The organism is Mesobacterium pallidum, from assembly GCF_019966535.1.
Lineage (GTDB): Bacteria > Pseudomonadota > Alphaproteobacteria > Rhodobacterales > Rhodobacteraceae > Mesobacterium > Mesobacterium pallidum.
Genome location: NZ_JAIMID010000002.1, coordinates 53,920 through 111,590 on the forward strand (window position 1 = coordinate 53,920; position 57,671 = coordinate 111,590).

The window sequence follows — 57,671 nt, forward strand, 5'->3', positions numbered from 1 at the left end:
GTGAATAGCATCCCCCATTTCTGCACCAGGTCCTTTTCGGACAGCGATTCGCCGTCGAAATCGGTCACCTCGACATCGCCGAACATGTTCAGCTGGATGACGTAGTACCGGTCCGACAGGATCTCGGCGATGGCGGGGTCGGGGAACACCTCCTCGTGCATCTTCTTGCAATAGATGCAGCCGCGCTGCTCGATCAGGACCAGCAGGCGCTTGCCCTCGGCCTGCGCATCGCCCAGGTCCTCGCGCAGGTCCTTGAAGGTCTCGTGCATCCAGGGCGCCTTGTGCAAGCCATCGTCGCCCATGGTGGCCGCCTGCGCGGCCAGCGTGGTCAGCGCCACAGCCCCTGCCGACAGGATCGTTCGGGCCGTCGTGAGAAGTCGCATGGTCATTCCCTCCTGGTTCAACCGACGTTCAGAAAGCCCGGGAACCAGCGGATCATCGCATCGGCGATGGCATTCACGCTGCCCGTGGCAATGAGGATGGCAAAGAGGATCAGCATGGCGCCCATGACCTTTTCCACATGTGCCAGGTATTTGCGGTTGCGCTTCATCCAGGCCAGGAACGGCCCGGCGAACAGCGCCGCCACGACGAAAGGCGCGGTCATCGCGACGCCGTAGACGAACAGCAGCAGACCGCCGCGCCAGATGTCGCCCATGCCGCTGGCCACCATGAGAATCGCCGCCAAGGCCGGGCCGACGCAGGGCGTCCAGCCAAAGCCGAAGGCCAGGCCCATGACATAGGCGCCCAGCACCGTCGTCGGCTCGACCCCGCTTTCCAGCCGCGCCTCGCGGTAGAGGAACCCGATTCGCACCACGCCCAGGAAATGCAGCCCGAAGACGAACAGCACCGCCGCCGCGACATAGCTCAGCGTTTCCTTCCACTGGGCAAAGACCTGCCCCAGCGCGGTTGCGCCCATGCCCAGCAGCACGAAGATCGTCGTGACGCCCAGCGCGAAGAACACCGCCGACAGGATCAGCCGCCGCCGCGCCCCCGGGGCGATTCCCGCGTCGTCCTGCAGTTCGGACATGGAAATCCCGGCCATGTAGCACAGGTAGAACGGGACCATCGGCAACACGCAGGGGGTAAAGAAACTGAGCAGCCCGGCAAGCGCCGCACCGGCGAACGATGTTTCGAGCATCGGCGCCACTCCTCCCTTGTCTAATTCACATATTCATATTACGTTGATTATCGAACCGTCAATTGGACTTGCGATGTTTCGCGGAACAGCCTTTGCGATGGGCCTCGCGCTGGCCCCCCTGCCCCTGTCGGCGCTCGAGCTGCTGATGGTCGAACAACCCGGCTGCGTCTATTGCGCGCGCTGGAAGGAAGAGATCGGCCCGATCTATCCCAAGACCGAGGTCGGGGCTATCGCCCCGATCCGCATGGTCTGGAAGGACGACGGCGCGCCCGAGGGCATGCGCTATTCCCGCCCCGTCGTGTTTACTCCGACCTTCATCCTCGTCGGCGAGGCGGGCACCGAGCTTGGCCGCCTCGAGGGCTATCCGGGCGAGGACTTCTTCTGGCCGCTGGTCGAAAACCTCGTGTTCTCGCACAGCGATGCGGCGGATGGGCCGCTCTTGGACTGAAAGTAAGGCCGCGTGTCTTGGCGCGGCCGGAGGCGATGTGGCACATGATGGATGACATGGGCGGCCCGCCTTCTTCAACAGACGCAACATTCGGACGGATCTGCATGGCACTCCCCAAGCTCAGCCCCGACATGACCGACCAGGAAATGGACAAGATCGCGTCCAACGCCGCCACGGCGTCGAATTTCCTGAAAGCGGTCAGCCACGAAGGCCGGCTGATGATCCTGTGCCACCTCGTCACCGGCGAGAAATCCGTCACCGAGCTGGAAGAGCTGATGTCCGCGCGCCAGGCCGCCGTGTCACAACAGCTGTCGCGGCTGCGCCTCGAGGGGCTGGTCGTGCCCCGGCGCGAAGGCAAGGCGATCTATTACCGGCTGGCCGACGACAAGCCGCGCCGGGTGCTGGAACTGGTCTACGACCTGTTCTGCGGCGACTAGCGGGGCATCTGTCCCGATCTGCAACGACTGGCCGGGGAGGAGGTCACCGATGCTGGAACTGCTGGGCGAACATTACACGGCGGCCGTGATCGGCCTTGTCGGCGGGGTGATGCTGGGGCTCGCCGCCCGCATCGGACGCTTTTGCACGATGGGCGCGATTGAAGATGCGCTGTATGGCGGGTCGGACACGCGGCTGCGCATGTGGATCCTCGCCATCGGCCTGTCGGTCCTGGGCGCCTTCGGGTTGATGGCCACCGGCGCCTTCGAGCCTGCGACAAGCTACTACCTGTCGATCCGGTTCATGCCCATCGCCGCGATCCTCGGCGGGGTGACCTTCGGCTACGGCATGGCGCTGGCCGGCAACTGCGGCTACGGGTCCATCGCGCGGCTGGGCGGCGGCGACATGCGCGCATTCGTCATCGTGCTGGTGATGGGCGTCGCGGCCTGGTTCACCCTCTCGGGCCCGCTGGCCTGGATCCGCGCGCTGGCCTTCGACCAGGTCGCCGCCACGGGCACCCCGCCGGGCATCGCGCATTGGCTGGGCGACCGGCTCGGCATCGGCCCGGCCCCCATCGGCCTGGTGATCGGCGCGCTGATCACCGCCGGGGCGCTCGCCTCGCGCGGCTTCGCCCGCGACGGCAAGGCGATCTTCTGGTCCGCCGTGGTGGCCCTTGGCGTGCTGACCGGCTGGGCCGGAACACAATGGCTCGCCCGCACGGGGTTCGAAGGGCTGCCGGTCGTCTCGCATTCCTTCGCGGCCCCTGTGGGCGAAAGCGTGCTCTGGCTCATGACCGGCTCGGCGCGCGCGCCCAGTTTCGCCGTCGGCTCGGTCGCGGGCGTGGCACTGGGCGCCTTCATCGGATCGCTCTGGAAAGGCCATTTCCGCTGGGAAGCCTGCGAGGACCCGCGCGAGCTGCGCCGCCAGGTCACGGGCGCGGCACTGATGGGCGTCGGCGCGGTGATCGCGCTCGGCTGCACCATCGGCCAGGGGCTCTCGGCCTTTTCCGTCCTGGCCCTCTCGGCCCCGCTGACATTCGCCGCCATCTTCGCCGGCGCGGCCCTGGGCCTGCGCCAGCTGATCGAAGGGTTCCAGCCGGCCGAATGAGGCCGGGCGCCCCACACATGCAGGAGCATCCCATGTTCACACGACGCCAGTTCATGGCGGCCTCGGCCGCCGCCACCGCCCTGCCCGGCCGCCTCTGGTCCGCGACCTCGCTCACTGCGGGCGAGACCGAGATACTGACCCTCAGCGACGGCCACCTCGTCATGCCCGAGGCGCTGATCTACGGCGACCGCGATCCCGCCGCAACGCGCACGTTGATCGCCGAGATGGGCGGCATGAACGGCGGGCTGCAACCGCCCTGCAACCTGACCCTGCTGCGCCGGGGCAGCGACGTGGTGCTGTTCGACGCCGGCGCCGGCACCGGTTTCATGCCCACGGCCGGAGAGCTGCCGGACGCGCTGGACGCCGTCGGCCTTGCGCCCTCGGACATCACCCATGTGATCTTCACCCATGGCCACCCGGACCACCTTTGGGGCGTGCTCGACGATTTCGACGACCCGCTGTTTGCCGAAGCGCAGCATTACATGGGAGGGCAGGAACTGGCCTACTGGTCCGACCCCGCCACCGCCGACAGCATCGGGGCCGAGCGGCAGGCCTTTGCCGCGGGCGCGATCCGGCGGCTGGGCATTCTCGAGGGCATGGTCGAAGCGTTCGCGGATGGCGACGCCGTCCTGCCCGGCATCACCGCCGTCGCGACCCCGGGCCATACGCCGGGCCACATGTCCTTTGCCATCGAAACCGAGGCCGGTCCGGTCATGGTCGTGGGCGACGCTGTGGTGAACGATCACCTCGCCCTCGCCGACCCGGGGGCCGAGGCGCCCAACGACCAGGACCCGGCCACCGCCGCCGCCACCCGGCTGGCCCTGCTGGACCGCATCGCGAGCGAGGACGCCACGGTCATCGGCTTTCACATGGGCCACGGCGGCATGGGCAAGCTGGCGCGCGACGGCAACGGCTACCGCTTCCGACCCTGACACGCGCCGGGCCTAGAGAAAGTCGATCGCGCCCACCAGCCCCGCCAGGTCGGTGACACCCAGCAGCAGGATGCTTTCCTCGTCGAAATCGAGGAAAGTGTTTCCGCCCGACACGCTGGCATGGTCCGCCACCACCTGCGCGGCGGTCTTGCTCCCGGCCCAGAGCTTCTGTTCCAGCATCAGCATGTCGAAGGCAGGGTCAAAGTCCGTCACCACGTCATGCCCGTGCTTTTTCGACATGCGCACCTGGTCGGCGCCAAAACCCGTGGTGATCGTGTCATTGCCCCGCCCGCCGTTCAGCTTGTCGCCGGAACTGCCGGCGTCCAGCACGTCGTCGCCCGACATGGCGTTCAGCGTATCGCCCCCCTTGCCGCCGATCAGGGTGTCGTTGCCGGTCCCGCCACGCAGGGAATCGTCGCCGTCGAGCCCGGTCAGCAGGTCGTCCCCCGCACGCCCGTCCAGCGTGTTGCCCCCGTTGGTGCCGGTCATGATGTTGTCGGTGCCGTTGCCATAGGCCTCGCGGGCGGTGCCCAGCAGCGTCACCTCCTCGATGAAACCGCCGAGCGTGATGTCGACCCAGGCCTCGACGCTGTCCTGTCCCCCGAAGGCTTCCTCGATCACCGCGTCGCCGGCCTCGGTCACGATGAAGAGGTCGTCATCGGCTCCGCCCACCATCGAATCGTCCCCGGCGCCGCCATCCAGCGTGTCGCGTCCGGTGCCGCCCTGCAGCGTGTCGTCGCCGGCCCCACCCAGCAGCAGGTCCTGCCCCGCGCCGCCACCGGCCAAGTCGTCCGCCTCTCCGCCATCAAGACTGTCATCACCATCCCCGCCGTAAAGCCTGTCCTTGCCGTCGCCGCCCGCCAGCGTGTCCATGCCGTCATTCCCATGCAGCGTGTCGTTGCCGGCGGCGCCGATCAGCAGGTTGTTCCCTGCGTTGCCGGTGATCTCGTTCGCCAACCAGTTGCCGCCGCCGTAGGAATCGCCCGTCCCCAGCAACACCAACGCGTCCAGGTAGACTGGCAGCGCATAGCCCGCCGCGGCGATGACCACGTCCCAGCCGCCGCGCTTGCTGGTCTCGACCACCACGTCGCCCCAACGGTCCGCGTGGTAGACATCGTCGCCCCAGCCACCGTCCATCGTGTCGCGGCTGTCGCCGCCGTCCAGCGTGTCGGCGCCGGTGCCGCCCGACAGCACGTCGCTGTCGGCGCCGCCCTGCAGCAGGTCCGCGCCGCCCTCGCCCGCAAGCGTGTCGGCGCCCAGCCCGCCGATCAGCGTGTCGGCGCCATCCGCGCCCGAGATGACGTCGTCCCCGGCCTGGCCGTCGATCTCGTTGTCGGCGGCATTGCCAAGGATCGTGTTGCCGCCCTGGGCGTCGATCAGGACCTCGAAGTTCTCCATGATCTCTTCGGCCGCGCCGAGCCGCGCGGTGCCCCCGGCCATGTCCAGCTCGGCCCCCGCGAAATCCAGCGCCGACCAGTCGATGGTGTCGCGCCCCGCGCCGCCATCGTTGATGTCGGTGCCGACGCCGCCGGTGTTCTCGATCACCAGGTCGTCGCCCGCGCCCGCATCGACCTGGTCCGACCCGACCATGCCGTTGATCGTGTCGTTGCCGGCGCCCGCCCGGATCGTGTCGGCGCCGTTGCGGCCGTAGATGCGGTTGTTGCCCGCGCCCGTGACCAGCAGGTTGTTCGCCTCGGTACCATGCACCGCCTCGTGCCCCGCGCCGTAACCGATGTAGGTCTCGAACCCCGCCCAGGTCATGGTGTCATTGCCGACGACCAGCTGGTCCTCGTAGAGCGACACGCGGTCCCCATCGGCGAAATCGACGTAAGCTTCGATGGTGTCGGTGCCGGCGCCGCCGCGGTAGGTGTCGTTGGCGTTGACCCGGTGGATCACCAGGTCGTCGCCCTCGCCGCCCTCGACGCTGTCGGCGCCCCAGCCGCCATCCAGCGTGTCGCGCCCCGCACCGCCCAGCAGCGTGTCCGAGCCCGACCGCCCCTCGAGCCGGTTGTTGCCGTTCCCGGTCACGATCCGGTTGTTGCCGGCGGTGCCCAGGACCGCCTCGGACGAGGTGCTGCCAAGGCCGGTGTAATGTTCGAACCCGGTCCAGTAATGGGTGAAGTTGGTCGGCGTGTAGGTGTAGAGGCCCGATTCGAGGTCCAGCTGGACACCGGTGACGAAGATCACGTTGGTCTCGAACAGGTCCTCGCCCGCGCCGCCGTCGTAGATGTCGAACCCGCCGTTCAGGTGCCGGATCGTGTCGTTGCCGTCGCCGCCCAGCACCGTGTCGCGGTAGGCGCCGCCGTCGAGCACGTCGTCGCCGTCCCCGCCCTCGAGGCTGTCATAGCCGTCTTCGCCCCTCAGGTCGTCGTTGCCCCAGCCGCCCAGCAGCGTGTCGTCGCCCTCGGCCCCGCTTTGCAGGTCGTCGCCAGCCTGACCCTCGAGCCAGTCGTTGCCCAGCGCGCCGCGCAGGATGTCGCCGCCGGTGCCGCCCAGCAGCGTGTCGTCGCCGTCCTGCCCGTCAAGGTCATCGCCGCCGCCCGTCCCGGTGATGGTGTTGTTCCCGGCGGTGCCGATCACCGCAACCATGTCACCGCCGGTGCCCCAGTTGGCCAGGGTGATCCCCGACAGGTCCAGCGCGCCGCCGGTCATGTCGATCACAAGCCGCTCGGTCGCGCCCTCGGCCGCGGTGCCGCGCAGGGTGAAGGTGCCGCCGTTCGGCAGCCGGTCCTCGCGGATGCTGACGACGCGGTCCACATCTGCGCCCGCCTCTTCGAAGGCGATCTCCTCCACATCCGTGAAGATCGCGCCGCGCAGGTCGAAGAGCGCGCCCTGCCCGCCGGTCATCAGCACCCGGTCTCGGCCCGCGCCGCCGTCCATCTCTTCGTTCCAGTTGCTGGTCGAGGTCGAGAAGAACAGGAAGGTGTCGTCCCCCGCGCCGCCCTGCATCGTGTCACGCCCGGCGCCGCCGATCAGCGTGTCGTCGCCGTCACCGCCGATCAGCAGGTCGACGCCGCCCTCGCCGTCGATCCAGTCGTGCCAGGCGCCGCCATGCAGCTGGTCGTTGCCACCGCCGCCCAGCAGCGTATCCGCCCCGCGCCCGCCCAGCGCCAGGTCGTCGCCGTTGTTGCCCGTCAGTAGGTTGCCGGTGTCGTTTCCGATCAGAAGGTCGTTGCCATTGCTGCCGGTCGCGTTCTCGATCCGCGTCTCGAGCCCACCGCCATGGGCCGAGCTGGCGATGGCATAGCCGCCCAGCACCGGCCGCCCGGCATTGTCGAAGATCCGGCTGAAAAAGCCGCCGGCGTGAAAGGCCGGGTTCTCGAGATCCGCCCGCAGCTCGGTCGCGGTCACGACGGGCAGCAGGGTGTTGTAGAGCGGCATCGACTGCATCTGCGCCAGCAGCTCGGTCCAGGCGGCCGGGTCGGCCGCGGCGTCCAGCGTGGCCGGATTGAGGTTGATCAGCACCCTCTGGCTGCCGCCATAGACGATGGCATCCGTGCCGCCCGTGTCCCAGATCGTCGCAAAGGCCCGGCCGATGCTGACCGTGTCACCGTCGAGGTCCAGCGGCGCCGTCCCCGCATCCGTCAGGGTATAGGTGCTGTCCCCGATGCGTGCGGTGCGCGCGCCGTACATCCGTTGCAGCGCGGCAAGGTCCAGCGCCATGGGCGTCGCGGCATAGCCGTAGGTGCGTCCCAGGTTGCTGACGTCCAGCCCGCCGCGTTCGAACGACATCACCGTGTAGCGGTCGTTGTCGAGCGGGTTGTCGCCGGTCAGCGCGCTGCTGGCCCAGGCGGTCGAGCCGTTCCCGGTGTCGTGCGGATGCGCCAGGCCCAGGGCCTTGAGCGTCTCCTGCAACGCGATCGAGGCGCGGGCCGAGACGGCCCCGATTTCAGGCGTGACTGTGACGGGCGGGCGCAGCGTGTCGAGGACAACGTGGGCTTCGAACCCGCCACCGGCGGCCGGATCCTGGCCGGGAAAACTGGCGATCCCGGAAAGGTCGGTGAGCGTGCCGCCGGCCGTGGCGGTGCCGTTGCTGTCCGAATAAAGCCCGTCCATCCCGACAAAGCGCAGGTCGGTCGCCGCCCCGCCGAACCAGGCGGTTTCGGTCAGGGTCAACCCCGTGCCCCGCGCCGCCCCATCCAGCCCCCGCAGGATGTCGGCCTTGAGTGCCGCATCGAGCGCGGTGGACCCGTCCAGCGGGCGGAAGACACCGCCGAGAAAGGACGCCAGCACCGAGTCGGCCATGTACGTGGCGAAATCGGCCGAATCCTCGGCAAAGGCATAGCTGAGCGTCGTCTCGCCCCAGGCCGTCGTCCCCGCAATCCCGTCGATGAGCACCGCGCCGGTCCCGGGCGTGGGCGTGACGGGGGCCGCGGGCGGCGCCAGGATCGGCAGCCCGGCAGGGGTACGGTCGGATCGAATCGTCAAGTCGGCCTCCGGCAGGGGGTGGCATGCACGGCGCACCCTGCCCGTCCGGCCTTAAGACAAACGAAAAACCCCGCCGGACGGGCGGGGTTTGTCGTTCAAATACGTGGAAAACTCAGGCCATCAGACGGGCCGCGTGCCATTCCAGGTGATCGCCCATGAAGGTCGATATGAAATAGTAGGAATGGTCGTAGCCGTCCTGCATCCGCAGGGTCAGCGACTGGCCCGCCGCCGCACAGGTCGTTTTCAGCAGGTCGGGTTTCAGCTGCTCTTCGAGGAACCCGTCCGCCGTGCCCTGGTCGACCAGCAGGTCGGGAAAACGGGCCCCATCCTCGATCAGCGCGCAGGCGTCGTAGTCGCGCCAGGTGGCCTTGTCGGGGCCGATATAGCCGGTCAGCGCCTTCTCGCCCCAGGGGCAGTTCAGCGGCGACACGATCGGCGCGAAGGCCGAAATCGCCTTGAACCGATCGGGGTTGCGCAGCCCGATAGTCAGCGCGCCATGCCCGCCCATCGAATGACCCATGATCCCCTGCCGCTCCATATCGGCCGGAAACTCCGCCGCGATCAGCGCGGGCAGTTCATCCTCGATGTAATCGCGCATCCTGTAATGCTGGGCGAAGGGCTCTTCGGTGGCGTTCACGTAGAACCCGGCGCCGAGACCGAAGTCATAGGCGCCCTCGGGGTCGTCCGCGACCCCCTCGCCCCGCGGCGAGGTGTCGGGCGCGACAAAGATCAGCCCATGCCGCGCGCACATGGCACGGTATTCGCCCTTTTCGGTGACGTTGGCATGGGTGCAGGTCAGGCCCGACAGGTACCAGACCACCGGCAGCTTCTCGCCCTCGTCATGGACAGGCACGAAGACCGAGAATGTCATCTCGGTCCCCGTCACGGAGGAGGTGTGTTTATACACCCCCTGCGTGCCGCCATAGGCGTGGTTGGTGGAGACGACCTCCATCAGTAGACGACCACCGAGCGGATGGATTCGCCGGCGTGCATCAGGTCGAACCCCTTGTTGATCTCTTCCAGCGACAGGCGGTGGGTGATCATGCCGTCGATGTCGATCTTGCCGTTCATGTACCAGTCGACGATCTTGGGCACATCCGTCCGGCCCTTGGCGCCGCCGAACGCCGTGCCCTTCCAGACGCGACCGGTGACCAGCTGGAACGGACGGGTGCTGATTTCCTTGCCCGCCTCGGCCACGCCGATCACGGTGGAGACGCCCCAGCCGCGGTGGCAGGCCTCGAGCGCCTGGCGCATCACGGTGGTGTTGCCGGTGCAGTCGAAGGTGTAATCCGCGCCGCCATCGGTCAGCTCGACCAGGTGCGCGACGATGTCGCCGTCGACCTTGGTCGGGTTCACGAAATGGGTCATGCCGTACTTGCGGCCCCATTCCTCTTTCCCGTCATTGAGGTCCACGCCGATGATCTTGTCCGCGCCGACCATGCGCGCCGCCTGCAGCACGTTCAGGCCGATGCCGCCCAGGCCGAAGACGATGACATTTGCGCCCGGCTCCACCTTGGCGGTCTTGGTCACGGCGCCCACGCCCGTGGTCACGCCGCAGCCGATGTAGCAGGAGGTGTCGAAGGGCGCGTCCTCGCGGATCTTCGCCACGGCGATTTCCGGCAGCACGGTGAAGTTCGAGAAGGTCGAGCAGCCCATGTAATGGTAGATCGTCTCGCCCTTGTAGCTGAACCGCGACGTGCCGTCGGGCATCACGCCCTTGCCCTGGGTCGCGCGGATCGCGGTGCAGAGGTTGGTCTTGCCGCTGAGGCAGGATTTGCACTGGCGGCATTCGGGCGTGTAAAGCGGAATGACGTGGTCATCCTGCTTGACGCTCGTCACGCCCGGGCCCACCGCACGCACGATCCCGGCGCCTTCGTGGCCAAGGATCGAGGGAAAGATCCCTTCGGAATCAAGGCCGTCCAACGTGTAGGCATCGGTGTGGCAGATGCCGGTGGCCATGATCTCGACCAGCACTTCGCCTTCCTTGGGGCCTTCGAGGTCCAGCTCGACGATCTCGAGCGGTTTCTTCGCCTCGAAGGCGACGGCGGCACGGGTTTTCATGTGGGGGTCCCTCCCGAATTGACGTTCGGTCGCACCCTATACAGCCGCGAGGTGTCGGCGCAATGGTTCGGGGACGGTTTGTGTGCCGACCGGCCTGCGTGGCTGTTTCCTCGGGCGGCCCTGCGCGCGGACGCGGCGTCACGGGGGTCTTGCACCCCGTCGCCATGGGCGCTTGGACCAATGGCGCGACCATGGCGGCCGGCGGCGCAATGTCGGTACACAGCAGTGGGTCGGGGGGCGTTCAGACCAGCGGGCGCGGGAAGACGCCGGCGGGTCGCGGCGCGCCGAAGCGAGGCATGGCCACGTGCCGCGCAGGCAGCGCGAGGCGCGGCAGTCCCCGTGGAGTTTCGGCAAAGGCGGACCGGGTGCAGGGCAGCGGCTGGCCGTCCCCTGCGACAGCGGTGAACTTGGCCGCGGTGACGTCGATCATCCGGGCCCCCTCGTGTTCTGCAAGTGACGGTGCCCGGGATCCTGCCGCCACGGCCCTGCCATCCGGTTACCCGATGCGGGCGAAGTGCCGCGCATTTTCCACAAAACCGCGCGGCACCCCGGGGTCAGAGCGTGCCGGCCAGCACGTAGCGCAAGGCTCGCGCGATCTGCTGCGGCGTCTCGCAGACCACGTTGGCGGCGGCGTCCACCTCTTTCAGCGCGTGCTGATGCTCGGGCGGGTGCATGACGATGATCGGCTTGCCCAGCGCCGCCGCCTGCCCGCAGTCGAAGGCCGCGTTCCACTGCTTGTACTTCTCGCCGAAGCAGACGACGAAAACGTCGCAGCTCTCGATCCCGTGGCGGGTGCGGACGGCGTTCAGCAGCGCGCCCTTGTGGTCATGCCAGAACTTCTTGTCCTCGGGCCCCAGGATCTCCACCCCGCAATCGTCGCTGGCCGCGTGGTTCGTCACCGGGCCGGACCATTGAATATCCAGCCCCTCGCACGCCGCCTTGACGCTCTCGCGCCAGTCGGTGTGGATCTCGCCCGAGAGATAAACCTTGAGTGTCATGCGTCGTCTCCTTGTCCTGTTGCCCGCTGGTCTGCGACATGGGGCGCCGGGATGCAACCGGGTGACGGGCCGGCCACCCGCCGGATGCGGGCCCCAAGATAATTCGCATATCCCCCTTGAAGCTACAGTCACTGGAGGAACCATATGAGGTGGGACCACCAGACCGGAGTGACCCATGTCCCGCCCCCACCTTGCCGAAACACCCCTTCTCGATTTCCGATCCAAGCCGATTGCGGACCTGATCGCGCAGCGCGGATGGCACGCGCTGGCGCCCGAGGACCGCACCCGGGCGGCCTATGACTTCGTCCGAAACGAGATCCTGTTCGGCTACAACGCCGACGATGCCCTGCCGGCCTCGCGCGTGCTGGCCGACGGCTATGGCCAGTGCAACACCAAGGCCACGCTGCTGATGGCGCTGCTGCGGGCCCAGGGCATTCCCTGCCGGTTTCACGGCTTCACCATCGACAAGGGGCTCCAGCGCGGCGTGGTGCCCGAGCTGGTCTACCCGCTCGCGCCGCGCGACATCCTGCATTCCTGGGTCGAGGTCGACCTGGGCGGGCGCTGGATCGACCTCGAGGGGTTCATCCTGGACGACGAGGTCCTCGATGCGCTGCAGGCCGCCTTTCCGGGGCGCGATTCGCTTTGTGCCTATGGCGCGGGGACGGACCGGTTGCAGGCGCCGCCCGTCGCCTGGACGGGGGGCAGCACCTATATCCAGAAGACCGGGATCAACCGCGATTTCGGCGTCTTCGACAGCCCGGATGCGTTCTACGCCGAACACAGGCAGCTTTCGGGCTGGCGCGGGTGGATCTACCGGCTGGTTGTCCGGCACTGGATGAACCGGCGCGTGGCCGGGATCCGGAGGGGCCATGTTCCGCGCATTCCGGGCGGCGCGCGCGCCTTGCAGCCCGCGACCGCAGAGGCACAGCGGCCGGGCGCCTGAGCGTCCAGGCCCGGCCCGATCCACGCGCCGCGCCCTGCCCCCGCGTCACTCGGACCGCGGCGGCTCCTGTGCGCCTTCGACCTGGTCCACGGCCCAGCTGGTCGCCGCCTCGACCGCGACCGGAGACGCGGTCGGCAGCACGTTCAGATAGGCCTCGGTCTCTTCGACCGGGGTCGCCGCGCGCTGGGTCATCCGGTAAAGCGCATAGACCGCGATCCCGACAAAGGTCAGTGTCAGGACCAGCCAGAACCCATGCGGACCGATCCCCTGCATGGCCCAACCCGCCAGCAGCGGCCCGGCGATGGCCCCGACCCCGAAGATGAAGACCAGCCCGCCCGAGGCGGCGGGCATCTCGTCCGGCGGCAGGTCATCGTTGGTATAGGCCAGGAACAGGGAATAAAGCGGCGTCGTCACCCCCCCGGCAAGGAAGGCCGCGACCAGCAGCATCTCGGATCGGGGATCGGACAAGAGGCCCAGCGTACAGGCCGCCGCCCCCAGCGCGGCGGCGCCGAAGATCAGCTTGCGGCGGTCCATGATGTCCGACAGCCAGCCGATCGGATATTGCAGAACCAGCGCCCCCGCGAACAGCGTCGCCACGAACAGCGCGATCTGCGAGGTCGACAGCCCGATCTGCGTGCCGAACACCGCCCCCATGCCGGTCTGCGTCGCGTAGATGCTGCCCAGGAAAAACGTCCCGATCGTGCCCAGCGGGGCGGTCCGGAACAGGCGCTTCAGCGACATCGGCTTTGCCACCGACACGGTCGGGGTCGGCATGACGGACAGCAGGATCGGACCGAACGAGACCGACACCAGGATCGAGGCGACGATGAACAGGGTGGCGGTCGCGGCATCCCCGAGGCTCAGCAGCCATTGCGCGGCGATCACGCCGATGGTCTGGGCGATCATGTAGGCCGACAGGATCTTGCCGCGCGTCTCGTTCGTCGCGGCGTGGTTCAGCCAGCTCTCGGCCGTCACGTAGATGCCGGACATGCAGAACCCGACGATCAGCCGCAGCGGCGTCCAGGCCCAGGCTTCGGTCACCAGCGGAAAGGCGATCAGCCCGGCGGACATGAAGCTGCCCAGCGCCGCGAAGACGCGCACGTGGCCCACGTTGCGAATGAGCCTCGGGGTGATCTGGGCGCCGGACAGGAAGCCGATGTAATAGCCCGAGGTGATGATGGCGAGCGTGCCGGCCGAGAACCCCTCGATATCGCCGCGCACGCCGATCAGCGTGAACTGCATGCCGTTGCCAAGCATGATCAGCAGCGTGCCAAGCAGCAGTGCCCAGACACTTCCCAGGACAGAAATCATGACAGGCGCCTCTCTTCGTGCCGGGGAATGCGACCCGACACTCGCACGCGTGACGGGCCCGGGTGTCCTCCCCGGCGTCGTTCGCCGCACCGTTTGCGACATTCCGCATCCTGTGGTCCGGGGCAAGGATAGCCGCTGGCCGGTTTACGTCCCAGCCCCCAGGTCGATCATTTGCAGTCGGGGCGCCATCCCGACATCCGGACCGCAGCGTACAAGACCGTCGCGCGGCGGGCGATCCAAGGGGCCGAGAACCGAATGGGCGAGGCCGAACGCCTTGAGCACCCGTATCAGCCCGTACCCGGGATCCATCTGGTTGCCCTCGATCCCCAGGTTCGCCGAATGCGGAAAGGCATGATGATTGCCGTGCCAGTTCTCGCCGAAGGTGATCAGGCCAAGCCCGGGCAGGTTGAACCCCTGAACCGGAAGCCCTTCGACATGCCAGCCCTGGTGTCCGGTCTTGTGGGCGAAATGCCCGACCATCCAGTGCCCGATCAACGAGACCGCCACCCGCAGGCACACGCCCCAGAAGACGTAGCCGATCCCGCCCATGAGAAAAAGCGGGACGGCCAGCCAGAGTTGCTGGGCCATCCAGTGGCGCTCCATCCACCGAAAAAGGGGATCCTCGGCAATGTCGGGCTCGATGCGGAACCGCGGCGGGTGGTCCAGGTCGAAACGGCAGTGCAATTGCCACCAGGCATCCTGCCAGAATCCCGCTCCGTGGCTTGGATGCGGCGGGCAGTCTGCCTGGCGTTGATGCCAGTCGCGCATGTCATGTGCGCGGATCATGCCAAAGGGCCCCGACATGCCGACCAGGGTGCCAAGCCAGACAAGGCCGTACCTCAGGCCCCGGCCGGTCTGAAAGGATCGGTGGATCAGCAGGCGGTGCATGCCGACGGAATGGCCCGCGCAGATGGTGACAGCGGTCGTGACCAGGAACACCAGCGCCCCGCCCCAGCTTGGGGTGACCACAAGCGCCGCGATCCCGCCCGCGATCATCGCAACCAGCCAGAGCGACCTGGCAGCGTCCCAGCGGATCGTTCCGCGCATCGCATCGGTGTCCTCATCCGGCCAGACCCGTTCGGTCGCGTGCAGCGTCATCTTGAAACTCCCGGCAGAAAGACATAACCTGATAGCCAAATAATCATATAACCAATTAGCTAATAGGTGAAATCGTGTCAAGCCCCGACAAGGTGTTCGAAGCGCTGGCCTCCACCACGCGGCGCCGCATCCTGGCATATCTGTCCGAAGGGCCGCTGGCCGCAGGGGCGATTGCCAAGCGGTTCGACATGTCGCAGCCTGCGGTGTCCAAGCACCTGTCCATCCTCGAAGCGGCCGACCTGGTGTGGAAAAGGCGCGAGGGACAATTCGTGAACTACGGCATGAACGCGGACAACCTTGGCGGAGTGTTGGCCGGATTTCTGCAAGAAGTCTGTCCGCCAAGCCGCGCCCTGAAAGCCGAACGGCGCGCCGAAAAGGGCGAGGACTAGCACCGGCATTGACCTTGCGTCACCCGCCGGCGCGTGGATCAACTTTCGGCGCCTAGGCGCCCGGCCTTCTCCATCAGGATCTGCGTCGTCCGGCCCGAGCCGGTGCAAGGCGTTTCCCGCCCACCGAACCGCCGGCCCGTGCAGCCGTTGTCGTGGGGCCGTAGGTTGGGCCCGACAGCCTTCGGTCAAATCGCCGCCCGCGGCGCCATGAAGGCCAAAGGGCCGCCCCACCGGACGGCCCCATGCCTCATTTCTTCTTGTTCAGGTGCTTCTTCAGCGCGCCCGCGTTCTTTTCGCGCCGGCCCTTGTAGGGGTTCCGGTCCCCCTGCCCGCGCATCCACAGGCGGATCGGCGTGCCCGGCATCTCGAACGCCTCACGCAGCCCGTTGACGAGGTAGCGCGAATAGCTGTCGGGCATCTTGTCCGGGTGCGAACACATCACGACAAAGCCCGGCGGCCGGGTCTTGGCCTGTGTCATGTAGCGCAGCTTGATGCGCTTGCCTTGCGGCGCCGGCGGCGGGTGGGCCGCAACCATGCCCTCGAGCCAGCGGTTCAGCTGCGCGGTCGAGACACGGGCGTTCCAGGTGCGGTAGGCCGTCTCGATCGCGGCCCGCAGCCGGTCGAGCCCGCGGCCGGTCTTGGCGGACACCGTGACCAGCGGGGCGCCCTTCAGCTGCGGCAGCAACCGCTCGAACGCCTCCTTGAGATCGCGCAGCTTTTCCTGCTTGGCATCCTCGATGTCCCACTTGTTGACGGCGATCACCACGGCGCGGCCCTCGCGCTCGGCGAGATCGGCGATGCGCAGGTCCTGCTGCTCGAAGGGGATCGCGGCATCCAGCAGCACGACCACGACCTCGGCGAACTTGACCGCGCGCAACCCGTCGCTGACCGACAGCTTTTCCAGCTTGTCCTGCACCTTGGCCTTCTTGCGCATGCCGGCGGTGTCCCAGATCCGGCAGGGCAGCCCCTCCCAGTCGATGGTCAGCGAAATGGCGTCGCGGGTGATCCCGGCCTCGGGGCCGGTCAGCAGACGATCCTCGCCGAGGATCTTGTTGATGAGGGTGGACTTGCCGGCATTGGGGCGGCCGACGACGGCCACTTGCATGGGCTTGGCAAGCGTCGGCATGCGGAAGGCCTCTTCCGGGTCGTCCTCGTCGCTGACGTCCACCTCCGTTTCGGGCGCGTCCTGGGCGGCTCGCGCCTCGTACTTGTCGGCCAGCGGCAGCAGCTCGGCCAGCAGATCGCCCATCCCCTCGCCATGCTCTGCGGACAGCCGCAAGGGCTCGCCCAGACCAAGGTTCCAGGCCTCGAGCACGCCGGCATCGGCCGCCGCCCCCTCGCCCTTGTTGGCGGCCAGGATCACGTGCTTGGCCCGCTTGCGCAGGATCTCGGCAAAGACCTCGTCCGCCGGGGTCACCCCGACCCGGGCGTCGATCATGAACAGGCAGATGTCGGCCATGTCCACGGCGCGCTCGGTCAGGCGCCGCATCCGGCCCTGAAGGCTCTCGTCCGTCGCCTCTTCCAGGCCGGCGGTGTCGATCACGGTGAACCGCATCCCGCCCAGCTTGGCCTCGCCCTCGCGCAGGTCGCGCGTGACCCCGGGCTGGTCATCGACCAGCGCCAGCCGCCGGCCCACCAGCCGGTTGAACAGCGTCGACTTGCCCACGTTGGGCCGCCCCACCAGGGCCAGGGAAAAACTCATCGTGTCACCTCAGACGGGATCAATCCGCGCAGATAGGCCAAACCGGGGCGTAATGAAAGCCCCCGAGACCTGCAGCTTGCCAATATATGTCCATGTATGCGAGGGGCTTCCCCCCTAGCATGCCTCCGGCGGGAGTATTTTTGGAATAATGAAAGCAGGGGCGAAGATCCCCCTTCATTGTGCCAGTAAACTCCGGGGAGTGTGAGGGGCTGGCCCCTGACTCCCGCGCCTTCCAGGGGCGAGGCGCTCAGCGATAGGCGAGCAGCTGGCCGCGTGCGTTGACAATGTACATGACGCCGCCGGCCACGACGGGCGCGGACGAGGCGCCGCCGGGGATGTCCACCTGGCCGATAAGCGATCCGTCGCGCGGATCGTATTGCCGCAGCCAGCCGTCCGAGCCGGCGACCAGCACGCGGCCGCCCGCGACCACGGGGCCGTAATGGGCAAAGATCTCGCCGCGGCGGCGGGCCGAGGCAGAGGGGCGGGTGAAATTCGGCAGGTCCACGCCCCAGATACGGCTGCCATCCGCGGCCGAGATCCGGAGAAGCTCGTTCTCGTCGCTGACGACGAAAAGCGATCCCCCCGCGGGCCAGGCCGGGCCCTGCAGCCCTTCCTCGATGGTCCAGAGCCGTTCGCCGTTGTCGCGGCCCAGCGCCACGAGGCGGCCGGACTGGTTGCCGACGATCACCCGGTCGCCCACGACCACCGGATCGCCGGTGATGTCCTCGACCTGCGCCAGCGCGCGGCCGGGCCGGCCGCCGACGATGGCGGCGTTCCAGATCGACAGCCCGCCTTGGCGGAAAGCGGCCTGCAACTCGCCCGAGCCGTAGGAGAAGATGACGTAGCGGTCGGTCACCGCCGGGGCCGGCCCGCCCTGCACGTTGTTCACGTCCTCGACCGAGTCGAGCTGCCAGCGGATGCGGCCGGTTTCGGCCTCGATCGCCCAGGCGGTGCGGTCGCCGGCCACGAGGTAGACGAGGCCATCGGCGTAGGTCGGGGTGCCGTTGCCGGTCGCGTCCAGTTCCTGCACCCATTTCTCGGCCCCCGTGGCGGGGTCGAGCGCGGTGAGCTTGCCGAAACCGGAGGACACAAACAGCGTGCCGCCGCCGATGGTCAGCCCGCCGCCCGCCGCATCGCCCACGCGGTCGCGGGTCGGGGTCAGGTCGTGGGTCCAGAGCGTTTCGCCCCCCGTGCCGGTCGCCGTGACCTGCGCATGGGAATCCAGCGTGAAGATGCGCCCGCCCGACACCACCGGGTTGGCGGTGATGCGGTAGCGCCGGCTGTCGCCCTGACCGATGTTGGCCGACCAGGCCAGGGCCGGAGCGGCGCCCAAAGCAGGATGCGGGTTGCGGCCGATCTCGGACACCGGCCAGGCGGGCCAGTCGGCGGCGGCACTGGCACTGGCCAGGGAAATCGGCTGGGACAGGTTCTGAGGCTTGGACGGATCGACCGGAACCGGCGTGTCGCTTTGCAGGATCGTGTCGGGCGTCTCGCGCAGCCCGGGCAGGATCACCTCGCGTTCATCGCAGGCGGAAAGCGCCAGCACCGACCCCGCGATGCATGCGCCGAATAGGATGTGTCGCGTCACCGCCCTGCCCCCATGGTCCTTGTCCTTCCCACGCGGGGGCCTTGTCCCGGCCCCCGGCGCGTCGTTGGGGCGTTCCCGCCCCGGTCTCAGTTGCCGGGCAGCGCCTCGGGCTCGCCACCCAGCGCCACAATCAAGGAAGTGCCGCGCTGACGCAAGCCTGCCGTCGCCTCGCTGTCGACGATGATCGCGTTCAGCCGCTCGAGCGCGCCTTCGGTGTTGCCGGCCTCGACCTCGAGCAGGGCCAGCTGTTCCTCGGCCAGCAGGCGCAGCGCGCTGCCGGGTGCGGCCAGCGCCTCGAAGCCCGCGCGGCGTTCGTCGATCGAGGCGGTGCCCGAGGCTGCCAGCAGGCCCTTGAAGGCCGCGATGTTGCGGTAGATCGCCGGCACGTCGCCATTGGTGGCCAGCGCGTCCAGCGCGGCGGCACCGTCCTCGGGCGCGCCGGCGGCAATCTGCTCGCCCGCGATCAGCAGCGGCACGACCGTGTCGCGCGCCGCGCCCTCACCCTCCACGGCAGCCAGCGCCTCGGCCCGGGCGGCCGGATCATCCCGGTCGGTGGCGGCGAGAATCGCATCGCCCAGCGCCTCGGCTCGCGCCGTCGCCTGGGCGGTGCGCCATTCGTTCCACGCGGCCCCGCCGACGATGGCCAGCACGGCGACGATGCCGATCCAGCCATAGCGGCGCAGCAGGCCATAGAGACGGTCGCGCCGGACCTCTTCGGTCACTTCCTCGATGAAACTGTCGGGATTGCTCACGATTCCGCCCTTTTGTTGCCCTGCCGACCCCGTAAGGCGCCGCGTGCGCCCCTCTTATCCCAGCACCCGGCGCGTGCCAAGGGGCGGCGGGTTTCGGTGCAATTGCCCGGCAATTCCCCGTGCAAAGCGCTTCAAATCGGGATTGAGCGTTGCTGCGATGCAGTATAAAGTGAACTAAACGGTTTAGATGCGCGTAACGGGGTTACACTGTCCACATGGACTGCCCATATGCAGGCCAAGTGCCCGTTCGCGTCACGAAAGGTTGAAGAATGCGTATCGTTCCGATCATCGTCGCCGTCCTCGTGACGGCCACGCTCTACATGCTCGTGATCGAGCGGGACACCCTGATGGCGCTCGTCTCGGGCGAAGCGGTCGATGTCGCGGCCGAGCTGGCGACGCCCGGCAACGATGACCCCGCGCAGACCGAGATGCCCACCCCCATCGCCGAGAAACAGGCGCAGGAACCGGTGCGCGTCGTGCGGGTCGTGGCCATGCACTCGACTGCCCGGCAGATCGACAGCGCCGTTGTGCTGCGCGGCCAGACCGAGGCGACGCGCCAGGTCAGCGTGACCGCCGAGACCTCGGGCACCGTCATCTCGGAACCGATCCGCAAGGGCGCCTTTGTCAGCACCGGCGACGAACTTTGCCGGATCGACCCGGGCACCCGCGCCTCCTCGCTGGCCGAGGCCGAGGCGCGGCTGGCCGAGGCCCGCGCCCAGGTGCCCGCGACCCAGGCGCAGGTGCCGCAGGCGCGCGCCGCGCTGGCCCAGGCCGAGGCGCAGCTGGAAGAGGCGCGCCTGAACGACAACGCCTCGCGCAAGCTGAGCGAGGGCGGCTTTGCCTCTGAGACCCGCGTCGCTTCGACCCAGGCGTCGGTGCGCAGCGCCGAGGCGGCCGTGGAATCGGCCAAGGCAGGCGTTGAAAGCGCCCGGTCGGGCATCACCGCCGTCGAGGCCGCGATCCAGTCGGCCGAGGCGGCCGTCGCCTCGGCCCGGCAGGAGATCGACAAGCTGACGGTCACCGCGCCCTTCGACGGCATCCTCGAAAGCGACACGGCCGAACTCGGGAGCTATCTGAACCCGCAGGGCGGCAACGCGACCTGCGCCACGATCCTGCAGCTCGACCCGATCCGGCTGGTGGGCTACGTGCCCGAAGCCCAGGTCAACCGGGTCGAGATCGGTGCCATGGCCGGCGCCCGGCTGACCACCGGCGAGGAACTGCGCGGCCGCGTCAGCTTCTTGTCGCGCAGCGCCGATCCGGCCACCCGCACCTTCCGCGTCGAGGTGATCGTCGACAACGGCGGGCTGCAGATCCGCGACGGCCAGACCGCCGAGATCCTGATCGCGGCCGAAGGGGCGCCGGCGCACCTGATCCCGCAATCGGCCCTGACGCTGAACGACGAGGGCGACCTTGGCGTCCGCCTTGTCGTCGCCGACATGGGCGACGAAGGCGCGGGCGACGAGGCCTACCTGGCGGAATTCGCCCCGGTCACCATGATCCGTGACACCGCGAACGGTGTCTGGGTCGCCGGCCTGCCTGAGGATGCCGACGTGATCCTCATCGGCCAGGAATACGTGACCGACGGAACCGCCGTCGAACCCGAATGGCAGGAGGCCACCCAATGACCGGAATCGTCGACTGGGCCGCATCGCGCGCCCGCATGATCCTGGCCTTCATCGCGCTCAGCCTCACCATCGGGGCGTTTTCCTACGCGACCTTGCCCAAGGAAGGCGAGCCCGACATCCAGATCCCGATGCTGTTCGTGTCGGTGCCCTTCCCCGGCATCTCGGCCGTGGACAGCGAAAGCCTGCTGGTCCGCCCGATGGAGCAGGAGCTGGCCGACCTCGACAACCTCGAGGGCATGACCGCCACCGCCGCCGAAGGCTATGCGGGCATGCTGCTGGAATTCGATTTCGGCTGGGACAAGACCAAGACCATCGCCGACGTGCGCGACGCGATGAACGCGGCCGAGGGCAAGTTCCCCTCGGGCGCCGAGCAATATTCGATCAACGAAATCAACTTCTCCGAGTTCCCGATCCTGATCGTCAGCCTCACCGGCCCCCTGCCCGAGCGCACGCGCAACCGCGTCGCCAAGGACCTGCAGGAACGGATCGAGACTCTGGACAGCGTGCTCGAGGCCACCATGGCCGGCAACCGCGACGAGATGGTCGAGGTGATCATCGACCCGCTCAAGCTGGAAAGCTACAACGTCACCGCGTCCGAGCTGATCTCGGTCGTGCAGAACAACAACCAGCTGATCGCCGCCGGCGAGGCCGAGACCGACAATGGCACCTTTGCCGTCAAGATCCCCTCGTCCTTCGACGACGTGCGCGACATCTATGACCTGCCGGTCAAGCGCAACGGCGACCGGGTGGTGACGCTCGGTGACCTGGCCACGATCAACCTCACCTTCGAGGATCGCACTTCGACCGCGCGGTTCAACGGCCAGACCACGGTCGCGCTGCAGGTGGTCAAGGGCAAGGGCTACAACCTGATCGACACGGTCGACGCGGTGAAGGCCGTGGTGGCCGAGGCGCAGGCCGACTGGCCGCCTGAGCTGCAGGCCGCCGTGACGCTGCAGACCTCGAACGACCAGAGCCGCGTCGTCGGCTCGATGGTCAGCCAGCTGGAAAGCTCGGTCCTGACCGCCGTCGCGCTGGTGATGATCGTTGTCCTCGCCGCGCTTGGCACAAGGGCCGCGCTGCTGGTGGGCTTCGCCATTCCGACCTCGTTCCTGCTGACCTTCGTCTTCCTGCAGCTGATGGGCATCACCGTGTCGAACATCGTGATGTTCGGCCTGATCCTGGCCGTGGGCATGCTGGTCGACGGCGCCATCGTGGTCGTGGAATATGCCGACAAGCGCATCTCCGAAGGTGTCGGCCCCATGCATGCCTATGTGGAGGCCGCCAAGCGGATGTTCTGGCCTGTCGTGTCGTCCACCGCGACGACGCTCTGCGCCTTCCTGCCGATGCTGTTCTGGCCGGGTGTCGCGGGGCAGTTCATGGGGATGCTCCCCGTGACGCTGATCTTCGTGCTCTCGGCCTCGCTGCTGGTCGCGCTGGTCTACCTGCCCGTCATGGGCGGCGTCACCGGGCGCTTTTCGCGCACGCTCGACCATGCCAGCGAGGGGCTCAAGCGACTGCTGCCCTGGTGGATCGTCCGGGCCGCGCTGGTCCCCGTCGCGCTCATGGGCCTGTTCTACGGCGCTCTTGGCGTGCTGAACCCCGAACGGCTGATGGGCCCCACCGCGCCCGAGGGCATCGCGGGCCAGATCCCGGGCGTGATCCTGTTCCTCGTCATGGCTGTCTTTGCGTCGGTCACGCTGTCGGCCGCCAAGATTACCTGGCGCCGCAACAAGATCGACGCGGGCTACCGGCGCACGCTCTTTGGCCGCTTCATGTGGCTCATCACGGGCAACCCGATCATGCCGGTGGTGACCATCGCCGCCGTGGTCATCTTCGTGATGCAGACCTTCAGCTACTACGGCGAAAACGGCGCGGGCGTGGAATTCTTCGTCCCCTCCGAGCCCGAGATGGCCATCGCCTACATCCGCGCCCGTGGCAACCTGTCGCTCGCCGAAAAGGACGCGCTTGTGCAGCGCGCCGAAGAGATCGTGCTGCGGCACCCGGGCGTCGACAACGCCTTTGCCTTTGCCGGCGAAGGCGGGCTGAACACCAACACCGGCGGCGCCCAGGCGCCGAACGACACCATCGGGCAGATCCAGCTCGAGCTGGTGCCCTGGGAAGACCGCAAGGACATCGAGGCGCTGGACGGCAACCGCGTGATCGAAGAGCTGACCGAACAGCTGGGCCGCCTCGCCGGCACCCAGGTCGAGATCCTGTCGGCCGACATGGGCCCGGCTTCGGCCAAGCCCGTGCACCTGCGCCTCAAGGGCGACAACTGGGACGACCTGCTGGCCGCCACGACCCTCGCGCGCGAGACCTTCGACGCGACTGCCGGCCTCACGCTGACCGAAGACACCCGCCCCCTGCCCGGCATCGACTGGCAGATCGACGTGGATGTCGAGGAAGCCGGCCGCTACGGCGCCGACGTGGCGACCGTGGGTGGCATGGTGCAGCTGGTGACGCGCGGCATCCTGCTGGATACGATGCGGGTCGACAGCTCGGACGAGGAAATCGAGATCCGCGTGCGCCTGCCGGAACAGGACCGGGTGCTCTCGACGCTGGACACGCTCAAGGTCCGCACCTCCGAAGGGCTGGTGCCGCTGTCTAACTTCATCACCCGCGAGCCGGTCGCCAAGCTGGCCGAGATCAGCCGCCAGGACCAGAAGCGCTACTTCGACGTCAAGGCGGGGGTGGCCGAGCACCTGTTCAAGGTCGTTCCCGGCGACACCGAGGCGGCCGACCTGCAGGGCGCCGCGCCGCTGGCTATGCTGCGCCGTGTCGAAGCGGGCGCCGCCCCGATCGAAGACGCGGCCGGCCACGGCTACACGCTTGTGTCGCAAAGCGCCGAGGCTCCGGCCGATTTCGCCGACCAGCTGCGCGCGGGCGAGTTGCGCACGGTGCCGGTAACGGCGAACGAACGCATCCAGGTGCTGACGACCTGGCTCGAGACGAACCCCCTGCCCTCGGGCATCACCTGGGAATGGACCGGCGACCAGGAGGACCAGGAGGAATCCCAGGCCTTCCTGATGCAGGCCTTCGCCGGGGCGCTGGCGCTGATGTTCATCATCCTGCTGGCGCAGTTCAACAGCTTCTACAACTCGGTGCTGGTGCTGCTGGCCGTGGTCATGTCGACCGCGGGCGTGCTGATCGGCCTCTTGGTGTTCCAGCAGACCTTCTCGATCATCATGACCGGGGTGGGGATCGTGGCGCTGGCCGGCATCGTGGTGAACAACAACATCGTGCTGATCGACACCTACCAGGAATACAGCCAGTACATGCCGAGGATCGAGGCGATCATCCGCACTGCCGAAAGCCGCATCCGGCCGGTGCTGCTGACCACGCTGACCACGATGGCGGGCCTTGCGCCGATGATGTTCGGGCTCAGCCTCGACTTCTTCGGCGGCGGCTATTCCATCGACAGCCCGACCGCGCTCTGGTGGAAGAACCTGGCGACGGCGGTGGTCTTCGGCCTCGGCATCGCGACGGTGCTGACGCTGGTCTTCACGCCGGCCATGCTGGCGCTGCGGGTCTGGATCACCACCTATGCCGGCTGGATCGCGCGCCTGCTGGGCAGCCTGTCGTCGCAGCGCATCGCCGGCGACCGGGCGCTGGGGCGTGCCGCGCGCCGGGTCAAGCACCCGCAGATCCTCTGGGACGACGCGGCGCCGGTGCTGGCGACGGGCATGGCCGGACCGGTTTCGCAACCGGCCGAAACCCGCGCCCCGCACCTCGGCGACATGCAGCGCGTGCTGACCTCGCTCAGCCGCAGCGTCGGGGCGCTTGAAGACACGGTGAAAAGCGACCCGGTCGACGACGAATCCGCCCAGGCCGCCGCCGCAGCCGGCCCCGAACTGGTCCACGAACGGGCCGAGGAAACCGCCCCCTCGGACAAGGACGAAAAACCGGGCCCCAGCGGCCCCCTGCGCGCCGCCGAATGATCGGTGCCCCGGCCGGATGCCGATCCGGCCGGGCCACCGCCTCTGGCACCGTCATGCAGGTGAGGGGCCATCCCCTCACACTCCCCGGAGTATATTGGCACAATGAAGCGGGATCGGGTCGTGCCCGACCTCAGCGTGGCGCCCCGCCCCGTCTCTTCATTGTTTTCCAAATACCTCGGGGGGCGGGCGCCTTGGCGCCCGGGGGGCTGGCCCCCCAGGCTCGGCCCGTCACGGGGCGCAGCCTCTGCGCCCAGATGCCGCGCCCCGCGTCTTCGGCGCCTCACATACCTCGCCAGGCCGACGGGGGGCTGCCCCCTGCCCGGCCTCAGGCCGCGTCCCGCTCGCTGGCCTGGCGCTGCCAGAGCGACCAGTATCGCCCCTCGGCCTCGAGCAGCGCGGCATGGGTGCCGCGTTCTGCGATCCGGCCGTCCTCCAGCACCACGATCTCGTCCGCGTCGGCCACGGTCGACAGCCGGTGCGCGATGGTGATCACCGTCCGCCCCTCGCCCGCCCGTTTCAGCGCGCCCTGGATCTGCGCCTCGGTCTCGGTGTCGAGCGCCGAGGTCGCCTCGTCCAGCAGCAGGATCGGCGGGTTCTTGAGCAGGGTCCGAGCGATGCCCACGCGTTGCTTTTCACCGCCCGAAAGCTTCAGCCCCCGCTCGCCCACCGGCGTGTCGTAGCCTTCGGGCAGCCCCATGATGAAGTCATGGATCCGGGCGGATTTCGCCGCCGCCTCGATCTCGTCCCGGGTGGCGCCATCGCGGCCATAGGCGATGTTGTAGCCGATCGAGTCGTTGAAGAGCACCGTATCCTGCGGAACGATCCCGATCGCCGCATGGAGCGAGCCCTGCGTCACGTCCCGCAGGTCCTGCCCGTCGATCCGGAACGACCCGCCGGTCACGTCGTAGAACCGGAACAGCAGCCGGCCGATGGTCGACTTGCCCGAGCCCGAGGGCCCGACGATGGCGACGTTCTTGCCCGCCGGCACCACCAGGTCGACGCCCTTGAGGATCGGGCGCGCCGCGTCGTAACCGAAATGCACGCCTTCCAGCCGCACTTCGCCGCCTCTGACGTCCAGCGCCGGGGCGCCGGGCTTGTCGCTGACTTCGGCGGGCTGTTCGAGCAGGTCGAACATTTCGCCCATGTCCACCAGAGCCTGGCGGATCTCGCGATACACGGACCCGAGGAAGTTCAGCGGCATGGTGATCTGGATCATGTAAGCGTTGACCATGACGAAATCGCCAACGGTGAGCGTGCCGTCCTGCACGCCCATGGCCGCCAGCACCATGACGATGATCAGCCCCAGCGTGATCAGCACCGCCTGGCCGAAGTTCAGGAAGGCGAGCGAGGTGTTGGTCTTGATCGCCGCCACCTCGTAGCCCGCCATGGCCCGGTCGTAGCGCGCGGTCTCGCGGACCTCGGCGTTGAAGTACTTGACGGTCTCAAAGTTCAGCAGGCTGTCCACGGCCTTCTGGTTGGCATCCGTGTCCTGGTCGTTCATCTGGCGGCGCAGCTTGACCCGCCATTCGGTCACGGCAAAGGTGAACCAGACGTAGATGCCGATGGTCACCACCACGACGGCCAGGTAACGCCAGTCGAACACCACCGCAAAGATGATCGCCACCAGCAGCAGCTCGAGCACCAGCGGCCCGATGGAGAACAGCAGGAAGCGCAGCAGGAACTCCACCCCCTTTACCCCGCGCTCGATGATCCGGCTCAGCCCGCCGGTCTTGCGCGTCAGGTGAAAGCGCAGTGACAGCGCGTGGATGTGCCGGAAGGTCTCGAGCGCCAGCGCCCGCAGCGCCCGCTGCGCGACGCGAGCAAAGACCGCGTTCTGCAGCTGCGCGAAGCCGTTGGTCATGATCCGCGCCATGCCGTAGGCGACGGTCAGCCCGACCGCGCCCAGGACCAGGTCCGGCACGCCTTCGTTCGACAGCGCGTCCACCGCCCGCTTGTAAAGCATCGGCGTGTAGACCCCGATCGCCTTGGACAGCACCAACGCGACCATGGCAATGACGACCCGCCACTTGACCCAGGATTCGCCCTCGGGCCAGAGGTAGGGCGCGACCTTCCGGATCGTCCGCCAGCCGCCGTCGCCTTCGGGGCGCGGTGTTGCGGGGTCTGACGGCGACGTGGTGCGCATGGCTGGCTCTCCGGGCTGTGCGAAGGAAGCTCTTACCCCCCGCCGCCCCGAAAGGCCAGTGCGCGTGGTGTCACGGCTGGGCCGGCTGCGCCTCGGGGCCGTCGGGGATGGTAAAGACCTGGCCCGGGTAGATCAGGTCGGGATCGCGGATGCGGTCGCGGTTCGCCTCGAACACCCGCACGTAGAGGATGCCCTCGCCGTAGCGGTCCCGTGCAATGGCCCAAAGCGTGTTGCCCTTCTGCACGGTGACCGCGCGTACAGGCACGGGGCCCGATGCCTCGGCATCGGCGGCGGCCAGCGCGGCGCGGGATTCGCGCTTGAACGGCGTCTCGACCCGGCTGGTCACGGCGCCGGCTTCGTCCACCTCGTCGATGCGCAGCGTGTAGATGCCGGTATCGACCTGCGGCAGGTCCACGCGCCAGTTCCCGGCCGGGTCGATCCGGCCCGTGGTGACGGGGCGGTTGTCGAGGTAGATGCGCACGAAGCCGCCCGCACGGGCGCGGCCCGCCAGGCTCACCTCGCCCGCGTCGTCGTAGGAGATCGAGTCGAGCGCCACCGATTGCTGCGCCTCGGGCCGGTCGCCCGGGCCCTGCACGACGCGGACGCCGTCGCGGTCGGCGATCATGACGGTGGGTGCGGCGGGCGCACCGGGTTCCGTTCCGGCCCCGGCATCGGCGGGCCGGGCGGGGCTGGCGCCCTCGTCGGCGGCCTGGGTGGCGGCGGCGACCTCGGTGGTGGCCTCGGGCTGCGGGCTGGCCGGGGCGGCCGCTGTCGCGGGGGGCTCGGTCGGGGCGACGGGGGCCGCTGCGCTCTCTGCGGTCGTGCTGGCAGAGGCGTCCGGGTCCGACGACGCATCGACAGGCGTCGCGGCAGTTTCCACCGGCCCTTCGGCCGTGGGAGTCTCCACCGACCCTTCGGTTGCAGTCGTCTCCACCGACCCTTCGGCCGCGGTCGTCTCCCCGGGCCCTTCGGTTACAGTCGTCTCCACCGACCCCTCGGCCGCGGGTGTCTGAGTCCCGGTCCCGGTAGGATCTGCGGCGTCGGCCTCGGCCAGGGCGTCGGCTTGCCCGGTGGCCGGCCCGGAGGCGTCGGCCCCGCTCGGGCTGGGCGCGGCAATCTCGGTCTGCGCCGTCCCGGACGGCTCCATGGGCGCGGAGGGCCCGCTTTCGGATGCGTCGCTGGTCGCGGTCCCGGGCGTTTGCTCGGGCTGCGCCGCAGCAGCGCCGGAGGCCGTCGCGATCACCGGTTCGGCCGTGGCCCCTTCGGACGCACCCTCGGGCGAGGCGCCGTCACCTGCCCGCGCGGTCTCGGCGGTCGCATCCTCGGGCGAAGCGCTGTCGCCTGCCTGCGCGGTCTCGGCGGACGCACGCTCGGGCGCGGCGCTGTCGCCTGCCTGCGCGGTCTCGGCGGTCGTATCCTCGGGCGAGGCGCCGTCACCTGCCTGCGCGGTCTCGGCGGTCGCACCCTCGGGCGAAGCGCGGTCGCCTGCCTGCGCGGTCTCGGCGGTCGCACCATCGGACGAAGCGCTGTCGCCTGCCTGCGCGGTCTCGGCGGACACACCCTCGGGCGAAGCGCTGTCGCCTGCCTGCGCGGTCTCGGTGGGTGCGGTTTCAGCGGGTACGGTCTCGGTGGGTGCGGTTTCAGCAGGCGCAGTCTCGGCAGCTGCAGTCTCGGCCCCCTCTCCCCCAGCAGGCGCCGCGTCGTCCGGCCCGGTCGCCGGTTCGTCCGGCGCCGCATCGGCCAGCAAGACGGGCGAAACGATCATCTCTTCCTCGGCCAACACCACCTGGTCGCCCAGCTGCATCTGCAGGCTCAGCAGGAACGGCCTGTCGCCCATCGGCACCCGGCCGAAGACCACGAACAGCCCATCGCCCTGCACCTTGTCCTCGGCCCCCGCCAGGGGCGCGCCATCGACCAGAAGACGCACGGCCGCCCCCGGCACGCCGCCCCGACCGGCGACATAGGTGATGCCGTCGGGCTCGACGATGTACTGGTCGACGCTGGGGATGGGCAGGGCTTGCGCCTCGGCGGTCCCGGGTGCGGGCTCCGGCTCACCCTCTGGCGGGGCCTCGGCCGCCACGGCCCCCTCCTCCGTCCCGGGCTGCACCGCGCCGGCGCTGTCGGGCGAGTCGGGCGCCGGCTCGGTCGGCGCGGCGGGCTGGGCGACGGACACGGCCGGCATATCCGGTGCCGCGTCCGGCAGCGGCGACGGCCCGATCACCCCGTTGGTGTAAAGCCCGTAGCCCACCACGCTGGCCACCACTGCGGCCAGGAACACCGCCCCCCCGGTTCCACCGGGAAATCCGCCCGTTCCGCTCATCATCCCCCTTCGGCAGGGCCATTGCCCCGCACCTTCGCAAACCGCGTTGAGCGTTCATAACAACAAGGCTATCACGGGTCAAAGCCATGCGTTGCCGCAGCCTGCGCAGCCCGCCCGACTTGAAAGGCCCCGCCATGCCCATCCCGTCCGTCTGCATCTTCTGCGGCTCCCGCACCGGGACCGACCCGGCCTATGCCCAGGCCGCCGAGGCGGTGGGCGCCATGCTGGCCGTCAACCACTGGCGGCTGGTCTACGGCGCGGGGGACGTGGGACTGATGGGCACGGTGGCGCGCAGCGCGCAGGCGGCCGGGGCCGAGACCTTCGGCGTGATCCCCGATCACCTCGTGCGCTGGGAGGTCGGCAAGAGCGACCTGACCACCTACGTGGTGACCGAGACCATGCACGAGCGCAAGAAGGTCATGTTCATGAACTCGGACGCGCTGGTGGTGCTGCCGGGCGGGGCCGGGTCGCTGGACGAATTCTTCGAGGTGCTGACCTGGGCGCAGCTTGACCTGCACGCCAAGCCGATCCTGCTGCTCGATACCGCCGGCTACTGGCAGCCGCTGGTCGCGCTGCTGGATCACGTGGTCGCCCAGGGCTTTGCCGACCCGTCCCTGCTGACCCTCGTTCAAAGCATTCCGGACGTCGCGACGCTCGAGGCGCGCCTGCGCGCCGCCCTGTCCTGACGCAGGGCCGAGACGGAGTACAGCGCCAGCGCCGCCCAGATCATCGGGAAGGCGATGGCGTGCCAGATCCCGACCGGTTCGCGGAAGACCAGGAGCGCCAGCAGGAATTGCAGCGACGGGTTGAGGTAAAAGACCAGGCCCGCGGTCGACAGCGGCGCCCGGCGCACCCCGTAGGACATGAAGATCAGCGGCGTGGCGGTGACGACGCCGGCAAGCAGCAGCAGCGCAGCATCCTTGGCCCCGGTGACGCCCGAAGCATCGCCCCGCGCGACCCAGGCCAGGTAGGCCAGCGCCAGTGGCATCATCAGAACGGTCTCGGCCGTGACGCTCAGCACCGGGCCGGCGTCCAGCCGCTTCTTGACCAGGGTATAGGCCGCGAAGGATCCCGCCAGGGTCAGCGCCACCCAGGGCACGGCGCCCAGCCCAAGGGTCAACACGCCGACGGCCAGGGCCACCAGCAGCACCGCGGCCCATTGCACCGGCCGCAACCGCTCGCCAAAGACGACGACGCCGAGGACCACGTTCAACAGCGGGTAGATAAAATAGCCCAGCGACGCCTCGGTCGCCCGCCCGTTGAACACCGCCCAGATGAAGAGCGTCCAGTTGACCGCCATCAACGCCGCCGCCAGCGCCAGGGTCCGCAGGCCCGCCCGGCCGCGCAGCAAGGCCCGCAGGGCAGAGAGCCGCCCCTGCACGACCACCACGACGCAGAAGATGACCGCCGACCAGATCACGCGATGGGCCACCAGTTCGAACGGCGGCACATGGGCCAGCAGCTTGAAGAACAGCGGCGCCACGCCCCAGGCGGCGGCGGCCGCCGTCACGGCCAGCAATCCGTGTCGCGCCTCCGTCATGCCCCGTCCCCGAGGCCCCGGCCCCCGGCCGGGGTCGAGACACCCTGCGCGCCGCAGGCGCACATCCGGATCACGCCCCGCCCTGCCAAACGGAAAACCCCCCGCCGTTTCCGGCCGGGGGGTTCAAATCTGTGCCTGCCGCCAGGGGCAGGCCGGACACGGCGCGCGGGCAAAAGGACGCCGCGGCGCCGGTCATCGCGTCAAGCCTCAGGCGGCTTCCGAGATGAACTTGACCGCATCGCCGAAGGTCTGGATGGTCTCGGCCGCGTCGTCCGGGATCTCGATGCCGAACTCTTCTTCGAAGGCCATCACCAGCTCGACGGTGTCGAGGCTGTCTGCGCCCAGGTCATCGATGAACGAGGCGCTTTCGACCACTTTCTCTTCTTCGACACCGAGGTGTTCAACCACGATCTTCTTCACGCGATCTGCGACGTCGCTCATATCTCTTTCCTCATGTTCCACGGACCCTTGGGGCCCTGTTTCGCCGTCGCCAGGCAGGCTTGGCTTCCCTCGTTCACCCCTGCGGGGCGTCTCGTACAGCGCCCGGACAATGGCCCGGGCCAACAGGGCGCGGGCAGTTTCCCGCCCCCGGCCTTTCGCAGCGGCTATAGCACATCAATCTGGCAAGGCAAACGCTTTGTCAAAGGTGCCTTTGCGGCGGTTTCTCACAACATGGCCATGCCGCCGTTGACGTGCAAGGTGGTGCCCGTGACATAGGCCGCCTCGGGGCTGGCCAGGTACAGCACGGCCGCCGCGATCTCTTCCGGTGTGCCCATGCGGCCCGTGGGGATCTGCGTCAGGATCGCCGATTTCTGGTCGTCGGTCAGCTTGTCGGTCATCGCGGTCTGGATGAAGCCCGGCGCCACCGCGTTGACGGTGATGTTGCGGCTTGCCACCTCGTAGGCCAGCGACTTGGACATGCCGACCATGCCCGCCTTGGCCGCTGCATAATTGCCCTGGCCGGGGTTGCCGGTCGCGCCCACCACGGACGAGATGTTGATGATCCGGCCCCAGCGCGATTTCATCATGCCGCGCAGCGCGCCCTTGCACAGCTTGAAGGTGACCGTCAGGTTCACGTCGATCACCGACTGCCACTCGTCATCCGACATCCGCATGAAGAGGTTGTCGCGGGTGATCCCGGCGTTGTTCACCAGGATGTCGAGCGATCCCATCGCCTCGGTCGCCTGCTTGGGCAGGGCGGCCACGGCCTCGGGGTCGGAAAGGTTGCAGGGCAGCACATGGGCCCGCTCGCCCAGTTCCGCCGCCAGGTCCTGCAGCGGCGCCTCGCGGGTGCCCGACAGGCCCACGGTTGCGCTCGCCGCATGCAGCGCCCTGGCGATCTCGCCGCCGATGCCACCAGACGCGCCGGTGACCAGCGCGCATTTTCCCGTCAGATCGAACATGTCGTCATTCCCTTGTCAGCAAGTGGGGCTCAGCCGAGGCTGGCCTTGGCTTCGGTCACGTCGGCCGGCGCGCCGATGGCGCGGCAGGCGATGGATTTCTCAATCCGGCGGATCATGCCCGACAGGGCCTTGCCCGCGCCGATCTCCCAGCACTCGGTCACGCCCTGCCCGGCCATCCAGAGGACGCTTTCGCGCCAGCGGACCGACCCGGTCACCTGCTCGACCAGCAGCGCGCGGATGGTGTCGGGGTCGGTCACCGCCTCGGCGCGGACGTTGGCGACCAGCGGCACGGCGGGGGCCTTGATCGCGACGCCCGCCAGCGCCTCGGCCATCACGTCGGCGGCGGGCTGCATCAGCGCGCAGTGGAACGGAGCCGACACCGGCAGCAGCAGCGCGCGCTTGGCGCCCTTGCCCTTGGCGATCTCGACCGCGCGTTCGACGGCGGCCTTGTGGCCCGAGACCACGACCTGGGCCGGGTCATTGTCATTGGCGGCTTGGCAGACCTCGCCTTGCGCCGCCTCGGCCGCGACCTCGGTCGCGGTCGCAAAGTCGAGGCCCAGCAGGGCGGCCATGGCGCCGACGCCCACCGGCACGGCCGCCTGCATCGCCGCACCGCGGGTGCGCAGCAGGCGCGCGGTGTCGCCGATGCTGAGCGCCCCGGCCGCGGCCAGCGCGGAATATTCGCCCAGCGAATGCCCGGCGACGTAGGTCGCGGCGTCGATGGTGACGCCCTCGGCCTCGAGCGCCTTCATCGCGGCAAGGGACGTGGCCATCAGCGCCGGCTGCGCATTCTGAGTCAGCGTCAGGGACTCGGCCGCGCCTTCCCAGATCAGGGTCGAGAGCTTTTCGCCCAGGGCCTCGTCCACCTCGTCAAAGACGGCGCGCGCGGCCGGATAGGCCTCGGCCAGGTCGCGACCCATGCCGATGGTCTGGGCGCCCTGCCCCGGAAATACGAATGCTCTGGCCATGCTTGCCCCTTCCCTTTGCCTGTCCGGTCCCATTACAGAAGGCGCAAGCCCCGCGCAACCGACAGGAGCCCGCGCCGCGCCATGCAGACCTGGAACGACGAGACTCGCCACGGACAGGTCACGCGCGCGCTGCACTGGGCCATCGCCGCGCTGATCGCCGTGCTGATCCCGCTGGGGCTGATCGGGCGCGACCCGGTCAACAGCGCTGCGATGGACACCCGGCTGGCGGTGCTGTCGGCGCACAAGACGCTGGGCCTGCTGCTGCTGGTGCTGGGTGTCGTGCGGCTGCTGCTGCACGCGGTGCAGAAACGCCCCCTGCTGCCATCCCGCAATCCCTTTGCCCAGCTTGGTGCCGAGATGGCGCAGGGGCTGCTGCTGGTGCTCACGGTGCTGATCCCGGTGAGCGGGCTGTTCATCCACGGCGCGCCGACCTCGGCCGCGCCGCTGTGGCTGGGGCTCGACCGGCTGCTGCCCCTGCCCGAGACGCAGCCGCTGGCGCTGCAACTGGCGCTGCGCCTGCACCCGCTGCTGAACTGGCTGCTCTGGGCCGTGCTGGCGGGCCACGTTGCGGCCGCGCTTTGGCATGGCGCGCGGCGCGACGGGGTGATGGCCGGCATTACTCGCGGCACGCCTCGGCCCGGCCATGCGCGCCGCTATACGCGGCTGCTGCCGGTGACGGCGGTGATCTCGGCGCTGACGCTGACTCTGGGCGTGGCCGGCCAGATCGGCATCCTGCGCGACGTCAGCGCGCCGATGCAGCCCGAGATCGCCATGCCGCGCAGCGAATGGCAAGTGCAGGACGGCACCATCGGCCTGGTCATCACCCAGTTCGGCCAGCCGATCCAGGGCCGCTTTGCCCGGTTCCGCGCCGATATCCGCTTTGATCCCGAGGTGTTCCATGGGCTGGCCGGCCAGGCCACGATCCGGATCGACACCAACACGCTGGACCTCGGCGCGCTGACCGCCCAGGCGCTGGGGCCGGATTTCCTGGACACCCAGCGCCATCCCGAGGCGCTGTTCGAGGCGGACCTGCTGCGCGTCGCCGATGGCTACGCGGCGGTCGGCCTCTTGACGCTCAAGGGCGTGCAGCGGCGGGTGTCGCTGCCCTTCCAGCTGACCCGCACCGGCCAGACCGCCCGGGCCGAGGGCACGCTGGTGCTGGACCGGCGGCAATTCGACATCGCGCCCGGGCTGGACCAGCCGGGGCAGCTGGGCTTCGAGGTGCGGGTGCGCGTGTCGCTGACCGCGACGCGGCGCGACGGCTAGGCCGCGCAGGCAAAGCGGGGCAGCCCGGCCGCCAACGGAAAAAGGCCGTCGCGATTGATGCGACGGCCAAGTTTACCGAAGGGATCGGGTCTTGAATGTCAGCGGCGCAGGCGGCCGGCCTGCACGAAGCTCAGCCCGCCCAGCCCGAAGAGGGCGGTCATGGAGAGCTTGATCAGCAGCAGCTCGGCGCTCCAGCTCGAGCCGGGCACCAGCCAGAGGCCAAGGGCGGCCAGCAACAGCGCGGCGCCGAAAAGGGAGGACACGGCACGAAACACGGTATTCGAGCCGGCGGGCGCCCGGTGGGTCGTGGACAGGTCCATGAAATCGGCTGCGTTGCTCATCTGGTCGCTCCTGGTGGTCGGGGCCTTTCGGCGCTCCGTGTCCTGTGGTCTGACCCGAATGTGCCGAGGCAACCGGGCAGGAATGGGGCAGGCGCGCGGTAACACGCGGACCATTCCGAGTCAGTCCTGAGGTGAAGCCGGATGGCGCAAAGCCCCGCCGGGGTTGAATCCGGCCCCGCCCGCCGCCGCCCTGCCACGGCCCTTGCGCGGGGGCGCGATCCGTGGCATAGGGCGGCCTCTTTCCGCGGCACGATATGTAACCCGCGCAGACTCTCGTGGGCGGGAGGCGGAAAGAACGATCCCCGCCCTATGAAATGCGCCTTGATAGAAGTGGAGCAGACATGCCGTTCTATGAGCATGTTTTCATCTCGCGTCAGGACCTGTCCAACGCACAGGCCGAAGGCCTCGTCGAGCATTTCTCGACGGTCCTGTCGGACAACGGTGGCAAGGTCATCGACAGCGAGTACTGGGGCGTCAAGACGATGGCCTACAAGATCAACAAGAACCGCAAGGGCCACTATGCCTTCCTGCGTTCGGACGCGCCCTCGGCCGCCGTGCAGGAGATGGAGCGCCTGATGCGCCTGCATGACGACGTCATGCGCGTCCTGACCATCAAGGTCGACGAGCACGCCGAGGGCCCCTCGGTCCAGATGCAGAAGCGCGACGAGCGGGAACCCCGCCGCGAACGCCGCAACTGATCGCCGAGAAGGAGCTAAACCATGGCTGCAAAACCGTTTTTCCGCCGTCGCAAGGTCTGCCCGTTCTCTGGTGAGAACGCGCCCGCCATCGACTACAAGGACACCAAGCTGCTGCAGCGCTACATCAGCGAACGCGGCAAGATCGTCCCCTCGCGCATCACCGCCGTCTCGGCAAAGAAGCAGCGTGAGCTGGCCCGCGCCATCAAGCGCGCCCGCTTCCTCGCCCTGCTGCCCTACGCCGTGAAGTAAGGAGCGAAGCACATGCAAGTTATCCTTCTCGAACGCGTGGCCAAGCTGGGCCAGATGGGCGATGTCGTCGACGTCAAGGCCGGCTATGCGCGCAACTACCTGCTGCTGCAGGGCAAGGCGCTGACCGCCAGCCAGGCCAACATCGATGCTTTCGAAGCGCAGAAGGCGCAGCTGGAAGCCCGCAACCTGGAAAGCCGCAAGGAAGCCGAAGCGCTCGGCGACAAGCTGGATGGCCAGCAGTTCGTCGTGATTCGCCAGGCATCGGACGGCGGCAGCCTCTACGGCTCGGTCACCACCCGTGACGTCGCCGACGTGGCCACGGCCGAGGGCTTCTCGCTCGACCGCAAGCAGGTCATCATCCGCGCGCCCATCAAGGAACTGGGCCTGCACGACGTCGAGGTGCACCTGCACCCCGAGGTCATGGTCACCGTGACGCTGAACGTCGCCCGCTCGCCCGAAGAGGCCGAGCTGCAGGCGTCGGGCAAGTCGATCCAGGAACTGGCCGCGGAAGAAGAAGCCGCCGCCGATTTCGAGATCGCCGAGCTGTTCGACGACATCGGCGGCGCGGCGTCGGACGACGACGATTCGGGCCTCGTGGAGACCCCGGAAGAGCAGTAAGCTCTTCGTCACGACCTACAGGAAGGCCGCGCATCCCTTTGGCTGCGCGGCCTTTTTGCATCCGGCGTGATCCAGTTGTGTGCCCGGTGGGCACGCAGGATCAGCGCCTGCGGCGCCGGTTGGGGGGCGCTGCCCCCCGTCACCTTCGGTGACTCCCCCCGAGGTATTTTCAAAACAATGAAGACAGGGGCGTCTAGCTGCGACCGTAGCGGTCACAGAGATGACGCTTGGCCAGGGCCTGCGCGACGGAGTTCCCGCGCACCAGAGAGAGCGGAGAACCCGAAACCCGGCAATCGCCGACATAGCTGCCGTCCGGCTCCTGGCGGTAGAAGCATTCGACGTGGCGGGCCGTCAGCATGGCGGTGACGAGGCGCTTGGCCTCCAGCCCTTCCTCGGATCGGATGTTCGGACAGTGACGGCCCTCCAGCCGGATCACCTTGCCATCGACCAGAACCGTGTCGCCGCTCAGCGCGCGCGGCAACGGGGTGGGCAGGGGTTCCTGGGCGCCAAGCGGCGCGGTAAGCGCAAAGATCATGGCACAGCATCGCAACATGGCCAAACCATGCCTGCCAGTAGAGTCTAGGACAAGCCGCTCTTCAAGGCTCCTGCCCCCTGCCTTCATCGTTTTCCAAATACCTCGGGGGGAGTCACCGAAGGTGACGGGGGGCAGCGCCCCCCAACTGGCGCCGCAGGCGCTGATCCTGCGTGCCCACCGGGCACACACCTGGATCACGCTTCCCAACGAAGAACGCCGCGCGGATCGTCTCCGCGCGGCGTTCTGACAGTCCAGAGGTCCGAAGACCCGAAGATCACTCTTCGTCGAGCGCTTCCACGGCGGCCTGGAGATCGTCTTTCGAGATCTCCTTCTCGGTCACCTGGGCGTTCTCGACGATGTGGTCGACGACCTTGTCCTCGAAGATCGGCGCGCGCAGTTGCTGCTGCATCTGCACGTTCTGCTGGATGAACTCGAAGAACTGGCGTTCCTGGCCCGGGTACTGCCGCGCCTGCTGCATGATCGCCTGGGTCATCTCGGCGTCGGTCACCTCGACCTCGGCTTTCTGGCCCAGCTCGGCCAGCAGGAGGCCCAGCTTCACGCGACGCTCGGCCAGCTTGGTGTGCTCCTCCGTGGTCTCGATCTCGCCATGGTTATGGCCGTGATCCTCGGGGTGCTCTTCGTGGTAGAGCTGGTGGGCGATCTGCTTGGCCTCGGCCTCGACCAGGCTCGGCGGCAGCTCGAAGCTCACCTTCTCGTCCAGCACGTCCAGCAGGGCGCGCTTGAGCACCTGGCGGGCGGCACCGGCGTATTCGGCCTCGAGCCGCTCACGGATCTGGCCCTTCAGCGCGTCCAGGTCCTCGGCGCCGAACTTCTTGGCCAGCTCGTCGTCGATCTCGGCCGCCACGGGCTCTTTCACGCCCTTGACGGTCACGTCAAAGACCACGGCCTTGCCGGCCAGGTGCTCTGCGCCGTATTCCTCGGGGAAGGTGACCTCGACGGTCTTCTCTTCCTCGGCCTTCACGCCGACCAGCTGCTCTTCGAAGCCGGGGATGAACGAACCCGATCCCAGCACCAGTGGATACTCCTCGGCCGAGCCGCCATCGAAAGGCTCGCCGTCCAGCTTGCCGACGAAGTCGATCACGACCTGATCGCCGTCCTTGGCCTTGCTGCCCTTCTTGCGGTCCTTGAAGTCCTGCGCATTCTCGGCCAGTTGCGCCAGCGCCTCGTCGACGGCGGCGTCATCGGCCTTCACGACCAGCTTTTCCAGCGTGATCGAGGTCAGGTCGACCTCGGGCACGGCGGGCAGCGCCTCGTAGGACATCTCGACGGTGACATCGTCACCCTCTTTCCAGCTTTCGCCATCGACCATCTTGACGTCGGGCTGAAGCGCCGGGCGGTCGCCGCTGTCCTCGAAATGCTTGTTCATGGCGCCGTCGATGGCTTCCTGCATCGCTTCGCCCAGGACCCGGGGGCCGAACTGCTTTTTCAGCAGCGCCATCGGGACCTTGCCCTTGCGGAAGCCCTTCATCTCGACCTCGGGCTGCGCCTCGGCGAGCTTTTCGTTGACCTTCTCGTCCAGCTCGGCGGCGGACAGGTGGATCGAATAGCCGCGCTTCAGGCCTTCGTTCAGGGTCTCGGTGACTTGCATGGACATCCTCGCATGAGTGACAAGGCCGCCCGGTGGCGGCCTCGTGGAAATTTGCGCTCTTCTAAGGGGCGGGCGCGGCGTGTTCAACCCATAAAACAGGGGCGATGGGCGGCATTTCGCGCCGCGACGCGGCATCGGATCGGGCCGGGTGGCGACCCGCCCGGCCCGGTGCCGGGCGGGTCGCGCGCAAGGATCGCCCGGCCCCTCTCAGAGCGGCGACAAGACGATGTCGTCCAGCAACCCCGCGTTCGAGACCAGCCCGTCCAGCACCAGCGTGTCGCCGGTGTCGAAGGTCAGCTCGAGCGTGCTGCCCGGCCCAGAGGTCGTCAGCGCATCGAGCCGCGCCTGGGTGAGCGCGCCGCTCCAGAGCCCGGCGTCGATCATCAGCGTGTCGAGGCCCAGCTCGAAATCGGTGATCCGGTCGTGATCGATCGTGCTTTGCAGCACGAAGGTGTCGGCCCCTTCCCCGCCGGTCGCCGTGTCATCGCCCCCGAAGAGGTGGATCGTGTCGTCTCCTTCGCCGCCGTCGATTTCGTCCGCGCCGAAGGGTCCGGATTGCGCATCGTCGATCCAGGTGTCGGCGCCGCGCCCCAGCAGCGCCACGTCCAGGCCCAGGCCGCCCTCGACCAGGTCCGCGCCGTCGCCGGCCTCGATCGTGTCGGTCTGGGAACCGCCGCGAAGCGTGTCGGCCCCCTGGCCGCCGGTGATCGAGTCCGCGCCCGCCCCGCCGTCGAGCGAGTCGTTGCCGCCCTCGCCGAGGATCGTGTCGGCGCCTTCGCCGCCCAGCACCGTGTCGTTGCCGAAGGGATCCTGCTGGGCCGTGTCGATGAAGAGATCGTCTCCCTCGCCAAGGTCCACGAGGTCCGTGCCGTTGCCGCCCGCGACCGTGTCATTGCCCGCACCGGCCTCGATGCTGTCGGCCCCTCTTCCGCCGACGATAGAGTCGTTGTCGCTGCCGCCGAGGATCGTGTCGAGCCCGTTTCCGCCCACGTAGGTGTCGTTGCCCAGGTTGCCCTGGATCAGGTCGTTGCCGCTGCCTCCGAACACCAGGTCCGCGCCGTTGGGCCCGGTCTGGGCACTGTCGACAAAGACGTCCTGCCCGGCGCCGAGGCGCACCGTGTCGGCGCCGAAGCCGCCGGTCACATGGTCGTCGTTGTCGTCGCCAATGATCGTGTCGGCCTGGGCGCCGCCGTCGATCGTGTCGTTGCCGGCGCCGCCCTCGATCACATCGAAGCCCGCGTCGCCCGACAGCAGGTCGTTGCCGGCCCCGCCCGCGATCACGTCATCGTCGGCGCCGCCCGACAGCGTGTCCTCGCCGCCGTCGCCCAGCAGCGTGTCGTTGCCGTCTTCGCCGCTGACCAGATCGGCGCCATTGCCGCCTTCTTGCGGCGTGTCGCGGAACAGGTCGTTCCCGGCGCCAAGCGTCACCACGTCGCGGCCGTCGCCGCCATCCACCGTGTCGGCGCCGTCGCCGCCTTCGATCGTGTCGCCCTGCGATCCGCCCAGGAGGCTGTCGTCACCGATGCCGCCGAAGATCAGGTCGTTGCCGGCCCCGCCGTCCACGGTGTCGTTGCCCTGGTTGCCGTGCAGCATGTCGTCGTCATTGCCGCCCGAGATCTCGTCGAAGCCGAAGCCGCCCTCGAAACTGTCGTTGCCGCCGAGGCCGATGATCGTGTCGGCCCCGCTGTTGCCCTGCACGGTGTCGCCGCCGAACGGGCCGTCCTGATCTTCGTCCGTGAAGAGGTCATCGCCCGATCCCAGCAGCACGAGGTCGCGCCCGTTGCCTCCGGCCACCGTGTCGTTGCCGTCGCCCGACAGGATCGTGTCGGCCTGGGAGCCGCCGTCGATCAGGTCGGCGCCGCTGCCGGCATCGATGAGGATGTAGTCGCTGCCATCGCCCCCGTCGACCGTGTCGTCGCCGCCGAGGCCGATATAGGTGTCGTCGCCCGCGCCGGCCTTGACCAGGTCGCTGCCCGCGAACCCGTCATCGCCGTGGTCCTCGATGAAGTCGTTGCCGAGGCCCCCTTCGACCGTGTCGCGGCCCGAACCGCCGCTAAGCAGCAGGTCGTCGCCGTCGCCGCCGATGACCAGGTCGTTGCCGGCCCCGCCCCGCAGGATGTCGATGCCGTCGTTACCGTAAAGCTGGTCATCGCCCGAGATGCCTTCGAGCAGGTCGTTGTCGGCCCCGCCGATAAGCTGGTCGGCCCCGAACGAGCCGATCAGTTCGTCATCGCCGTCACCGCCATAAAGGAACGAGCCTTCGCCCGGCGGCGGTGCAGGGGTGATCTGCTCGGGCGCATCGACCGAGACATGCATCGTGTAGGTCAGCCCGGCATCGGGCGTCACCGGCCCGTCGGTGGCGAAGTCCCAGGTGTGCACCTCGATGTAGTAGGTCACCACGCCTGCGAAGTTCACCGGGCGCGTCAGGGTCACCTGCGCGTCAAGGTTGTTGGTCGACCCGGGGTCGGTGACGAACAGGCCCCGATCCTCGGCATGGACCGTCCCCGCCTCGTCCACGATCTTGATCCAGGTAAAGAAATCCGGCGGCGTGGCATCGATGTCGACCGTGATCACCTGGGTGTCCACCTGCGAGGGCATCAAGTCGATGCGGTAGCGGTCGACCACCCCGCTGGTGGTGCCGAAGATGGTCACCGTGGGCACCTGCGTCGTCGACAGCGGCGCATCACGCCGCGCCTGAGCGTCCAGCGACAGCAGGCCGTTCAGCAGCGGCGCATCGGCAAAGGCGTCGTTCTGGTCGCTCTCGGGCTTGACCAGCACGCTCATCGGCACGCCGGCCACGAGCGTGTCGTTGCCACCCTCGCCGAACAACTGGTCGGCCCCGCCGTCGCCGCGGATGGAATCGTCGCCCTCGCCGCCCATGATCATGTTGCCGGCGGTGTTGCCGGTGATCGTGTCGTCATGGGACGTGCCGCGGATCCCCTCGATCCCGGTCGGGGTCTCGGCATTGCCGTGCCCGTCCTCGTAGAGGTTCATCGCCATGTCGATGAAGACGCCCGAGGCGCCGTCCTCGACCGAGTAGATGTCGTAGCCGTCGCCGCCGGCGATCTGGTCCAGCCCGGCGCCACCGTCGAGGTAGTCGTCGCCGGCGCGGCCCAGCAGCGTGTCGTTCAGCTGCCCGCCGCGGAACAGGTTGTCGGCCCCGTCCCCGGCGATGAAGTCGCTGTCGCCGCTGCCGATGACCTGCTCGATCTCGACCAGGTGATCGGTGAACCCGGGGCCGCTGACCGTCGGCAGCGGGTCCGACAGGTCCAGCACCACGGCCACCTTGGACGGCAGGCCGCTGTAATCGACAAGGTCCAGGCCATCGTCGCCGAACAGCGTGTCGGTGCCGCCCGAGGCCCCGAAGAAGGTGTCGTCCCCCGCGTAGCCATCGAGGTAGTTGTCGCCCAGGTTGCCGTCCAGCCGGTCGTCAAGGGCGCTGCCCCGCGCCTCTTCGACGTCGATCAGCGTGGCGGCGAGGGTGCCGCTGCCCGTCCCCGCCACCGTGCCGTCATAGGCAAAGACGGCGTTCTTGCTCAGCACCACGTCAATCGCCACGTGCAGCAGGGTCATGTCCACCAGGTCGGCGCCCAGCCCGCCGTCCAGCGTGTCGAGCCCGTCGGCCGGCAGGCCGGTGCTGCCGGGCGTGTCCTCGCCGCCGTAGAACAGCACGTCGGCCCCGTCGCCGCCGCGCAGGGTGTCGTTGCCGCGACCGCCGGCCAGCGTATCGTCGCCGTCCTCGCCCTCGAGCGAATCCGCGCCGTCGCCGCCCGAGAGGTAATCGTCGTCCCGCTGGCCGAAGAGCGTGTCGTCGCCTTCGTCCCCGAACAGCAGGTCGTTGCCGCGACCGCCGCCGATGGTGTCGTCCCCTTCCTCGCCGACCAGCATGTCTTCGCCGTCCCGTCCGTCGAGAAGATCGCCCTCGGGCGAGCCGGCGAGGAAGTTGTCATTGCCGTCCCCGACGATCGAGGCCGCGCGGCGCCCGGCGATGATCCCTTCGATATTGGCAAAGCTGTCCTTGTCGGCCGAGGAGCCCGAGAAGCCGCGGTAGACGCTGAGGTCGACCGAGATGCTTTCGTCGAGGTGCGCGTAGTTGACCACGTCCACGCCGCGCCCGCCGTCGAAGACGTCGGCGCCCGGGCTGCCCAGCAGCTCGTCATTGCCCGCGCCGCCGGTGATCGTGTCGTTCCCGAACGAGCCGGCCAGGCCGGTGTCGTCGCCATCCGTGCCAAAAACGATGTTGCCGCTGGGCGGGGTCGCGCCGGGCGTATCGGTCGGCACGCCGGTCCCGCCGGTGAAATCCGTGGTGAACAGCGTGAAGTCGAGTCCGCCATGGGTCCAGTAATCGGCCACGAAGACCGTGCCGCCCGGCGTGTCGATGACCAGGTCGCCCTCGAACTCGGAAAAGAAAAGGTCCGAGAACGCCAGGTCGAGGAAGTAGAGCGCGCCGCCGCCACCCTTTTCGCCGAAGACCTGGTCGAAGCCGAAGCTGCCGAAAAAGACGTAGCGGTCGTAGTCCTGCCCGCCGACCAGCAGGTCGTCCCCGGTGCCCGAGATCAGCACGTCGTCGCCCGCCAGGCCGAACAGCTGGGAACGGTCCTCCATCGCGATCAGCACGTCGCCGGTAAAGCTGTCCGATCCGCGGGCGGCCATGCGCTCGGCCCCGGTGATGGTCAGGTCATTGGTGCCGCCGCCGTCGAAGGTATAGTGGCTGACCGGGAAGAACCCGAGGTCGGCCACCAGTTGCTGCATGTCGGAAAAGCTGGCCAGGTCGGCGGTGCCATAGGTCGCGAACACGTTGAATTCGTCGCCGATCCCAAGGCTGATCGCGCCCGGCGCGGCCGTCCAGACCACCTTGTCGCCGGTGCCCGCGCCGCCGTCGAGCAGCGCCGCGCCGCCGTCCCAGGCCAGGGTGTCGTCGCCCGCCCCGCCCAGGATCGTCTCGCGCTCGGCCGTGCCGTTGCCGCCGCTTTCCAGCAGGTCGTTGCCGTCGCCGCCGTCGATGTAATCGGCCAGGGCGCCCCCGATCACCGTGTCCGCGCCGCTGCCCATCTGCAGGCCAAATCGTTCGAACGCGCCGATATAGGTGCCGTTGCCGATGTCGTATGTGTCCGCGAACCCGGTCCCGCCCGGGTTGGCCAGGTCGTCCTGGCTGAACTCGACCGGGCTGCTTTCAAAGCCCGCATCGATCAGCAACGCCGCGGCGGTGGTCGAGAAATCGGCGACGAAGAGGTCGGTCGCCGCCCCCGTGCCGCCCCAGTAGAGCGAGCCGCCGTCAAAGACCACGAGGTCGCTCGAGGCATCCGAGCCGATCACGTCGACCAGTTCGAAATTCGCGTAGTCCAGCACGATGAGCTTCGACAGGGATTCGCCCTCGAGCAGCCCGGCGGTGTACTCGGTCGTCGTGGCGAGGCCGAGCGACTGCAATAGCGTGGCGAGGCCCAGCATGCTCAGGTCCGCGCCGGTCTGGCGGAACTCAGGCCCGCTGCCGCGGTTCAGCCAGATCCCCAGCTCGCGCGTGGTGCCCTCGGGCGTGGCGCCGGTGATGATCAGGCGGTCGTCATCCTCGCCGCCATCGGCCAGGTCGAAGCCGTCGGCCATCCAGTAGACCACGTCGTTGCCGGCGCCGCCCAGCAGGATGTCGTCGCCCTCGCCGCCGAACAGCCGGTCGACGCCGCGCCCGCCGTCGATGTAATCGTCCAGCCAGTTGCCGTGGATCACGTCGTTGCCCGAGCCCGCGGTCAGCACCAGCCGGTCCATCCCCGCCAGGGTGACGCCGTTGGCCAGCCGGATCGGAGTCGTCTCGTCGCGTTCGAGCCGCAGGTCGATGCCCTGCACCTGGGCGCTGAAATCGGCGGCAAAGACGTCCTGGTCGTTGGCGCTTTCGCCCGCGTCGTAGAAGGCGCCGCCGTTGAAGAAGACGAGGTCGTCGGCCGCGTCCGTGGCGGTGATGTTGACCGTCTCGATTCCGCGGAAGGCCAGCATGTCGCCGATATCGGTCACGCCAAAGCCCAGCGCCGTGACATCGTCGCTCTCGCGCGCCAGCGCGGTGCCGGCCAGGATGTCCGCAAGGTCGGCCCCCGCGTCGAGAATGCCGAGGCCGCCGCGCAGGCTGCGCCCGCCGCCGCCCAGCGCGCCGAGATTGGCCAGAAAGGCCCAGGCCAGCCCGCCCGTGGTGCCGCCGGTCGTCCCCGTGCCCGGCCCGACGATCAGCATGTCGCGGAAATCCAGCGATTCGGGCGCGTCCAGCGACCCGCCCGTCATCATGTCGGCGCCGTTGTCGAACCAGTAGAAGACGTCGCGCCCGTGGTCGCCGATCAGCTGGTCGCCGACCGCGTCGTCGCCGCCGTAGAGGTTGTCATTGCCCGCGCCGCCGCGGATGTAATCGGAATAGATCCCGCCCGAGATGTTGTCGGCATGTTGTGTGCCCTCGACCACCAGCTTCTCGAAGCCGCGGATGAAGCTCGATCCGTAGCGCATGCCAAGGCCCGAGCCATCGTCGCCCATCCCGTCCAGCACCACCCCGCCGGTGGCGCCGACCATCTCTTCGAAATAGTCGAAATTGGCGATCAACGTGTCCAGCGTGCCCGCCCCGCCTTCGTAATAGGCGCCGCCGGTGTAGAGCACCGCGTCGCCCGCGACATCCGACCCGATGACCGAGATATTCTCGAGCGAGGAATTGAGGTTGACCACGCTGACACCGCCCGAGCCGTCGCTGAGCAGGTAGCGGACAAGGTCTGCATGGTGGTCAGTGTCGCTGAGGCCCGTTCGGTCGAGCTGGGAGGTGAGCGAGCCAAAGACCACGCCCGCCATGTACTGGGTCGAGAGCGTCACCAGGTCCGCGACGGCCGAGCCTACGCCAAAGCCATCGCCGCCGGTCGAGGCGGTGATCCCCTCGACCACCACGTCGACGCGCAGCCCCTGCCCGGCCGGGTCCGAGATCAGCGTCGCCTGGTCGTAGCCGGTGCCGCCGTTGATCAGGTCCGCGCCGCCGCCGCCGATGATCTCGACCTGGATCACGTCGTCGCCTGCGCGCAGGGCCACCGTGTCATTTGAATTGTCGCCCGGCAGCACGACGAAATCGTGGCCCGCGCCGGTGTCGATGAAATCGGGGTGCAGGTAGCCGACGATGAAGTCATCCGCGTCGCCGGTGCGCAGCGTCAGCGCCTCGATCCCGCGCAGGGTCAGGTCCAGCGTGCCCGGGCCCACCGTGGCGCCGGTACCGGTGACCTGCATCTCGACGAGGTCCAGCAGGATCGGCACGTCGGCGTGGTGGGCCGCGAAATTGGCCAGCAGCCGGTCGTATTGCCCGGCCACCACGCCCTGTCCGGCGCCGTCCAGCAGCACCGGCGTGTCGCCGCCATTGTCGAACCAGAGGACCAGGTCGCCCTGGTTGCCGCCGATCACGTCGACCCCCTGCGTGCTGGACAGCACATTTTCGTCCAGCGGGCCGCGGGTGAACCCGTAGCTGACCAGACCGCTGCCGCTGTCCAGCGCGTTCAGCATGACCTCGTGATCGGACATGTCAAAGCCGTGGCCCGCGCTTTCCGGCCCCGAGGTGCCGATGCGGACAAAGATCCGGCCGTTGTCCTCCTGCGCGGTCAGCGGTTTGACCACGTAGAAATCCTCGGCCCCCCGGGTCCGGGTGATCAGCGAATCCTGGAACCCGTCCCAGACGGCAAAGACATTGGCATTGCCCGCCACGGTCTGAAGCAAATTGTCGGCCCCCGGGCCGATGGCGAATTGCGTATGGCCGTCGATCAGGTCGCCAAAGGCGCTGACGGCCTCGGCCACGTTGGCGGCCCGTTCCAGGCGGTAGTCGATGATCGCCTGGCGGGCGTTCTCGGCCTCGAGGTCCGTCTCGGTGGTCTGGTCCGGCGCCAGCTCGGTGGTGAAGAAGATCTCGTATTCGTCGCTGATCGTGTTGAAGGCCCCGTCCTGCAGTCGGAACGGATCGAGGTCGAGCGAGAAGAGATCGAAGGTGAACCCGCCGTCCGGCAGCTCGAGCGACAGCAGCGGCCCGAACGAGACCTGCAGCCGCGACGGCACCCAGCCGCCCGTCAGCTCGGCCTGCAGCGCAGATATCTCGAAGACCGAGTTCAGCCCGAAGCCCACGTCATGGTCCAGCGTCACCTCGGGCAGCGTGTAGGTCGCGCTGACCGTGATGTCGCCCAGGTCCGGCACGGCCGAGGCGCCGGTGGCGCCCTGCACGTGGACCGGCCGCAGAAAGGTCGCCTCTTCGCCCAGCCAGATCACCTCGGTCTGGTCATCGGCGCCGAAATCCGGCGTGCCGTTGTCCGAGACCAGCGTGACCTGCACCCGCGGATCGGTCGTGCCGCCGCCGAAATCCAGCTGGCTCTTTTCGGTGATGACGATGCCGGTATTGGCCGAGATGTCGAGCGCGGTGGCCTTGACCACCAGCTTGTCGCGCGGGATCAGCGGCACATAATCGGCCAGGTCGAACTCGTGCTCGGCAAAGACCGTCTCGCCCAGGCCCTTGATCACCGCGCCGACGCCCGGCAACTTGCCGGCGAACTGCACCAGGAGCTCGTCCAGGTCGACCGACAGCTCGATGAAGCGGGTGTCCGACGCGCCGCTGGCGGTGATCGTCGGTGCATCGCCGATGCCGTAGGTCACCTGGCTGTCGGTATCGGCGCCGGTGGGCATCCGGGCGCTGATGGTGATGTACTTGTTCAGCTCGAGTTCCAGCTCGGGCTGGGCGGCTTCGATCGTGATCAGCGGAATCGCATCGTCGCCGGTCCAGTCGATGTCGAGCAGCGTGAGGTCGGGCAGCGTGTCGCCCCCACCCCAGTAGAAATACTCGGCGTTGCGCAGCCCCGCCTCGAGCCCGAGCACAAAGTCGAGCCCCGCCGCCGCCGAGCTCGAGAAGCCCTCGGTCTCGAGCGTGGAGGCAACGAGGCGGTAATCCGAGAAATCGAGGCTGAAGGTGCCCGACGGGGCGGCGTTGACCAGCTGGCCCTCGGCGTTGCGCGTCTCGATCAGCAGGCCGCCCGGCATGACCGGGTTCACCTCGAGGTCGAAGGTCGCGTCCAGCCCGCCGGTCGTACCCAGCGTGGCATAGGCGAAGAGCCCGATCTGCAGATCGAGATAGGCCTCGCCCGTAAAGCCGTTGCCCAGCAGGTCAAAGGTCACGTCCGTGGCGCCGCTGGTCGAAAAGATCAGCGAGTCCCCGGTGTCGATGCTGAAGCTGTAGGCCGAGCCCGGCGACCAAAGCGACTGGCCACTGGTTTCAAATGACAGCGACGTGGAATGAATGGCCATGGTGTTCCCCCCAAGGAAAATCGAACGCACCGATCACGAATGCGTCATCTGAAAACGCCGCCCCGGAGTGCGAAACGACACTTATTAATGCATGGTTCTCACAAAACAGTCGGACGGCCGGTGTCGCAAGGGTAATCTGGCCGAAATCGCCTTTCCGGCCCCGCTTTCAGGCGGTTCTGCAGCCACTTGCCGCGACAAACGACCCCGTTGGGCTACACTTTCGTTCCGGGAGTCCTTATTCAAATTCGAAGGATTCGACACGGCGCGCGCGGGACGGGGCGGACACATATGCAAGACCAGACGAACCTGTTGATCATCATCGCCATGATGCCATTTGTCGGCGCATTGGCGCCGGGGGTGATGATCCGGGCGGGACGCAATGCCTGCGCGACCTTCACGGCCATTCCGACCATCCTGGCGCTGGTGATGCTGGGCATCCTGGCCCCCGATGTGCTGCGCGGAGAGGTGTTGCAGGCGCGTTTCGACTGGCTGCCGCAGCTGGGGCTCTCGGCCTCGTTCTTCCTGGACGGGCTGGGGCTGCTGTTTGCAGGCATGATCCTGGGCGTCGGCCTGCTGATCATCCTCTACGCCCGGTTCTACCTGTCGGCCGAAGACCCGATGGGCAATTTCTACACCTACCTGCTGCTCTTCCAAGGCGCGATGCTGGGGATCGTCCTGTCGGACAACATCTTGCTTTTGCTGGTCTTCTGGGAACTGACCTCGCTGTCGTCCTTCCTGCTGATCGGCTATTGGAAGCACCTGCCCGAAGGCCGGCAAGGCGCGCGCATGGCGTTGACCGTGACCGGCGCCGGCGGGCTTGCGATGATCGGCGGCATGCTGATCCTCGGCAATATCGTGGGCAGTTACGAGCTGACGGACATCCTTGCCTCGGGCGAGATGATCAAGGCCGACCCGCTCTACCTGCCGGCGCTGATCCTCATCCTTTTGGGCGCCTTCACCAAGTCGGCGCAGTTCCCGTTCCACTTCTGGCTGCCGCATGCCATGGCCGCGCCGACGCCGGTGTCGGCCTACCTGCACTCGGCCACCATGGTGAAGGCGGGCGTGTTCCTGATGGCCCGCATGTGGCCGGCGCTGGCGGGCACGGATGCCTGGTTCTACATCGTCGGATCGGTCGGGCTGATCACCATGGTGCTGGGCGCGCTGATCGCGCTCTTCAAGGATGACCTCAAGGCGCTGCTGGCCTTTTCGACGGTCTCGCACCTGGGGCTGCTGACCATGCTTCTGGGCTTCGGAACCCAAGCGGCGGCGGTGGCGGCGGTGTTCCACATCATCAACCATCTGACCTTCAAGGCCGCGCTCTTCATGACCGCCGGGATCGTGGACCACGAGGCCCATACCCGTGACATCAAACGCCTGGGCGGCCTGCGCCACCTGATGCCGATCACCTTCGTCATCGGCACGGTGGCGGCGCTGTCGATGGCGGGCATTCCGTTGTTCAACGGGTTCCTTTCGAAGGAAATGATGCTCGAAGAGGCCAGCCACACGTACTGGGCCGGAAATCCATGGCTGGTGCCGGCGCTGGCGACGCTGGGCGCGCTGCTGTCGGTGGCCTATTCGCTGCGCTTCATCTTCCACGTCTTCTTTGGGCCGGTGCGCGACGACTACCCGCACAAACCGCATGATCCGCCCTTCGGCATGTATGCCGCACCCGCCCTGCTGGTGGTGATGGTTCTGGCCATCGGCCTCATGCCCTGGCTGGCCGAGCCGCTAGTGACCGTGGCCGCCAGCGCCGTGACCGGCGCGGACCTGCATCCGCATCTCAAGATCTGGCACGGCGTGACGCCCGCGCTTTACATGTCCATCGCGGCCATCATCGGCGGCGCCGTGCTGCTGGCGCTGCACCGCCCGCTCGACCGCGCGTGGATCGCTGCGCCGCGCCCCGAGGCCAAGGTCATCTTCGAAGGGCTGGTCGACTGGCTCGCCGCGCTTTCGTCCCGGGTCTCGGCGGCGCTGCATGACGGGTCGATCAGCCGCTACATCGCGATCTTCGTGGTGGCGACGCTGGGCTTCGGCCTGGTCGCCTGGATGGGCGGAGACCTCCCGGCGCCCGACCGCGCCATGACCCCGGTGCCGCCCGTCGCAGGCGTCGGCGCGCTGGCACTGATCGTGGCCACTCTGGGCGTGACGCTGGGCCACCGGGCACGGTTCCGGTCGCTGATCATCATCGGGGTCATCGGCATGATGGTCTCGATCGGCTTCGTGTACCTGTCGGCCCCCGACCTGGCCCTGACGCAGATCTCGGTCGAGACGGTGACCATCATGCTGCTGCTGCTCGCGCTGCACTTCCTGCCCAAGGACACGCCGGTCGAAAGCACCGGCGGGCGGCGGTTCCGTGACGGCGTCATCGCCATCGGCGCGGGCCTTGGCGTGGCGCTGCTGACGCTGGCGTTCCTGTTCCGCAGTGGCTCCACCATCTCCGACTACCACCTCGCCAACAGCTACAAGGGCGGCGGCGGCACCAACGTGGTCAACGTGATCCTCGTCGACTTCCGGGGCTACGACACCTACGGCGAGATCATCGTGCTGGGTATCGCCGGCCTCATCATCTTCGCGATGATGGAGGCGGTGCTGAACGGCCCGGCCTCGCGCCGGCTGCGCAACACCGATTACGACCGCGACCTGTCGGCCGACCGGCACCCGCTGATGATGGTGGTCGCCACCCGCGTGATGATGCCCATCGCGCTGATGGTCGGCGTCTACATCTTCCTGCGCGGCCACAACATGCCGGGCGGCGGGTTCGTCGCCGGCCTTGTCGTCGCCATCGCGCTGCTGATGCAATACATGGCGTCGGGCTTTGCCTGGACCCAGGCGCGGCAGAAGATCGAATATCACGCCCTGATCGGCTGGGGCGTCGTCATCGCCGGGCTCACCGGCGCGGGCGCCTGGCTGGCGGGCAAGCCGTTCCTGACGTCCTGGTTCGGCTATGTCCACCTGCCCCCCATCGAGGAGTTCGAGCTGGCCACCGCCGCCCTCTTCGACCTGGGCGTCTTCCTTGCCGTGCTGGGCGCGGTGATGCTGATGCTCTATTCGCTGTCGCGCATCGCCCGCTACGCCGGCCAGACCGTGAACACCGAACCCATGGATTACGACCCGGCCACGCGGGTCCCCGACCACGAGGAGGCCGAGTAAATGGAATATCTCGTGGCCCTCGCCATCGGCAGCCTGACCGCCGGCGGCACCTACCTGATCCTGCGCCTGCGCGCCTTCCCGGTGATCCTGGGCCTGTCGCTGCTGAGCTACGCGGTGAACGTGTTCATCTTTGCCAGCGGCCGGCTCAAGATCAACGCGCCGCCGATCCTGAACAAATATGCCGACGTGCCCTACACGGACCCGCTGCCGCAGGCGCTGGTGCTGACGGCCATCGTGATTTCCTTCGGGATGACGGCGGTGCTGGTGATGATCTCGCTCGGCGCCTTCCTCGAGACCGGCACCGACCGGATCGACCTGGAAAGCCCCGACCCGGACGAGGACATGAAGCTGACCGAGCCCGACACCAACGTGGGCACCGTGCCCGAACTTGACGGCGCCGATGCGGAGGTGAAGGCATGATCTTGCACTGGATCATCGCGCCGGTGGTGCTGCCGGCCTTGCTGGCCCCCCTGCTCGGTTACGTGATGCGGCACGACATCGTGCTGGCGCGCATCGCCTCGACCGCCGGGACCGTGGCGCTGGCCGCCATCGCCTTTGCGCTGATGTTCGCCGTGGCGGACGGGACGACCCATGTCTACCGGCTGGGCGACTGGCCCGCGCCCTTCGGCATCGTGCTGGTGCTCGACCGGCTTTCGGCCATGATGGTGCTGCTGACCGCGGTGCTGGCGCTGATCGTGCTGCTGCATGCCATCGCGACCGGCTGGGACGCGCGGGGGCGGCATTTCCATGCGCTCTTCCAGTTTCAGCTGATGGGGATCTGCGGCGCCTTCCTGACCGGCGACGTGTTCAACCTCTTCGTCTTCTTCGAGGTGCTGCTGATCGCCTCCTACGGCCTGATGATCCACGGCGGCGGCCGCGCGCGCCTGCGGGCGGGGCTGCAATACGTGGTCATGAACCTGGTCGGCTCGACCCTGTTCCTCTTCGCGCTCGGCACGCTCTATGCCTCGGCCGGAACGCTGAACATGGCCGATCTCGCGCTGAAACTGTCGCAGATCCCGCAACAGGACGCCGCGCTGGTGCGCGTCGCCGTGATCCTGCTGATGGTGGTGTTCGGGCTCAAGGCCGCGCTCTTCCCGGTGCAGTTCTGGCTGCCGGGCACCTATGCCAGCGCCCCCGCCCCCGTCGCGGCCCTGTTTGCCATCATGACCAAGGTCGGCGCCTATGCCATCCTGCGCGTCCATACGCTGTCCTTCGGTCCGGGGATCGAGGCGACCGGCGACATGACCGGAGACCTGATGTTCCCCGCCGCCATCGTCACCGTGGCCCTCGGCGCCATCGGCGTGCTGGGCGCGCGCCGGATGATGCCGCTGATCGCGTTTTCGGTGATCGGCTCGATGGGCACGATGATGGTCGCCGTCGCGGCCTTCACGCCCGAGGCGACGGCGGCCGCGCTTTACTACATGGTGCATTCCACCTTTGCCGCCGCGGCGCTGTTCCTGGTGGCCGACCTGCTGATGGCGCAGCGCGCCGACGATCGTCTGGTGCAGCTGAAGCCGGTGACGCAGAACGGCCTGCTCTCGGCGCTGTTCTTCGCCGCCGCCATCGGCATGGCGGGGATGCCGCCGCTCTCGGGCTTCCTGGGCAAGCTCTGGTTGCTCGACAGCCTGCGCGATCCGGCCGAAATGCCCTGGGCCTGGACGGCGATCCTGGCCGGATCGCTCGTCACCATCGTCGGCTTCGTCCGCGCGGGCAGCATGGTGTTCTGGAAATCGACCGCCTGGGTCCCCGCGGCAGACGAAACCGTCGCCGCCGAGACCGAGGCGCAGGAGCCCGCCCACCGCGCCGATGCGCTGCAACTGGCCCCCAGCATGGCCGCCATCGGCATCATGGGCGTGCTCGCGATCCTCGCCGGCCCCATGGCGCGTTACACCGAAGGCGCGGCACAGCAGCTTTACGACCGCGCCGGCTATGTCGAGGCGGTGCTGGTCACCGGCAACGAGGGCAAGGACCTCGAGGCGCATTCGGACGAGGACACCGACGGATACGCCGCCGAAGCGGACGGCCACGGCGCCGAACCGGCCGCCGAGGGAGAGGGACATTAAGCCATGCTGAAACGCCTATTGCCCCACCCCGCCCTCAGCCTGACACTGGTGCTGGTCTGGCTGGGCCTCGTCAACAAGATCACGCTGGGCAACCTGCTGCTGGGCGGCATCCTCGGGCTGATCCTGCCGGCGCTCACCGCGCCCTACTGGCCCAACCGCCCGCGCCTGCGCGATCCGATCGGCATCGTCGCCTATGTGCTGATCGTGATCTGGGACATCATCGTCGCCAATGTCCAGGTCGCGGCGATCATCCTCTTCAAGCGCAACCGCGACATCCATTCGCAATGGATCTGCATCCCGCTCGAGCTGAAATCCCCCGAGGCGATCACCGTGCTGGCCGGCACGATCACCCTGACGCCGGGCACGGTCTCGGCCGTGCTCTCGGCCGATGGCAGTCACCTGCTGGTCCATGCGCTCCATGCCGACGACCCGGACGCGGTGCGCGACGACATCAAGGCCCGCTACGAGGCCCGTCTGAAAAGGATCTTCCCATGATCGAAGCCGCCCTGATCTTCGCCTTCGTCTGTTTCGGCCTCGGCACCCTGCTGTGCCTCTGGCGCGTGATGACCGGCCCCGAGGTCGCCGACCGCATCCTCGCGCTCGACACCATGGTGATCAACGTGATCGCGGTGCTGATCCTCTACGGGATCTGGCAGGGCACGGCGATCTACTACGAGGCGTCGATGCTGGTGGCCATGGTCGGCTTCGTCTCGACCGTGGCCTATTGCCGCTTCACCCTCCGCGGCGACATCATCGAGTAAGGCTCTGACATGGAACAGGTATCCGAGATCATCGTCACCGCCCTGCTGGTCATCGCAGGCCTCTTCGGGCTGGTCGGCAGCTTCGGGCTGATCAAGCTCAGGGACACGATGCAGCGCCTGCATGCGCCGACCAAGGCGACGACGCTGGGCGTCGGTGGCGTGCTCATCGCCTCGATGGTCTATTTCTACGCCGAGCGGGGCACGATCACCTTCCACGAGCTCCTGATCTCGCTCTTTCTTTTCCTCACCTCTCCGATCACCGCCAATTTCATCGCCAAGACCTACATGGCCCGGCGCCTGGCGCCAGAGGATCTGCCCAAACCCGCAAGCAGCGATTTCGGCTGGTCGATCCACGACGCCCCCCCGACCGAGGCCGAGGCCGCCATCAAGTCCGAGTGACCGGCCCGGGCCGCGCCCCGTCGGCGCGCCTTGGGGGCCCGCGGCCGCGCCTCCGGCCACGCTTTCAATTCTCTGAGAATACTCGAGTCGAACCCGGCCGCAGGCGCTCTCCTCCCGGTGATCTGTCCCGGATATGCCGGTATTGCCGCCCGCCTACCCCTCGACCGGGTGCAGCGGCACGCCCGTCCGCTCGAAGGCCGTGACATTCGCGAGGGTGGACTCGGCGATGGCGCCCAGCGCCTCGGCGGTAAAGAACCCCTGGTGGCCGGTGACCAGCACGTTGGGAAAGGTCAGCAGCCGGGCAAAGACATCGTCGGGGATGATCCGGTTCGACAGGTCCTCGAAGAACAGGTGCGCCTCTTCTTCGTAGACGTCGATGCCAAGCGATCCGATCTGCCCGGCCTTCAGCCCCCGGATGACCGCCCGCGTGTCGATCACCGCGCCCCGGCTGGTGTTGATCAGCATCGCGCCCGGCTTCATCCGCGCGATGGCCGCGTCGTCGATCAGGTGATGGGTCTTGGGCGTCAGCGGGCATTGCAGCGTCACGATGTCCGAGGCCGCCAGCAGCGCCGGCAGCGGCATGTAGTCGACCCCGAGCCCCCGGCAGACGTCGTTCGGGTGCAGGTCATGGGCGATCACCCGGCAGCCAAAGCCCGCCATGATCCCCGCCAGCACTGTGCCGATCTGGCCGGTGCCGACGATCCCCACGGTCTTGCCCCGCATGTCGAACCCCAGCAGCCCACCCAGTTCGAAATTGCCTTCGCGCACCCGGGCCCAGGCGCGGTGGGTCTTGCGGTTCAGCGTCAGGATCAGCGCCACCGTATGCTCGGCCACCGCATAGGGCGAATAGGCGGGCACGCGGGCGACGGTGATGCCATGGGCCGCGCAGGCCGCGAGGTCGACATTGTTGAACCCGGCGCAGCGCAGCGCCACCAGCCCCACGCCGTGCCGGGAAAGGCCCGCGATCACCTCGGCATCGAGCCGGTCGTTGACAAAGACCGCCACCGCCCCGGCCCCCGCAACCAGCGGTACCGTCGCGGCGCTCAGCTTGGTGTCGTGGAAGATCAGGGCGTGGCCTGCGCTTTCGTTGGCCTTGCTCAGGAAGGTGACATCGTCGGGACGGGCGGAGAAGACATGAACCTGCATCGCGGTCCCCTTGTTGCGCGGCTGGCCGAGCCTCGCGCGCCGCTCTGCCCGCCGTCAAGTCGCGACCGCCCCGGCCCTGCCCACGCCGTCCCGCCTGCGTATCCGGCAGGCAGCGCGCGGCTCAGCGCGGCTTGCGCCGGGCGCGGATCACCGTGTGCTGGCTGACGATCTCGTAGCCCAGCCGAGCCACGATCTCTTGCCTCAGGCGGTTGATCTCGTCGCTGTCGATCTCGATCACCTCGCCCGTCTCCACGTCGACGAGGTGATCGTGGTCCGACACCGGCATGGTCTCGAACCGCGCGGGTTCGTTCTCGAAGCTGAGCTTGCGCACCAGCCCCGCTTCTTCCAGCGCCGACAGCGACCGGTAGACGGTGGCAAAGGACACCGACCCGTCGATTTCCTTGGCGCGGGTAAAGACCTCGTCGGCATTCGGATGATCCTGCGAATCCATGAGAATCGACAGTACGACCACCCGCTGCTGGGTCACGCGCAGCCCCGCCTCGCGCAACGCCTTGGAAAGATCGACACTCTCGGCGCCCATGGTGCACCCCTCAGCTTTCGGTCCCGCCTTGCTACATCCTGGGCACGGGACAATGCAATCATGTCCAAGATGAGAATGCTTCGCAATCCTAATTGACTTCTGCGAATGGTTCTTATTTACACAAGAAGAAACTGGCAGAAAGGGAAACCTCCCATGATCCGCCCCCTCCCGATCGCCGCGCTGCTGGCCGCGCTGGCGACCAACGCCCCGGCCGAGCCGCTGAAGGTCGTCACGACCTTTACCGTCCTGGCCGACATGGCCCGCAACGTGGCCGGCGACGCGGCCGAAATCGTGTCGATCACCCGCCCCGGCGCCGAGATCCACGGCTACCAGCCGACCCCGCGCGACATCGTGGGCGCCCATGACGCCGACCTCGTGCTGTGGAACGGGATGAACCTCGAGCTCTGGTTCGAGCAGTTCCTGGCCAATCTCGGTGACGTGCCCTCGGTGACGCTGACGGACGGGATCGACCCGATCTCGATCTCCTCGGGCAGCTACCAGGGCAAGCCCAACCCGCATGCCTGGATGGGCCTTGGTAACGCGCTGATCTACGTGGACAATATCGCCGCCGCCCTCAGCGAACACGACCCCGGAAACGCCGAGACCTACGCCGCCAATGCCGCGGCCTACAAGGAGGCCCTGCGCGCCACGCTCGAGCCCCTGCGCGACCGGCTGGCCTCCGTGCCCGAGGCGCAGCGCTGGCTTGTCACCTGCGAAGGCGCCTTCAGCTACCTCGCCCGCGACCTTGGCCTGAAAGAGCTGTATCTCTGGCCGATGAACGCCGACCAGGTCGGCACGCCGCAGCAGGTCCGCGCGGTGATCGACGGGGTGCGGGAACACGACATCCCCGTGGTCTTCTGCGAATCGACCGTCAGCCAGAAACCCGCCCAGCAGGTCGCGCGCGAAACCGGCGCGGCTTACGGCGGCATGCTCTACGTCGACAGCCTGTCCGAGCCGGACGGGCCCGTGCCCACCTATCTCGACCTGCTGCGCGTCACCTCCGAAACCGTGGTGCGCGGGCTGACGGAGAGCCGATGACGACGCCCGATCCTTCCGGCGGCATCCTTGCGCGCGACGTGACCGTGACCTATCGCAACGGCCAGACCGCGCTGCGGCATGCGAGTTTCGAGATCCCGCGCGGCACCGTCACGGCGCTGGTCGGCGTCAACGGGGCGGGGAAATCCACCCTGTTCAAGGCGATCATGGGGTTCGTGCCCATGGCCGCCGGCGACATCCGCCTGCTGGGCCTGACGGTGCGCGAGGCGCTGAAGAAGAACCTCGTCGCCTACGTGCCCCAGTCGGAAGAGGTCGACTGGTCCTTTCCGGTGCTGGTCGAGGACGTGGTGATGATGGGCCGCTACGGCCACATGGGGTTCCTGCGCCGCGCCCGCCCCGCCGACCACGCGGCAGTCGAAACGGCGCTGGCCCGGGTGAACATGCTCGAATTTCGCCACCGCCAGATCGGAGAGCTGTCGGGCGGGCAGAAAAAGCGCGTCTTCCTCGCCCGCGCGCTGGCGCAGGACGGTCAGGTGATCCTGCTGGACGAACCCTTCACCGGCGTCGACGTGAAGACCGAGGATCAGATCGTCGCCCTGCTGCGCGAACTCAAGGCCGAGGGCCGCGTCATGCTGGTCTCGACCCACAACTTGGGCTCGGTGCCCGAATTCTGCGACCGCACCGTGCTGGTCAAGGGCACGGTGCTGGCTTACGGCCCGACCGAGACGACCTTTACCCGCGCGAACCTGC

Annotated in this window: 45 protein-coding genes (2 of these 45 only partly in view); 21 read left to right on the plus strand and 24 right to left on the minus strand. The window is 68.2% G+C overall.

What is annotated here, in order from left to right; genetic code table 11:
- Both MF270_RS03070 and MF270_RS03075 read right to left on the minus strand, forming a co-directional pair.
- Nucleotides 1-383 carry the 5' portion of a SoxW family protein gene (locus MF270_RS03070; RefSeq protein WP_238364396.1) on the minus strand. The gene continues 199 nt to the left of window position 1, outside the view, so only the first 383 of its 582 coding nucleotides appear in the window; the start codon lies at nt 381-383; the stop codon falls past the left edge of the window.
- A 17-nt stretch (nt 384-400) separates the two neighbouring features.
- Nucleotides 401-1,138: a cytochrome c biogenesis CcdA family protein gene (locus MF270_RS03075; protein ID WP_238364397.1), complete on the minus strand. Its 738-nt coding sequence runs from the start codon at nt 1,136-1,138 to the stop codon at nt 401-403.
- Between the two features lie 73 nt (nt 1,139-1,211).
- On the opposite strand from MF270_RS03075, the gene MF270_RS03080 reads away from it, so the two are divergent.
- The 4 genes from MF270_RS03080 to MF270_RS03095 all read left to right on the plus strand — a co-directional run bounded on the left by MF270_RS03080 (nt 1,212) and on the right by MF270_RS03095 (nt 4,060).
- Complete coding sequence (locus tag MF270_RS03080) at nt 1,212-1,586, plus strand: thioredoxin domain-containing protein (RefSeq protein ID WP_238364398.1); 375 nt, start codon at nt 1,212-1,214, stop codon at nt 1,584-1,586.
- 104 nt (nt 1,587-1,690) lie between these two features.
- Nucleotides 1,691-2,023 carry an ArsR/SmtB family transcription factor gene (locus tag MF270_RS03085; protein WP_238364399.1) on the plus strand — a complete coding sequence of 111 codons (333 nt, stop codon included), beginning with the start codon at nt 1,691-1,693 and terminating at the stop codon, nt 2,021-2,023.
- 49 nt (nt 2,024-2,072) lie between these two features.
- On the plus strand, nt 2,073-3,128 hold the full coding sequence (locus tag MF270_RS03090) for a YeeE/YedE family protein (RefSeq protein WP_238364400.1): 1,056 nt from the start codon (nt 2,073-2,075) through the stop codon (nt 3,126-3,128).
- Between the two features lie 32 nt (nt 3,129-3,160).
- On the plus strand, nt 3,161-4,060 hold the full coding sequence (locus MF270_RS03095) for an MBL fold metallo-hydrolase (RefSeq protein ID WP_238364401.1): 900 nt from the start codon (nt 3,161-3,163) through the stop codon (nt 4,058-4,060).
- A 12-nt stretch (nt 4,061-4,072) separates the two neighbouring features.
- Here MF270_RS03095 and MF270_RS03100 read toward each other — a convergent pair whose 3' ends face one another.
- The 5 genes from MF270_RS03100 to MF270_RS03120 all read right to left on the minus strand — a co-directional run bounded on the left by MF270_RS03100 (nt 4,073) and on the right by MF270_RS03120 (nt 11,547).
- Entirely contained in the window at nt 4,073-8,488 is a 4,416-nt protein-coding gene (locus tag MF270_RS03100; protein WP_238364402.1) for a hypothetical protein, read from the minus strand.
- A gap of 112 nt (nt 8,489-8,600) precedes the next feature.
- A complete protein-coding gene (gene fghA, locus MF270_RS03105; RefSeq protein WP_238364403.1) occupies nt 8,601-9,440 on the minus strand; it encodes an S-formylglutathione hydrolase in 840 nt (279 codons plus the stop codon).
- On the minus strand, nt 9,440-10,549 hold the full coding sequence (locus MF270_RS03110; protein WP_238364404.1) for an S-(hydroxymethyl)glutathione dehydrogenase/class III alcohol dehydrogenase: 1,110 nt from the start codon (nt 10,547-10,549) through the stop codon (nt 9,440-9,442). The genes fghA and MF270_RS03110 overlap by 1 nt, the downstream gene beginning before the upstream one ends.
- Before the next feature lie 241 nt (nt 10,550-10,790).
- Nucleotides 10,791-10,979, minus strand: coding sequence for a hypothetical protein (locus MF270_RS03115; protein WP_238364405.1), 189 nt, complete (start codon nt 10,977-10,979; stop codon nt 10,791-10,793).
- Between the two features lie 124 nt (nt 10,980-11,103).
- Nucleotides 11,104-11,547 (minus strand): YtoQ family protein, encoded by a 444-nt coding sequence (locus tag MF270_RS03120; RefSeq protein ID WP_238364406.1) that lies wholly within the window; start codon nt 11,545-11,547, stop codon nt 11,104-11,106.
- A gap of 175 nt (nt 11,548-11,722) precedes the next feature.
- Here MF270_RS03120 and MF270_RS03125 point away from each other — a divergent pair, with 175 nt between their 5' ends.
- Nucleotides 11,723-12,490, plus strand: coding sequence for a transglutaminase-like domain-containing protein (locus MF270_RS03125; RefSeq protein WP_238364407.1), 768 nt, complete (start codon nt 11,723-11,725; stop codon nt 12,488-12,490).
- Between the two features lie 45 nt (nt 12,491-12,535).
- On the opposite strand, the gene MF270_RS03130 is transcribed toward MF270_RS03125, so the two are convergent.
- Nucleotides 12,536-13,801 (minus strand): MFS transporter, encoded by a 1,266-nt coding sequence (locus MF270_RS03130; RefSeq protein ID WP_238364408.1) that lies wholly within the window; start codon nt 13,799-13,801, stop codon nt 12,536-12,538.
- Nucleotides 13,802-13,945: 144 nt separating this feature from the next.
- Nucleotides 13,946-14,899, minus strand: a complete 954-nt coding sequence (locus MF270_RS03135; RefSeq protein ID WP_238364409.1) for an acyl-CoA desaturase — start codon at nt 14,897-14,899, stop codon at nt 13,946-13,948.
- A gap of 74 nt (nt 14,900-14,973) precedes the next feature.
- On the opposite strand from MF270_RS03135, the gene MF270_RS03140 reads away from it, so the two are divergent.
- On the plus strand, nt 14,974-15,288 hold the full coding sequence (locus MF270_RS03140) for a metalloregulator ArsR/SmtB family transcription factor (RefSeq protein WP_238364410.1): 315 nt from the start codon (nt 14,974-14,976) through the stop codon (nt 15,286-15,288).
- 247 nt (nt 15,289-15,535) lie between these two features.
- On the opposite strand, the gene der is transcribed toward MF270_RS03140, so the two are convergent.
- The 3 genes from der to MF270_RS03155 all read right to left on the minus strand — a co-directional run bounded on the left by der (nt 15,536) and on the right by MF270_RS03155 (nt 19,330).
- Nucleotides 15,536-16,990 carry a ribosome biogenesis GTPase Der gene (der, locus tag MF270_RS03145; protein WP_238364411.1) on the minus strand — a complete coding sequence of 485 codons (1,455 nt, stop codon included), beginning with the start codon at nt 16,988-16,990 and terminating at the stop codon, nt 15,536-15,538.
- A gap of 247 nt (nt 16,991-17,237) precedes the next feature.
- On the minus strand, nt 17,238-18,578 hold the full coding sequence (locus tag MF270_RS03150) for a PQQ-like beta-propeller repeat protein (RefSeq protein WP_238364412.1): 1,341 nt from the start codon (nt 18,576-18,578) through the stop codon (nt 17,238-17,240).
- A gap of 86 nt (nt 18,579-18,664) precedes the next feature.
- Nucleotides 18,665-19,330: a hypothetical protein gene (locus MF270_RS03155; protein ID WP_238364413.1), complete on the minus strand. Its 666-nt coding sequence runs from the start codon at nt 19,328-19,330 to the stop codon at nt 18,665-18,667.
- A 269-nt stretch (nt 19,331-19,599) separates the two neighbouring features.
- Between MF270_RS03155 and MF270_RS03160 the strand changes: the two genes are divergently transcribed.
- Complete coding sequence (locus tag MF270_RS03160; protein ID WP_238364414.1) at nt 19,600-20,955, plus strand: efflux RND transporter periplasmic adaptor subunit; 1,356 nt, start codon at nt 19,600-19,602, stop codon at nt 20,953-20,955.
- Nucleotides 20,952-24,893 (plus strand): efflux RND transporter permease subunit, encoded by a 3,942-nt coding sequence (locus MF270_RS03165; RefSeq protein ID WP_238364415.1) that lies wholly within the window; start codon nt 20,952-20,954, stop codon nt 24,891-24,893. Before MF270_RS03160 ends, MF270_RS03165 begins: the two co-directional genes overlap by 4 nt.
- Before the next feature lie 325 nt (nt 24,894-25,218).
- Here MF270_RS03165 and MF270_RS03170 read toward each other — a convergent pair whose 3' ends face one another.
- Together MF270_RS03170 and MF270_RS28125 are read right to left on the minus strand one after the other, a co-directional pair.
- Nucleotides 25,219-27,036 carry an ABCB family ABC transporter ATP-binding protein/permease gene (locus MF270_RS03170; protein WP_238364416.1) on the minus strand — a complete coding sequence of 606 codons (1,818 nt, stop codon included), beginning with the start codon at nt 27,034-27,036 and terminating at the stop codon, nt 25,219-25,221.
- A gap of 70 nt (nt 27,037-27,106) precedes the next feature.
- On the minus strand, nt 27,107-29,356 hold the full coding sequence (locus tag MF270_RS28125) for a LysM peptidoglycan-binding domain-containing protein (RefSeq protein ID WP_272490666.1): 2,250 nt from the start codon (nt 29,354-29,356) through the stop codon (nt 27,107-27,109).
- A gap of 134 nt (nt 29,357-29,490) precedes the next feature.
- Between MF270_RS28125 and MF270_RS03190 the strand changes: the two genes are divergently transcribed.
- Nucleotides 29,491-30,042, plus strand: a complete 552-nt coding sequence (locus tag MF270_RS03190; protein ID WP_238364417.1) for an LOG family protein — start codon at nt 29,491-29,493, stop codon at nt 30,040-30,042.
- Here the strand turns inward: MF270_RS03190 and rarD are convergent.
- From rarD to fabD, 4 genes are all read right to left on the minus strand, one after another.
- On the minus strand, nt 29,985-30,896 hold the full coding sequence (gene rarD, locus MF270_RS03195; RefSeq protein ID WP_238364418.1) for an EamA family transporter RarD: 912 nt from the start codon (nt 30,894-30,896) through the stop codon (nt 29,985-29,987). The two genes, MF270_RS03190 and rarD, sit on opposite strands and share 58 nt — an antisense overlap.
- 207 nt (nt 30,897-31,103) lie before the next feature.
- Entirely contained in the window at nt 31,104-31,337 is a 234-nt protein-coding gene (locus tag MF270_RS03200; protein ID WP_238364419.1) for an acyl carrier protein, read from the minus strand.
- 224 nt (nt 31,338-31,561) lie between these two features.
- Nucleotides 31,562-32,299, minus strand: coding sequence for a 3-oxoacyl-ACP reductase FabG (gene fabG / locus MF270_RS03205; RefSeq protein ID WP_238364420.1), 738 nt, complete (start codon nt 32,297-32,299; stop codon nt 31,562-31,564).
- Between the two features lie 29 nt (nt 32,300-32,328).
- Nucleotides 32,329-33,267 (minus strand): ACP S-malonyltransferase, encoded by a 939-nt coding sequence (gene fabD, locus MF270_RS03210; RefSeq protein WP_238364421.1) that lies wholly within the window; start codon nt 33,265-33,267, stop codon nt 32,329-32,331.
- Between the two features lie 81 nt (nt 33,268-33,348).
- Here fabD and MF270_RS03215 point away from each other — a divergent pair, with 81 nt between their 5' ends.
- Nucleotides 33,349-34,533, plus strand: a complete 1,185-nt coding sequence (locus tag MF270_RS03215; protein WP_238364422.1) for a cytochrome b/b6 domain-containing protein — start codon at nt 33,349-33,351, stop codon at nt 34,531-34,533.
- Between the two features lie 98 nt (nt 34,534-34,631).
- Here the strand turns inward: MF270_RS03215 and MF270_RS03220 are convergent, their stop codons facing one another.
- A complete protein-coding gene (locus MF270_RS03220) occupies nt 34,632-34,874 on the minus strand; it encodes a hypothetical protein (protein ID WP_238364423.1) in 243 nt (80 codons plus the stop codon).
- A 341-nt stretch (nt 34,875-35,215) separates the two neighbouring features.
- Here MF270_RS03220 and rpsF point away from each other — a divergent pair, with 341 nt between their 5' ends.
- Genes rpsF through rplI form a run of 3 tightly spaced genes read left to right on the plus strand, consistent with a single transcriptional unit; the run spans nt 35,216 to nt 36,439 of the window.
- A complete protein-coding gene (gene rpsF, locus MF270_RS03225; RefSeq protein ID WP_238364424.1) occupies nt 35,216-35,572 on the plus strand; it encodes a 30S ribosomal protein S6 in 357 nt (118 codons plus the stop codon).
- 21 nt (nt 35,573-35,593) lie between these two features.
- Nucleotides 35,594-35,821 (plus strand): 30S ribosomal protein S18, encoded by a 228-nt coding sequence (gene rpsR, locus MF270_RS03230; RefSeq protein WP_238364425.1) that lies wholly within the window; start codon nt 35,594-35,596, stop codon nt 35,819-35,821.
- Between the two features lie 12 nt (nt 35,822-35,833).
- Nucleotides 35,834-36,439, plus strand: coding sequence for a 50S ribosomal protein L9 (gene rplI / locus MF270_RS03235; protein ID WP_238364426.1), 606 nt, complete (start codon nt 35,834-35,836; stop codon nt 36,437-36,439).
- 193 nt (nt 36,440-36,632) lie between these two features.
- Here the strand turns inward: rplI and MF270_RS03240 are convergent, their stop codons facing one another.
- From MF270_RS03240 to MF270_RS03250, 3 genes are all read right to left on the minus strand, one after another.
- A complete protein-coding gene (locus MF270_RS03240) occupies nt 36,633-36,974 on the minus strand; it encodes a hypothetical protein (RefSeq protein ID WP_238364427.1) in 342 nt (113 codons plus the stop codon).
- 274 nt (nt 36,975-37,248) lie between these two features.
- The gene (gene tig / locus MF270_RS03245) at nt 37,249-38,583 is read right to left on the minus strand and encodes a trigger factor (protein ID WP_238364819.1); all 1,335 of its coding nucleotides are present in this window, start codon (nt 38,581-38,583) and stop codon (nt 37,249-37,251) included.
- Nucleotides 38,584-38,790: 207 nt separating this feature from the next.
- Nucleotides 38,791-47,865, minus strand: a complete 9,075-nt coding sequence (locus MF270_RS03250) for a hypothetical protein (protein ID WP_272490667.1) — start codon at nt 47,863-47,865, stop codon at nt 38,791-38,793.
- A gap of 288 nt (nt 47,866-48,153) precedes the next feature.
- Here MF270_RS03250 and MF270_RS03255 point away from each other — a divergent pair, with 288 nt between their 5' ends.
- From MF270_RS03255 to MF270_RS03280, 6 genes are read left to right on the plus strand one after another with little or no spacing between them, the layout of a single operon-like run.
- Nucleotides 48,154-51,015 (plus strand): monovalent cation/H+ antiporter subunit A, encoded by a 2,862-nt coding sequence (locus MF270_RS03255; RefSeq protein WP_238364428.1) that lies wholly within the window; start codon nt 48,154-48,156, stop codon nt 51,013-51,015.
- The gene (locus MF270_RS03260; protein ID WP_238364429.1) at nt 51,016-51,435 is read left to right on the plus strand and encodes a Na+/H+ antiporter subunit C; all 420 of its coding nucleotides are present in this window, start codon (nt 51,016-51,018) and stop codon (nt 51,433-51,435) included.
- Nucleotides 51,435-53,078: a monovalent cation/H+ antiporter subunit D gene (locus MF270_RS03265; RefSeq protein ID WP_238364820.1), complete on the plus strand. Its 1,644-nt coding sequence runs from the start codon at nt 51,435-51,437 to the stop codon at nt 53,076-53,078. The genes MF270_RS03260 and MF270_RS03265 overlap by 1 nt, the downstream gene beginning before the upstream one ends.
- 3 nt (nt 53,079-53,081) lie before the next feature.
- Entirely contained in the window at nt 53,082-53,573 is a 492-nt protein-coding gene (locus MF270_RS03270; RefSeq protein ID WP_238364430.1) for a Na+/H+ antiporter subunit E, read from the plus strand.
- Nucleotides 53,570-53,839 (plus strand): K+/H+ antiporter subunit F, encoded by a 270-nt coding sequence (locus MF270_RS03275; RefSeq protein ID WP_238364431.1) that lies wholly within the window; start codon nt 53,570-53,572, stop codon nt 53,837-53,839. The genes MF270_RS03270 and MF270_RS03275 overlap by 4 nt, the downstream gene beginning before the upstream one ends.
- Nucleotides 53,840-53,848: 9 nt before the next feature.
- Nucleotides 53,849-54,238: a Na+/H+ antiporter subunit G gene (locus tag MF270_RS03280; protein ID WP_238364432.1), complete on the plus strand. Its 390-nt coding sequence runs from the start codon at nt 53,849-53,851 to the stop codon at nt 54,236-54,238.
- Between the two features lie 153 nt (nt 54,239-54,391).
- Here MF270_RS03280 and MF270_RS03285 read toward each other — a convergent pair whose 3' ends face one another.
- Both MF270_RS03285 and MF270_RS03290 read right to left on the minus strand, forming a co-directional pair.
- Nucleotides 54,392-55,384 carry a 2-hydroxyacid dehydrogenase gene (locus tag MF270_RS03285; RefSeq protein ID WP_238364433.1) on the minus strand — a complete coding sequence of 331 codons (993 nt, stop codon included), beginning with the start codon at nt 55,382-55,384 and terminating at the stop codon, nt 54,392-54,394.
- 121 nt (nt 55,385-55,505) lie between these two features.
- A complete protein-coding gene (locus MF270_RS03290) occupies nt 55,506-55,925 on the minus strand; it encodes a Fur family transcriptional regulator (RefSeq protein WP_238364434.1) in 420 nt (139 codons plus the stop codon).
- A gap of 153 nt (nt 55,926-56,078) precedes the next feature.
- Here MF270_RS03290 and MF270_RS03295 point away from each other — a divergent pair, with 153 nt between their 5' ends.
- Nucleotides 56,079-56,963: a metal ABC transporter substrate-binding protein gene (locus MF270_RS03295; protein ID WP_238364435.1), complete on the plus strand. Its 885-nt coding sequence runs from the start codon at nt 56,079-56,081 to the stop codon at nt 56,961-56,963.
- Nucleotides 56,960-57,671 carry the 5' portion of a manganese/iron ABC transporter ATP-binding protein gene (locus tag MF270_RS03300; protein WP_238364436.1) on the plus strand. The gene runs 146 nt beyond the window's last position, so 712 of the gene's 858 nt are visible here — the first part of the coding sequence; its start codon is at nt 56,960-56,962; its stop codon lies off the right edge, out of view. The genes MF270_RS03295 and MF270_RS03300 overlap by 4 nt, the downstream gene beginning before the upstream one ends.

Coding starts and splice junctions, on each gene's coding strand:
- MF270_RS03290 (WP_238364434.1), bottom strand. CDS start 55,925: ATGGGCGCCGAGAGTGTCGATCTTTCCAAGGCGTTGCGCGAGGCGGGG.
- MF270_RS03190 (WP_238364417.1), top strand. CDS start 29,491: ATGCCCATCCCGTCCGTCTGCATCTTCTGCGGCTCCCGCACCGGGACC.
- MF270_RS03200 (WP_238364419.1), bottom strand. CDS start 31,337: ATGAGCGACGTCGCAGATCGCGTGAAGAAGATCGTGGTTGAACACCTC.
- MF270_RS03090 (WP_238364400.1), top strand. CDS start 2,073: ATGCTGGAACTGCTGGGCGAACATTACACGGCGGCCGTGATCGGCCTT.
- tig (WP_238364819.1), bottom strand. CDS start 38,583: ATGCAAGTCACCGAGACCCTGAACGAAGGCCTGAAGCGCGGCTATTCG.
- MF270_RS03130 (WP_238364408.1), bottom strand. CDS start 13,801: ATGATTTCTGTCCTGGGAAGTGTCTGGGCACTGCTGCTTGGCACGCTG.
- fghA (WP_238364403.1), bottom strand. CDS start 9,440: ATGGAGGTCGTCTCCACCAACCACGCCTATGGCGGCACGCAGGGGGTG.
- MF270_RS03125 (WP_238364407.1), top strand. CDS start 11,723: ATGTCCCGCCCCCACCTTGCCGAAACACCCCTTCTCGATTTCCGATCC.
- MF270_RS03075 (WP_238364397.1), bottom strand. CDS start 1,138: ATGCTCGAAACATCGTTCGCCGGTGCGGCGCTTGCCGGGCTGCTCAGT.
- fabG (WP_238364420.1), bottom strand. CDS start 32,299: ATGTTCGATCTGACGGGAAAATGCGCGCTGGTCACCGGCGCGTCTGGT.
- MF270_RS03240 (WP_238364427.1), bottom strand. CDS start 36,974: ATGATCTTTGCGCTTACCGCGCCGCTTGGCGCCCAGGAACCCCTGCCC.
- fabD (WP_238364421.1), bottom strand. CDS start 33,267: ATGGCCAGAGCATTCGTATTTCCGGGGCAGGGCGCCCAGACCATCGGC.
- MF270_RS03085 (WP_238364399.1), top strand. CDS start 1,691: ATGGCACTCCCCAAGCTCAGCCCCGACATGACCGACCAGGAAATGGAC.
- MF270_RS03080 (WP_238364398.1), top strand. CDS start 1,212: ATGTTTCGCGGAACAGCCTTTGCGATGGGCCTCGCGCTGGCCCCCCTG.
- MF270_RS03250 (WP_272490667.1), bottom strand. CDS start 47,865: ATGGCCATTCATTCCACGTCGCTGTCATTTGAAACCAGTGGCCAGTCG.
- MF270_RS03270 (WP_238364430.1), top strand. CDS start 53,082: ATGCTGAAACGCCTATTGCCCCACCCCGCCCTCAGCCTGACACTGGTG.
- MF270_RS03160 (WP_238364414.1), top strand. CDS start 19,600: ATGCGTATCGTTCCGATCATCGTCGCCGTCCTCGTGACGGCCACGCTC.
- MF270_RS03120 (WP_238364406.1), bottom strand. CDS start 11,547: ATGACACTCAAGGTTTATCTCTCGGGCGAGATCCACACCGACTGGCGC.
- rplI (WP_238364426.1), top strand. CDS start 35,834: ATGCAAGTTATCCTTCTCGAACGCGTGGCCAAGCTGGGCCAGATGGGC.
- rarD (WP_238364418.1), bottom strand. CDS start 30,896: ATGACGGAGGCGCGACACGGATTGCTGGCCGTGACGGCGGCCGCCGCC.
- MF270_RS03275 (WP_238364431.1), top strand. CDS start 53,570: ATGATCGAAGCCGCCCTGATCTTCGCCTTCGTCTGTTTCGGCCTCGGC.
- MF270_RS03260 (WP_238364429.1), top strand. CDS start 51,016: ATGGAATATCTCGTGGCCCTCGCCATCGGCAGCCTGACCGCCGGCGGC.
- MF270_RS03255 (WP_238364428.1), top strand. CDS start 48,154: ATGCAAGACCAGACGAACCTGTTGATCATCATCGCCATGATGCCATTT.
- MF270_RS03095 (WP_238364401.1), top strand. CDS start 3,161: ATGTTCACACGACGCCAGTTCATGGCGGCCTCGGCCGCCGCCACCGCC.
- MF270_RS03285 (WP_238364433.1), bottom strand. CDS start 55,384: ATGCAGGTTCATGTCTTCTCCGCCCGTCCCGACGATGTCACCTTCCTG.
- MF270_RS03215 (WP_238364422.1), top strand. CDS start 33,349: ATGCAGACCTGGAACGACGAGACTCGCCACGGACAGGTCACGCGCGCG.
- rpsR (WP_238364425.1), top strand. CDS start 35,594: ATGGCTGCAAAACCGTTTTTCCGCCGTCGCAAGGTCTGCCCGTTCTCT.
- MF270_RS03165 (WP_238364415.1), top strand. CDS start 20,952: ATGACCGGAATCGTCGACTGGGCCGCATCGCGCGCCCGCATGATCCTG.
- MF270_RS03115 (WP_238364405.1), bottom strand. CDS start 10,979: ATGATCGACGTCACCGCGGCCAAGTTCACCGCTGTCGCAGGGGACGGC.
- der (WP_238364411.1), bottom strand. CDS start 16,990: ATGAGTTTTTCCCTGGCCCTGGTGGGGCGGCCCAACGTGGGCAAGTCG.
- MF270_RS03135 (WP_238364409.1), bottom strand. CDS start 14,899: ATGACGCTGCACGCGACCGAACGGGTCTGGCCGGATGAGGACACCGAT.
- rpsF (WP_238364424.1), top strand. CDS start 35,216: ATGCCGTTCTATGAGCATGTTTTCATCTCGCGTCAGGACCTGTCCAAC.
- MF270_RS03220 (WP_238364423.1), bottom strand. CDS start 34,874: ATGAGCAACGCAGCCGATTTCATGGACCTGTCCACGACCCACCGGGCG.
- MF270_RS28125 (WP_272490666.1), bottom strand. CDS start 29,356: ATGAGCGGAACGGGCGGATTTCCCGGTGGAACCGGGGGGGCGGTGTTC.
- MF270_RS03280 (WP_238364432.1), top strand. CDS start 53,849: ATGGAACAGGTATCCGAGATCATCGTCACCGCCCTGCTGGTCATCGCA.
- MF270_RS03170 (WP_238364416.1), bottom strand. CDS start 27,036: ATGCGCACCACGTCGCCGTCAGACCCCGCAACACCGCGCCCCGAAGGC.
- MF270_RS03110 (WP_238364404.1), bottom strand. CDS start 10,549: ATGAAAACCCGTGCCGCCGTCGCCTTCGAGGCGAAGAAACCGCTCGAG.
- MF270_RS03295 (WP_238364435.1), top strand. CDS start 56,079: ATGATCCGCCCCCTCCCGATCGCCGCGCTGCTGGCCGCGCTGGCGACC.